Source organism: Streptacidiphilus alkalitolerans (assembly GCF_042511045.1).
Classification (GTDB): Bacteria; Actinomycetota; Actinomycetes; order Streptomycetales; family Streptomycetaceae; genus Streptacidiphilus; species Streptacidiphilus alkalitolerans.
In genome coordinates this window covers 283,623-339,507 of record NZ_JBHEZX010000006.1, presented here as the reverse complement: position 1 = coordinate 339,507, position 55,885 = coordinate 283,623, and the positions used below count along the sequence as shown (strand labels likewise).

55 protein-coding genes and 1 tRNA gene (2 of these 56 only partly in view) are annotated in these 55,885 nt (G+C 71.1%); 23 read left to right on the top strand and 33 right to left on the bottom strand.

What is annotated here, in order from left to right; all coding sequences use genetic code 11:
- The 3 genes from ACEZDG_RS16635 to ACEZDG_RS16625 all read left to right on the top strand — a co-directional run.
- On the top strand, positions 1-696 hold the 3' portion of the coding sequence (locus ACEZDG_RS16635) for a glucarate dehydratase family protein (protein ID WP_380509442.1). 576 nt of this gene lie to the left of the window's left edge; 696 of the gene's 1,272 nt are visible here — the last part of the coding sequence; its start codon lies beyond the left edge, outside the window; it ends in the stop codon at positions 694-696.
- Positions 697-868: 172 nt separating this feature from the next.
- Positions 869-1,060 carry a hypothetical protein gene (locus ACEZDG_RS16630; RefSeq protein ID WP_380509439.1) on the top strand — a complete coding sequence of 64 codons (192 nt, stop codon included), beginning with the start codon at positions 869-871 and terminating at the stop codon, positions 1,058-1,060.
- 114 nt (positions 1,061-1,174) lie between these two features.
- Positions 1,175-2,002, top strand: a complete 828-nt coding sequence (locus ACEZDG_RS16625) for a tyrosine-protein phosphatase (protein ID WP_380509436.1) — start codon at positions 1,175-1,177, stop codon at positions 2,000-2,002.
- 117 nt (positions 2,003-2,119) lie between these two features.
- On the opposite strand, the gene ACEZDG_RS16620 is transcribed toward ACEZDG_RS16625, so the two are convergent.
- The 4 genes from ACEZDG_RS16620 to ACEZDG_RS16605 all read right to left on the bottom strand — a co-directional run bounded on the left by ACEZDG_RS16620 (position 2,120) and on the right by ACEZDG_RS16605 (position 5,132).
- A complete protein-coding gene (locus tag ACEZDG_RS16620; protein ID WP_380509433.1) occupies positions 2,120-3,055 on the bottom strand; it encodes an RNA polymerase sigma factor SigF in 936 nt (311 codons plus the stop codon).
- A 219-nt stretch (positions 3,056-3,274) separates the two neighbouring features.
- Positions 3,275-4,270: an RNA polymerase sigma factor SigF gene (locus ACEZDG_RS16615; RefSeq protein ID WP_380509430.1), complete on the bottom strand. Its 996-nt coding sequence runs from the start codon at positions 4,268-4,270 to the stop codon at positions 3,275-3,277.
- A gap of 363 nt (positions 4,271-4,633) precedes the next feature.
- The gene (locus ACEZDG_RS16610; RefSeq protein ID WP_380509427.1) at positions 4,634-4,927 is read right to left on the bottom strand and encodes a Dabb family protein; all 294 of its coding nucleotides are present in this window, start codon (positions 4,925-4,927) and stop codon (positions 4,634-4,636) included.
- 40 nt (positions 4,928-4,967) lie between these two features.
- Entirely contained in the window at positions 4,968-5,132 is a 165-nt protein-coding gene (locus ACEZDG_RS16605) for a hypothetical protein (RefSeq protein WP_380509424.1), read from the bottom strand.
- Between the two features lie 546 nt (positions 5,133-5,678).
- On the opposite strand from ACEZDG_RS16605, the gene ACEZDG_RS16600 reads away from it, so the two are divergent.
- A complete protein-coding gene (locus ACEZDG_RS16600) occupies positions 5,679-6,014 on the top strand; it encodes a VOC family protein (protein WP_380509421.1) in 336 nt (111 codons plus the stop codon).
- An 84-nt stretch (positions 6,015-6,098) separates the two neighbouring features.
- On the opposite strand, the gene ACEZDG_RS16595 is transcribed toward ACEZDG_RS16600, so the two are convergent.
- From ACEZDG_RS16595 to ACEZDG_RS16585, 3 genes are all read right to left on the bottom strand, one after another.
- On the bottom strand, positions 6,099-6,326 hold the full coding sequence (locus ACEZDG_RS16595; protein WP_380509418.1) for a hypothetical protein: 228 nt from the start codon (positions 6,324-6,326) through the stop codon (positions 6,099-6,101).
- Positions 6,327-6,419: 93 nt separating this feature from the next.
- Positions 6,420-6,599, bottom strand: a complete 180-nt coding sequence (locus ACEZDG_RS16590) for a YegP family protein (RefSeq protein ID WP_380509415.1) — start codon at positions 6,597-6,599, stop codon at positions 6,420-6,422.
- Positions 6,600-6,679: 80 nt separating this feature from the next.
- Complete coding sequence (locus ACEZDG_RS16585; RefSeq protein WP_380509412.1) at positions 6,680-7,201, bottom strand: hypothetical protein; 522 nt, start codon at positions 7,199-7,201, stop codon at positions 6,680-6,682.
- A 233-nt stretch (positions 7,202-7,434) separates the two neighbouring features.
- On the opposite strand from ACEZDG_RS16585, the gene ACEZDG_RS16580 reads away from it, so the two are divergent.
- Positions 7,435-8,886 carry an AAA family ATPase gene (locus tag ACEZDG_RS16580; RefSeq protein WP_380509409.1) on the top strand — a complete coding sequence of 484 codons (1,452 nt, stop codon included), beginning with the start codon at positions 7,435-7,437 and terminating at the stop codon, positions 8,884-8,886.
- Between the two features lie 79 nt (positions 8,887-8,965).
- Here ACEZDG_RS16580 and ACEZDG_RS16575 read toward each other — a convergent pair.
- From ACEZDG_RS16575 to ACEZDG_RS16560, 4 genes are all read right to left on the bottom strand, one after another.
- Positions 8,966-9,052, bottom strand: a tRNA-Ser gene (locus tag ACEZDG_RS16575).
- Positions 9,053-9,085: 33 nt separating this feature from the next.
- Entirely contained in the window at positions 9,086-9,676 is a 591-nt protein-coding gene (gene tadA, locus ACEZDG_RS16570) for a tRNA adenosine(34) deaminase TadA (protein ID WP_380509406.1), read from the bottom strand.
- Positions 9,677-10,014: 338 nt separating this feature from the next.
- Positions 10,015-10,578 carry a tRNA adenosine deaminase-associated protein gene (locus ACEZDG_RS16565; RefSeq protein ID WP_380509403.1) on the bottom strand — a complete coding sequence of 188 codons (564 nt, stop codon included), beginning with the start codon at positions 10,576-10,578 and terminating at the stop codon, positions 10,015-10,017.
- Between the two features lie 210 nt (positions 10,579-10,788).
- Positions 10,789-10,974 carry a hypothetical protein gene (locus ACEZDG_RS16560; RefSeq protein ID WP_380509400.1) on the bottom strand — a complete coding sequence of 62 codons (186 nt, stop codon included), beginning with the start codon at positions 10,972-10,974 and terminating at the stop codon, positions 10,789-10,791.
- A gap of 145 nt (positions 10,975-11,119) precedes the next feature.
- Here ACEZDG_RS16560 and upp point away from each other — a divergent pair, with 145 nt between their 5' ends.
- Positions 11,120-11,758 carry a uracil phosphoribosyltransferase gene (gene upp / locus ACEZDG_RS16555; protein WP_380509397.1) on the top strand — a complete coding sequence of 213 codons (639 nt, stop codon included), beginning with the start codon at positions 11,120-11,122 and terminating at the stop codon, positions 11,756-11,758.
- 430 nt (positions 11,759-12,188) lie between these two features.
- Here upp and ACEZDG_RS16550 read toward each other — a convergent pair whose 3' ends face one another.
- The 4 genes from ACEZDG_RS16550 to ACEZDG_RS16535 form a co-directional block, all read right to left on the bottom strand.
- Complete coding sequence (locus ACEZDG_RS16550) at positions 12,189-12,905, bottom strand: LytR C-terminal domain-containing protein (protein WP_380509824.1); 717 nt, start codon at positions 12,903-12,905, stop codon at positions 12,189-12,191.
- Between the two features lie 157 nt (positions 12,906-13,062).
- Positions 13,063-13,359 carry a type II toxin-antitoxin system VapB family antitoxin gene (locus ACEZDG_RS16545; RefSeq protein WP_030253738.1) on the bottom strand — a complete coding sequence of 99 codons (297 nt, stop codon included), beginning with the start codon at positions 13,357-13,359 and terminating at the stop codon, positions 13,063-13,065.
- Between the two features lie 178 nt (positions 13,360-13,537).
- Positions 13,538-14,707 carry a hypothetical protein gene (locus ACEZDG_RS16540; RefSeq protein ID WP_380509393.1) on the bottom strand — a complete coding sequence of 390 codons (1,170 nt, stop codon included), beginning with the start codon at positions 14,705-14,707 and terminating at the stop codon, positions 13,538-13,540.
- Positions 14,708-14,805: 98 nt separating this feature from the next.
- On the bottom strand, positions 14,806-15,777 hold the full coding sequence (locus ACEZDG_RS16535) for a magnesium transporter CorA family protein (RefSeq protein ID WP_380509390.1): 972 nt from the start codon (positions 15,775-15,777) through the stop codon (positions 14,806-14,808).
- A gap of 116 nt (positions 15,778-15,893) precedes the next feature.
- On the opposite strand from ACEZDG_RS16535, the gene ACEZDG_RS16530 reads away from it, so the two are divergent.
- From ACEZDG_RS16530 to ACEZDG_RS16515, 4 genes are all read left to right on the top strand, one after another.
- Entirely contained in the window at positions 15,894-16,334 is a 441-nt protein-coding gene (locus ACEZDG_RS16530; protein WP_380509387.1) for an STAS domain-containing protein, read from the top strand.
- Positions 16,335-16,426: 92 nt separating this feature from the next.
- Positions 16,427-16,993, top strand: a complete 567-nt coding sequence (locus ACEZDG_RS16525; protein ID WP_380509384.1) for a hypothetical protein — start codon at positions 16,427-16,429, stop codon at positions 16,991-16,993.
- Positions 16,994-17,099: 106 nt separating this feature from the next.
- On the top strand, positions 17,100-17,606 hold the full coding sequence (locus tag ACEZDG_RS16520) for a SigE family RNA polymerase sigma factor (protein ID WP_380509381.1): 507 nt from the start codon (positions 17,100-17,102) through the stop codon (positions 17,604-17,606).
- Positions 17,603-18,352: a TlpA family protein disulfide reductase gene (locus ACEZDG_RS16515; RefSeq protein WP_380509379.1), complete on the top strand. Its 750-nt coding sequence runs from the start codon at positions 17,603-17,605 to the stop codon at positions 18,350-18,352. The genes ACEZDG_RS16520 and ACEZDG_RS16515 overlap by 4 nt, the downstream gene beginning before the upstream one ends.
- Before the next feature lie 16 nt (positions 18,353-18,368).
- On the opposite strand, the gene ACEZDG_RS16510 is transcribed toward ACEZDG_RS16515, so the two are convergent.
- The 5 genes from ACEZDG_RS16510 to ACEZDG_RS16490 form a co-directional block, all read right to left on the bottom strand.
- Positions 18,369-19,406, bottom strand: coding sequence for a TolB family protein (locus ACEZDG_RS16510; protein ID WP_380509376.1), 1,038 nt, complete (start codon positions 19,404-19,406; stop codon positions 18,369-18,371).
- Between the two features lie 162 nt (positions 19,407-19,568).
- Positions 19,569-22,010, bottom strand: a complete 2,442-nt coding sequence (locus ACEZDG_RS16505; protein WP_380509373.1) for an N-acetylmuramoyl-L-alanine amidase — start codon at positions 22,008-22,010, stop codon at positions 19,569-19,571.
- A 242-nt stretch (positions 22,011-22,252) separates the two neighbouring features.
- Positions 22,253-23,401, bottom strand: a complete 1,149-nt coding sequence (locus tag ACEZDG_RS16500) for a flotillin family protein (RefSeq protein ID WP_380509370.1) — start codon at positions 23,399-23,401, stop codon at positions 22,253-22,255.
- Positions 23,402-23,414: 13 nt separating this feature from the next.
- On the bottom strand, positions 23,415-23,675 hold the full coding sequence (locus tag ACEZDG_RS16495) for a hypothetical protein (protein WP_380509367.1): 261 nt from the start codon (positions 23,673-23,675) through the stop codon (positions 23,415-23,417).
- A 152-nt stretch (positions 23,676-23,827) separates the two neighbouring features.
- Positions 23,828-25,315 carry a PucR family transcriptional regulator gene (locus ACEZDG_RS16490; protein ID WP_380509364.1) on the bottom strand — a complete coding sequence of 496 codons (1,488 nt, stop codon included), beginning with the start codon at positions 25,313-25,315 and terminating at the stop codon, positions 23,828-23,830.
- A 220-nt stretch (positions 25,316-25,535) separates the two neighbouring features.
- Between ACEZDG_RS16490 and ACEZDG_RS16485 the strand changes: the two genes are divergently transcribed.
- The 3 genes from ACEZDG_RS16485 (at position 25,536) to ACEZDG_RS16475 (ending at position 29,708) form a co-directional block, all read left to right on the top strand.
- Positions 25,536-26,396 (top strand): FAD binding domain-containing protein, encoded by an 861-nt coding sequence (locus tag ACEZDG_RS16485; protein ID WP_380509361.1) that lies wholly within the window; start codon positions 25,536-25,538, stop codon positions 26,394-26,396.
- Complete coding sequence (locus ACEZDG_RS16480; RefSeq protein ID WP_380509358.1) at positions 26,387-29,122, top strand: molybdopterin-dependent oxidoreductase; 2,736 nt, start codon at positions 26,387-26,389, stop codon at positions 29,120-29,122. The genes ACEZDG_RS16485 and ACEZDG_RS16480 overlap by 10 nt, the downstream gene beginning before the upstream one ends.
- Before the next feature lie 100 nt (positions 29,123-29,222).
- The gene (locus ACEZDG_RS16475; protein WP_380509355.1) at positions 29,223-29,708 is read left to right on the top strand and encodes a molybdopterin-dependent oxidoreductase; all 486 of its coding nucleotides are present in this window, start codon (positions 29,223-29,225) and stop codon (positions 29,706-29,708) included.
- A 57-nt stretch (positions 29,709-29,765) separates the two neighbouring features.
- On the opposite strand, the gene ACEZDG_RS16470 is transcribed toward ACEZDG_RS16475, so the two are convergent.
- Positions 29,766-31,472, bottom strand: a complete 1,707-nt coding sequence (locus tag ACEZDG_RS16470; RefSeq protein ID WP_380509821.1) for a galactose-binding domain-containing protein — start codon at positions 31,470-31,472, stop codon at positions 29,766-29,768.
- 526 nt (positions 31,473-31,998) lie between these two features.
- Here ACEZDG_RS16470 and ACEZDG_RS16465 point away from each other — a divergent pair.
- Together ACEZDG_RS16465 and ACEZDG_RS16460 are read left to right on the top strand one after the other, a co-directional pair.
- Positions 31,999-32,439 (top strand): hypothetical protein, encoded by a 441-nt coding sequence (locus ACEZDG_RS16465; RefSeq protein WP_380509352.1) that lies wholly within the window; start codon positions 31,999-32,001, stop codon positions 32,437-32,439.
- A 129-nt stretch (positions 32,440-32,568) separates the two neighbouring features.
- Entirely contained in the window at positions 32,569-33,273 is a 705-nt protein-coding gene (locus ACEZDG_RS16460) for a class F sortase (protein ID WP_380509349.1), read from the top strand.
- Here ACEZDG_RS16460 and ACEZDG_RS16455 read toward each other — a convergent pair.
- The 3 genes from ACEZDG_RS16455 to ACEZDG_RS16445 form a co-directional block, all read right to left on the bottom strand.
- Entirely contained in the window at positions 33,270-33,548 is a 279-nt protein-coding gene (locus ACEZDG_RS16455) for a hypothetical protein (RefSeq protein WP_380509347.1), read from the bottom strand. The two genes, ACEZDG_RS16460 and ACEZDG_RS16455, sit on opposite strands and share 4 nt — an antisense overlap.
- Positions 33,549-33,838: 290 nt before the next feature.
- Complete coding sequence (locus ACEZDG_RS16450; RefSeq protein WP_380509344.1) at positions 33,839-34,858, bottom strand: hypothetical protein; 1,020 nt, start codon at positions 34,856-34,858, stop codon at positions 33,839-33,841.
- Positions 34,855-37,707 carry a tetratricopeptide repeat protein gene (locus ACEZDG_RS16445; protein ID WP_380509341.1) on the bottom strand — a complete coding sequence of 951 codons (2,853 nt, stop codon included), beginning with the start codon at positions 37,705-37,707 and terminating at the stop codon, positions 34,855-34,857. Before ACEZDG_RS16445 ends, ACEZDG_RS16450 begins: the two co-directional genes overlap by 4 nt.
- Positions 37,708-38,101: 394 nt before the next feature.
- Here ACEZDG_RS16445 and ACEZDG_RS16440 point away from each other — a divergent pair, with 394 nt between their 5' ends.
- Entirely contained in the window at positions 38,102-39,322 is a 1,221-nt protein-coding gene (locus tag ACEZDG_RS16440; protein WP_380509338.1) for an LLM class flavin-dependent oxidoreductase, read from the top strand.
- 63 nt (positions 39,323-39,385) lie between these two features.
- On the opposite strand, the gene ACEZDG_RS16435 is transcribed toward ACEZDG_RS16440, so the two are convergent.
- Positions 39,386-41,017, bottom strand: coding sequence for an amidohydrolase (locus ACEZDG_RS16435; protein WP_380509335.1), 1,632 nt, complete (start codon positions 41,015-41,017; stop codon positions 39,386-39,388).
- The gene (locus ACEZDG_RS16430) at positions 41,004-42,449 is read right to left on the bottom strand and encodes an APC family permease (RefSeq protein ID WP_380509332.1); all 1,446 of its coding nucleotides are present in this window, start codon (positions 42,447-42,449) and stop codon (positions 41,004-41,006) included. Before ACEZDG_RS16430 ends, ACEZDG_RS16435 begins: the two co-directional genes overlap by 14 nt.
- 172 nt (positions 42,450-42,621) lie before the next feature.
- Between ACEZDG_RS16430 and ACEZDG_RS16425 the strand changes: the two genes are divergently transcribed.
- The gene (locus tag ACEZDG_RS16425) at positions 42,622-43,281 is read left to right on the top strand and encodes a TetR/AcrR family transcriptional regulator C-terminal domain-containing protein (RefSeq protein ID WP_380509329.1); all 660 of its coding nucleotides are present in this window, start codon (positions 42,622-42,624) and stop codon (positions 43,279-43,281) included.
- On the opposite strand, the gene ACEZDG_RS16420 is transcribed toward ACEZDG_RS16425, so the two are convergent.
- A complete protein-coding gene (locus ACEZDG_RS16420) occupies positions 43,260-44,474 on the bottom strand; it encodes an MFS transporter (protein WP_380509326.1) in 1,215 nt (404 codons plus the stop codon). The two genes, ACEZDG_RS16425 and ACEZDG_RS16420, sit on opposite strands and share 22 nt — an antisense overlap.
- A 54-nt stretch (positions 44,475-44,528) precedes the next feature.
- Here ACEZDG_RS16420 and ACEZDG_RS16415 point away from each other — a divergent pair, with 54 nt between their 5' ends.
- The 3 genes from ACEZDG_RS16415 to ACEZDG_RS16405 all read left to right on the top strand — a co-directional run bounded on the left by ACEZDG_RS16415 (position 44,529) and on the right by ACEZDG_RS16405 (position 47,695).
- Positions 44,529-45,290, top strand: a complete 762-nt coding sequence (locus tag ACEZDG_RS16415) for an AraC family transcriptional regulator (RefSeq protein ID WP_380509323.1) — start codon at positions 44,529-44,531, stop codon at positions 45,288-45,290.
- Positions 45,291-45,560: 270 nt separating this feature from the next.
- Positions 45,561-47,390 (top strand): hypothetical protein, encoded by a 1,830-nt coding sequence (locus ACEZDG_RS16410; protein WP_380509320.1) that lies wholly within the window; start codon positions 45,561-45,563, stop codon positions 47,388-47,390.
- 41 nt (positions 47,391-47,431) lie between these two features.
- Complete coding sequence (locus tag ACEZDG_RS16405) at positions 47,432-47,695, top strand: hypothetical protein (RefSeq protein ID WP_380509317.1); 264 nt, start codon at positions 47,432-47,434, stop codon at positions 47,693-47,695.
- Here ACEZDG_RS16405 and ACEZDG_RS16400 read toward each other — a convergent pair.
- Positions 47,629-48,132 carry an AAA family ATPase gene (locus ACEZDG_RS16400; RefSeq protein ID WP_380509314.1) on the bottom strand — a complete coding sequence of 168 codons (504 nt, stop codon included), beginning with the start codon at positions 48,130-48,132 and terminating at the stop codon, positions 47,629-47,631. The two genes, ACEZDG_RS16405 and ACEZDG_RS16400, sit on opposite strands and share 67 nt — an antisense overlap.
- A gap of 53 nt (positions 48,133-48,185) precedes the next feature.
- Positions 48,186-49,142, bottom strand: a complete 957-nt coding sequence (locus ACEZDG_RS16395) for a quinone oxidoreductase family protein (protein WP_380509312.1) — start codon at positions 49,140-49,142, stop codon at positions 48,186-48,188.
- 221 nt (positions 49,143-49,363) lie between these two features.
- Here ACEZDG_RS16395 and ACEZDG_RS16390 point away from each other — a divergent pair, with 221 nt between their 5' ends.
- Positions 49,364-49,945: a TetR/AcrR family transcriptional regulator gene (locus ACEZDG_RS16390; RefSeq protein WP_380509309.1), complete on the top strand. Its 582-nt coding sequence runs from the start codon at positions 49,364-49,366 to the stop codon at positions 49,943-49,945.
- 57 nt (positions 49,946-50,002) lie between these two features.
- Here the strand turns inward: ACEZDG_RS16390 and ACEZDG_RS16385 are convergent, their stop codons facing one another.
- The gene (locus ACEZDG_RS16385; protein WP_380509307.1) at positions 50,003-50,380 is read right to left on the bottom strand and encodes a MerR family transcriptional regulator; all 378 of its coding nucleotides are present in this window, start codon (positions 50,378-50,380) and stop codon (positions 50,003-50,005) included.
- A 157-nt stretch (positions 50,381-50,537) separates the two neighbouring features.
- Between ACEZDG_RS16385 and ACEZDG_RS16380 the strand changes: the two genes are divergently transcribed.
- Positions 50,538-51,611, top strand: coding sequence for an alkene reductase (locus ACEZDG_RS16380; RefSeq protein WP_380509304.1), 1,074 nt, complete (start codon positions 50,538-50,540; stop codon positions 51,609-51,611).
- A gap of 81 nt (positions 51,612-51,692) precedes the next feature.
- On the opposite strand, the gene ACEZDG_RS16375 is transcribed toward ACEZDG_RS16380, so the two are convergent.
- The 3 genes from ACEZDG_RS16375 to ACEZDG_RS16365 form a co-directional block, all read right to left on the bottom strand.
- Complete coding sequence (locus ACEZDG_RS16375; protein WP_380509302.1) at positions 51,693-51,839, bottom strand: hypothetical protein; 147 nt, start codon at positions 51,837-51,839, stop codon at positions 51,693-51,695.
- Positions 51,840-52,055: 216 nt separating this feature from the next.
- Complete coding sequence (locus tag ACEZDG_RS16370) at positions 52,056-52,670, bottom strand: hypothetical protein (RefSeq protein ID WP_380509299.1); 615 nt, start codon at positions 52,668-52,670, stop codon at positions 52,056-52,058.
- A gap of 66 nt (positions 52,671-52,736) precedes the next feature.
- Positions 52,737-55,112, bottom strand: a complete 2,376-nt coding sequence (locus ACEZDG_RS16365; RefSeq protein WP_380509296.1) for a tetratricopeptide repeat protein — start codon at positions 55,110-55,112, stop codon at positions 52,737-52,739.
- Between the two features lie 497 nt (positions 55,113-55,609).
- On the opposite strand from ACEZDG_RS16365, the gene ACEZDG_RS16360 reads away from it, so the two are divergent.
- Positions 55,610-55,885, top strand: partial view of a DUF6928 family protein gene (locus ACEZDG_RS16360; protein WP_380509294.1) — the 5' portion only. 480 nt of this gene lie beyond the right edge of the window; 276 of the gene's 756 nt are visible here — the first part of the coding sequence; its start codon is at positions 55,610-55,612; its stop codon lies off the right edge, out of view.

The following is a 55,885-nucleotide window of genomic DNA, read 5'->3' as shown; positions in this document are numbered from 1 at the left end:
GGCGGCGTGTTCCCTCCCGAGCAGGAGATCGAGGCGGTCCTCGCGCTGCGGGCCGCCTTCCCCGACCTGCCGCTGCGGCTCGACCCCAACGCCGCCTGGACCGTCCCCACCTCGCTCAAGGTGGCCGAGGCGCTGGACGGCGTGCTGGAGTACCTGGAGGACCCGACCGCCGGCATCGAGGGCATGGCGGAGGTGGCCCGGCAGGCGCCGATGCCGCTGGCCACCAACATGTGCGTGGTCGCCCCCGAGCACCTCGCCCCCGGGCTGCGGCAGCGGGCCATCGGCGTGCTGCTGTCCGACCACCACTACTGGGGCGGGCTGCGGCACTCCCAGCAGGTGTCGGCGCTCTGCGCCAACTTCGACGTGGGCCTGTCCATGCACTCCAACAGCCACCTGGGCATCAGCCTGGCCGCGATGGTCCAGCTCGCCGCCGCCACCCAGCACCTGACCTACGCCTGCGACACCCACTGGCCGTGGAAGCGCGAGGACGAGGACGTGATCGTCCCCGGCGCGCTCAGCTTCGTGGACGGCGCGGTGCCGGTCCCGCAGGGCCCCGGCCTCGGCGTCGAGCTGGACGAGGACGCGCTGGCCCGGCTGCACCGGCTCTACCTGGACTGCGGGCTGCGGCAGCGCGACGACACCGGCTACATGCAGCGGCTGCACCCCGGCTACACCCCGAACACGCCGGGCTGGTGAGGCGTGGGGCTGTGGGGGTCTGCGGTGCTTCACGTGTCTGCAGCGATCCGCGGGTTTGCAGTGCTCCGCGGGTTTGTAGTGCTCCGCGGGTTTGTAGCGAACTCGTGTTGATACAGGTTCGCTACACCCGCGGTTGACCGGTGTTCATCCGGATTGGCTAGAGTCACTTTCCATGTCCGACTACCAGAACCGCCCCGTCGAGGACCCGTCCGCGAGCACCCAGATGTTCCGGGCCTTCGTCGACGAACCGCAGCCCCAGCCCGCCACCGCCGTCAGCGGGAGCAGCCGCACCGGCCTCATCGCGGTCGGCGCGATCATCGCGCTGATCGTCGTGATCGGTGTCGTCTACCTGGCGATGAAGTAACCCGCAGCGCCCGTTGCTGTCGTCCGACCGTCGCCCCGCCGCGGCGGTCGGCACAGTGCTGCCCGCCCGCAGTCGGCGCGGCCCGCGCCGAACCGTCCCAGGGAGAGAACCGTCGTGACCGATCCGCAGACCGCGGCTGGCCGCAGCCTCGGCCTCAAGACCGCCGTCAACGCCCGTGACCTGGGCGGATACCGCACCGCCGACGGCCGTACGGTCCGCACCGGGGTTGCTCTGCGCAGCGACGCGCTGAGCCGGCTCACCGACGCCGATCTGGCGGTCCTCACCGGCCTCGGCGTACGCGCGGTGGTCGACCTGCGCGGGATGAACGAGGTCACGGCGAACGGCGCCGACCGGCTGCCCGACGACGGCTCGGTGCGCCTGGTGCACCTGCCGGTCTACTCGGCCGAGCACGACATCTACCTCTCCCTGCGCGACGTCCTGGCCGGTCAGGACGCGGTGGCGCAGCAGGCCCTGCTCGGCGACGGCGGCGCCGAGCGGATCATGGCCGAGATGTACGGCTGGTTCGTCACCGACCCGGCGATCCGCGGCCTCTTCGCCGAGGCGGTACGGATGCTGGCCGACCCGAACGGGACGCCGTTGGTGTTCCACTGCACGGCCGGCAAGGACCGCACCGGCTGGACCGCGGCGATCGTGCTGACCGCGCTGGGCGTCGACCGTGCCACGGTCTACGAGGACTACCTGCTCACCAACACCCGCTCGGCCGCGCTGATGGACCGGATCATGGAGGTGTTCCGGACCAACGCGGTGATGGAGGACCCGACGCTGATGATGCCGGTGATCCGCGCCGAGGCGTCCTACCTGGACGCCGCGTTCGCCGCGGTGGCACAGGGCTGGCCGACCTTCGACGCCTTCCTGACGGACGGCCTGGCGCTCGACCCGGCCACCCTGTCCGCGCTCCGCAAGAACCTGCTCACGGACTGACGGACTCATGGATTGACCTGGGTGTGCGGCGGGGTGCACGGCGGGCTGCGGCCGGTTGTGGTGGGCAGGCCCCCGAGGCCCGCCCACCGGTCTCCGTCGCGGTCGTCCGCACCGCTCTCACGCCTCCGCGATCAGCCCCTCCCGGAGTGTCGCCAGGGTGCGGGTCAGCAGCCGGGAGACGTGCATCTGCGAGATGCCGATCTCCTCGCCGATCTGCGACTGCGTCATATTGCCGAAGAAGCGCAGCATGATGATCCGCCGCTCGCGTGCGGGCAGCCGGGCCAGCAGCGGCTTCAGCGACTCGCGGTACTCGACCCCCTCCATCGCCGCGTCCTCGTAGCCGAGGCGCTCGGCGAGCGGGCCGTCGCCGTCCTCGTCGGTGGGGGCGGTGTCCAGTGAGCTGGCGGTGTAGGCGTTGCCGACGGCGAGGCCCTCGACCACGTCCTCCTCGCTGACGCCCAGGGCGGCGGCCAGCTCGGAGACGGTGGGGGAGCGGTCCAGCTTCTGCGCCAGTTCGTCCCCGGCGCGGGTGAGCGAAAGCCGCAGTTCCTGGAGCCGGCGCGGGACCCGGACCGACCAGCTGGTGTCACGGAAGAAACGTTTGATCTCGCCGATGATGGTCGGCATCGCGAAGGTCGGGAACTCGACTCCGCGCTCGTTGTCGAACCGGTCGATCGCCTTGATCAGGCCGATGGTGCCGACCTGGACGATGTCCTCCATCGGCTCGTTGCGGCTGCGGAAGCGGGCCGCGGCATAACGCACCAGCGGGAGGTTCAGCTCGATCAGGGTGTCCCGGACATAGGGGTGGTCGCGGTCCTCGGGCGTCAGCGTCGCGAAGCGCTTGAACAGGCTGCGGGAGAGGGCGCGGGTGTCGAGTCCCTCGCGCTCGACCAGCTCGGCCACCACGTCGGTGACCACCACGGCTGCCGCCTCGGCCGCCGCTGCTTCCGCCTCGCTGACATCGGGCTCGGCAGGCTCGATCCCGGCCGCCCGGGGGGCGGGCAGGACCGCTGCGTTGGAGAGAATCTCAGGGCTGCCCAGTTCTACGGACACGCTACCCCCTCATGTCGACAAAGCCACCGCTGCCCGAGTCGACAAGGCGACGACTCGATGTACCTCCACTGGGATACCGGCTCAGGATCCCCTCCAAACCCCAACACGACCAGACGTCACGCGATGGTAACGCGCTGCAATGCGGTGCCACGGGGGTATGGTGACGGATTGTCACGAAATGGGCAGGGTCTCCAGAAGCCCCGCGGAAGGCCCCCGGGCTCAGTTGTCCCAGGTGTTTCCGCTGCGCAGACGGGCGAAGATCCTTGCCAGCAGCCGAGATACGTGCATTTGTGACATTCCCAGCTCGGTGCTGATCTGGGACTGCGTCAGATTGCCGAAGAAACGCAACATCACAATCTGTCGCTCCCGGTCGGGCAGTTGAACCAGCAGATGCCGGACCATGTCCCTGTGCTCCACATGGGTGAGAGCGGAGTCCTCGTAGCCGAGCCGGTCCAGCAGTGCGAGACCGCCCTCGTTCTCCTGGGTGGCCTCCAGCGAGGCTGCGTTGTACGCCCGTCCGGCGTCCAGGCAGGCCCGGACGTCCTCCTCCGGGATGCGCAGGTTGGCGGCGATCTCGGGGATCTTGGGCATCCGCCCGTGAGCCACCGTCAGATCCTCCATGGCGGCGCTGACCTGCACCCACAACTCCTGCAGCCGCCGCGGCACATGCATGGTGCGGACGTTGTCGCGGAAGTAGCGCTTGATCTCGCCCATGATCGTCGGCAGGGCGTAGGTGGGGAACTGCACCCCCCGGGTCGGGTCGAACCGGTCGATGGCGTTGATCAGCCCGATGGTGCCGACCTGGATCACATCCTCCATCGGCTCGCTGCGCCCCCGGAAGCGGGCGGCGGCGTAGCGCACCAGCGGGAGGTTGACCTCGATCAGCGCGACCCGGACGTGCTCGTGCTCGGGGGAGCCGGGGGTGAGCTCGGACATCCGCTCGAACAGCACCTTGGTGAGGGTGCGCACATCGACCCGCCCCGAATCCACGGTGGCGGGAGGCTCGACCGGCGCGGGTCCGGGTCCGGTCGGCGCGGGTCCGGTCTGCGCGGATCCGGGCCCAGTGCCGGTCCCGGCCGGCGCGGCGTCGGGGGCTTTCGCGGCGTCAGGAACCCGTGCGGCGTCAGGAACCCGTGCGGCGTCGGGAACCCGTGCGGCGTCGGGGCCGGCCGGGCTGCCCGGGGCCGTCGCGGCCTCCGCGGCCTGCTCCGGCACTCCTGGCGGTACGGCTGCCGGCGCGGCTGCCGCTCCCCCCGCCGTCGCTCCTGCCGGTCCCCCCGCCGACACGGCCACAGGCCCCGCTGTTGGCGCTGGCAGGGGAGCCGCGGGTGCGTCACCCTCGTCCTTTGCGCTCCCTTGTGTCTGCACCGACACGCCACCCCTCGCGAGCTCCCGTGAGGCGCAACGCGTGCCCCAGTCCACCATCTGGCAAACCGGTCATAGCATCACAAGTGGGATGCTATTAGGGCAAGCACCATATATAGGTGTGTTGATCGGGGATGTGCTGGCGAGTGAATCCGCGCCGCCATCCGGTCCCCCAACGGCCCGGCGGCGCGGATTCCGTGATCGGCTGAGGTCTCAGACCTCGACGTCGGCGATCACCCAGGTCGCGAACTCGCGCCAGAGGGCCACTCCGGCCTGGTGCGCAGGGTGCGTCAGATAAGCCTGCAGCGCCGCGACATCGTCCACCAGGCTGTTGATCGCATAGTCGTACGCGATGTCCCGCTCGCTGAAGTTCCAGCCGCACTCCCACTCGCGCAGCACGTCGATCTGCTTGCCCAGCGCCTCGAACGCGGCGGCGCCGGCGGCCACTCGGGGCTCGTCCTTGGCGACACCGTCGTTGAGCTTGAAAAGGACCAGGTGGCGGATCATTCGGTGAGGCTCCTCGGGAGGGGTTCGGACCGCCCGGGAACTACTTCACCAGGCTGCTCATGAAGGTTCCCACGGACTTGGCGGCGGTGGAGATGCCGGTGAACCCGACCTGCACCAGATCGGCCGCGCGCACCGGCGAGGTGATGATCGTATACAGCACAAAGATGACCAGCAGATACATCGCGACCTTCTTCGCCTGCCCCATGACCCCGCCCGCCTCCCCGCGCCCCACTTCGCGCCCCACTCCGATGGCCGAAGCCTAGCGCTGCCTGGCCCGTTGGCCACCAGCAAATGCTGTCGCCCGGCCGTTCCTGCCCGATGGCGTCCGACCCCGCCCCGTCCCACTGGCCCCAGGGTACGTCCCCGGGTTAAGGGCCCGGTGAACCCGAAAGGACCAAGGTCCCCCCTGAAGGGGACTCCCGCCGGGTGCGCGGCCCCTGGATCTGCAGCAGAGTGGAGAACGTACCGAGCGGGACTGGCAGGGACCGCCCGGTACAGGGAACCGGAGCCCCCGCTGTGGGACCGACCGCCGCGTACGCCCCCCGACGCGGCGACGGTTGCGGGGCTCCGCCTGCGGGGGAGCGGCCAGTCCCCCCTTGGCCGCTCCCCCGCCCTGACCGTCAAGGTCGCGCAACCCCCCTCCCGGGAACTGGTGGTCAGCCCCGGGAGGGGGGTCTTCGCATGCCCCGCCCAATTCCCCGCCGCAGCCGGTGCGGTGACTGTGGTGAAGGCGGCGGGGGATACTGCCGCCATGGTCACCCTTGGAACCGTAGTGATGCACGTGGCGGACACCGGCCGGGCAGCCCGGTTCTGGGCCCAGGCACTCGGCTACGTCCCCCGCGAACACAACCCGCTGATCCTCGAGCCGAAGGACGGCAACGGCCCGGGCCTCGCCCTGGACGAGTCCGACCGAATGCACCTCGACCTCTACGCCGACAGTGCGCAGGAGCAGCAGGCCGAGGTCGAGCGCCTCATCTCGGTCGGCGCCCAACGGGTGGACTGGGCCTACCCCGACGACGCCGACTTCGTCGTGCTCGCGGACACCGAAGGAAACCTCTTCTGCGTGGTGGACACCAGCCACGGATAGGTCGCCCGCAGGCCCCTCGTCGGCCGGCTGGCCCATGGGCTCGTCGACGGGCTCGTCGACGGGGCCGGGCCTCAGCCCCCGGCCTCAGCCCCCCGGCGGCAGCGTCGCGCGGTAGGCGCTGCGGCAGGCCTGGCAGCGGTTCCCGGGCTTGAGCTCCTCGATCTCGGCGATCGGCAACGTCCCCGCGGACGGCGACAGGGCACGTCCGCAGAGCCCCGTGCTTCCGCCCTCGTGGACGACGTGCCACAGGTGGATGGCTCGGCCGCCGGGGGCGGGCCGGAATTCGACCTTCAGCTCAACCATGTCAACCATGGGGCTACTCCGCTCCGAACAGGTCGACCTCGTCGGTGGGTTCCGGCCTTCGCCGGCCTTCACGTCGGGGCTCTCGCGTGCGGGGCTTGCGCCTCAGGCCGCCTGCTTGATGTCGGCCTCCGCAGCAGCCCGCTTCACAGCGTCGCATCCCTTTTCCGCCCCGGCCTTCGTCGGATAGGACTCCCCGACAGCAACGGTCTCGCCGTTGGCAGCCTTGAGCCGGAAGCGCCACTGATGGGCCTTGTCCTCGTAGACCTCGAAATGCGCAGACATCCCAACCACTCCAATCGGGACGAAACGGACCTCATTCCAGGATAGAACCGCTACCCCGCCCCGGCACCCCCCCCAGTTGGCTAGAGGGGCCGGCTGTACCAGCGGCGGTGGACGAGGGGCTCGACGCCCAGCATCGCGACGCCGGCGACCACGCCGACGAGCAGGGAGGTCCAGCCGCCGCCGCTGGCCAGTGCGCCAAGGCAGGCCGCGGCGATGACCAGCGGGCGCAGCAGGGTGAGGGGGCCGAGCCCGATCACCATCGCGAGGGTGGCGCCCCAGAAGGGGAGGGTGAAGTAGGCGGCCAGGGAGACCAGGACGATGCCGGCGTACCCGGCCAGCGGGAGGAGGTGGCCGGCCCCGCCTGCGGTGAGAGCACCCAGGGTGCGGTTCGAGTCAGTGGCGGTCAGCAGGACGGCGCCGACGGAGAGGCCGTGGACGAAGCGGCAGTTCAGCTGCTCGGCGAGGGCCAGGCGGGTGGCCTCGCCGACGAGCGCGCCGTTCAGGTCGGCGCTGATGAGCTCGACGTCCGGCCCCAGTGTCCCGGTGCTCGCGGGCCAGCGGATCAGGTAGCCGCCGCCCGAGCCGATGTCGACGAGCCGCAAGGGACCCGTCCGCTCGCTGGTCGTGCGGATCGCACGGAACAGCGGGCCGAGGACATCGACCGGGAGACGCTCGCCGGTGCGGGGGCGGTAACGGTGATCAGGTCGGATATCTCGAGGCGCAACACGGCGGAACCCTACGGGCTGTCACTGGGTCTGCTCGCCATGGAAGAGGGTTATAGTTCTGATAACTGTACTTCTCTCAAGTGGCGGCTCTGGTGCTCAAGCCTGCAGACATGTTCGACCGGGACCGGGAGTGGGCCCAACTGGTCGGCTTCGTGGAGGACCAGCGGCCGGGTGCCACCCTGGGTGTCGTCTCGGGGCGGCGCAGGCAGGGGAAGAGCTTTCTGCTGGAGGCGGTCTGCCAGCAGGCTGAGGGGTTCTACTTCTCGGCGCAGGAAGCGACAGAGGCCGAATCGCTGGCGCTGATCGGTGCCGCGCTGACGCGGTACCTGGACCCGGTCGCACCCATCGAACCGAGGGACTGGCCCGCGGTCCTCGATATTCTGCTGCGGATCGGCCGGGAGCGGTCGGTGCCCGTGGTGATCGACGAGTTCCCGTACCTGGCGCGTGCCTCGCCGGCCCTGCCCTCGATGATCCAGGCCGCCTACGCGCCGCGCCGTGCCGAGCGGATGGAGTCCCGCACCAGACTGCTGCTGTGCGGTTCGGCGATGTCCTTTATGGGCGGACTGCTGTCCGGCGATGCGCCGCTTCGCGGCCGGGCCTCACTGGACCTGACTGTCCACACCCTCGACCACCTCGCCGCGGCCCGCTTCTGGGGCATCACCGAACCCCGCTTGGCTCTGCTGGTGCACGCTGTGGTCGGCGGAACGCCTGCCTACCGCACCGAGATGATCCGGTACGACGCCCCAGTCGATCTGGCAGATTTCGACACCTGGGTGTCCCGCGCGATCCTGTCACCGGGCAGTCCGATGTTCCTGGAGGCCCGGTACATGCTCGCCGAGGAGCCGGATCTGCGGGACGGGGCGCTGTACCACTCGGTGCTCGCTGCGATCGCCGAGGGGAACACCGGCCGGGGCGGCATCGCCGGGCATGTGGGGCGGAAGAGCAATGAGCTCGCCCACCCGCTCACTGTGCTGGAGGACTCCGGGCTGGTGCTTCGGGAGCAGGATGCCTTCCGGGCCAACCGCACCGACTTCCGGATCAACGAGCCGCTCCTCGCCTTCTACCATGCCGTCATGCGGCCGTACTGGTCCCAGTTGTTGCGGGGGACCGGGGCGGACCGGATCTGGGAACGCAGTCAGGGGCGGTTCGCTGGAAGCATCCTCGGGCCCCACTTCGAGAGGGTGTGCCGCGAGTGGACGCTGTACAACGCCGGTGACCGCTTCGGCGACTGGCCCGCCCAGGTCGCATCGGGAACCGTCAACGACCCGGCGAACAAGACCACGTGCCAGGTCGACGTTGCGGTGCTCGGCCACACGGACGGTGGCCGCCCCCCGCTGCTGGCCATCGGCGAGGCCAAGTGGAACGACGTCATGGGCCTGGGGCACCTGGAACGCCTGCTCCGCATCCGCGAACTGCTCGCGGGGAACGGCAAGTTCGACACCTCCGCGACCCGTTTGGCCTGCTTCTCCGGTGCAGGCTTCACCGCAGACCTGCTCGAACGCGCAGTCCGGGGCGAGGTCGAGCTGATCGGGCTCGACGACCTCTACACCACAGCCGACTGACCGAGACTGTCTCCTGAGGCCAGAACGCGTGAGGCCCCGACCATCGCTGGTCGGGGCCTCACGTTTTTGCTGCTCAGAGCGGTAGCGGTGGGATTCGAACCCACGGTGAAGTTGCCCCCACACACGCTTTCGAGGCGTGCTCCTTTGGCCGCTCGGACACGCTACCGTGGGACAGCCTACCGGACGTGGGGGTGTGCTCCTAAACGGATTCCGGGGCGGGTTTCTCGGCCCGGCGGTCGTCGAAGAAGGCGGTCAGAGCTGTGGCGCAGTCCTCGGCGAGGACGCCGGGGACGACCTCGGGGCGGTGGTTCAGGCGGCGGTCGCGGATGACGTCCCAGAGGGAGCCGGCCGCGCCGGCCTTGTCGTCCAGGGCGCCGTAGACGACGCGGGCCAGGCGGCTGAGGACGATGGCGCCCGCGCACATGGTGCAGGGCTCCAGGGTGACCACCAGGGTGCAGTCGGTGAGGCGCCACTCCCCGACTGCGCGGGCTGCCTCGCGGATGGCGAGGATCTCGGCGTGCGCCGTCGGGTCGCCGACCGCTTCGCGTTCGTTGTGGCCGCGGCCGAGGACGTCTCCCGACGGGGCCAGCACGATCGCGCCGACCGGGACGTCGCCGGTGGGGAGCGCGAGGGCGGACTCGGCCAGGGCCAGGCGCATGGCCGGGACCCAGGGGGCCCGGACCGGGTCGGGCCGGGGGCCGGGGGTGGAGGCGGGGCGAGGGCCGGGGGTGGCCTCGGGGTGGGGTCCGGGGCCGGTAGCGGGGTCGGTGCGGGGAGTGGCGCGCTGCATGGCACCAGTCTGCGGCACCGGCCCTCCGGGCAGGGTTTCCGGCTGGGGGGGGTGAGGTTGTCCCGCGTGCGTGCGGGACCGGGCCTGCGGGTGGCCGGCGGTGGGTGGCGCCCGGGTACGAGGTCGTCCCAGTGGCGGTCGGCTGACGGCACCGACCGCAAGACGGAAGCCCGCCCGGCGGTGGCGTCCCGGGCTGCGGGTCACCTTCGGTGGGCGGGCTTCGGTCTTGCGGTTGTCCTGGCGACAGACCGTCGCGCGGCTCTGCGGTCGCCCGGGCCTGCGGCCCAGCGGTCGGCCTGCGGCTCTGCGGTCGGGCGACCCTGCGGCCGGTCGGCCGGTTAGCGGACGGCCTCCAGGACGTCGCCGCAGCCCAGGGCATCGGCGATCTCGCTGAGGGCGTCGCCGGGGACGGAACCCTCGACGCTCATGTCCATCAGTTCCTTGGCGCCGACGCCGAACTCGATCAGCAGTCCGGCGTCGCCGAGGGGACCGTTCGGGAGGCCGTCGGGGTCGACCACGGCTTCCTCGTCCTCGTCGTCCTCGTCCGTGTCGGCGTCCAGGGCCTCGGCGTCCTCGTCCAGTTCGACGACCAGGTCGTCGAGGTCGTCGTCCCCGGCGCCGCGGCCGACGAGTTCGTCAGTGAGGACGATCTCGCCGTAGGCGCTGCGCGAGGCGGCGGCGGCGTCGGACACGAAGATCCGAGGGTCCTCCTCGCCGTCCACGCGGACCACGGCGAACCAGGAGTCCTCCTGCTCGATGAAGACCAGGACGGTCTCCTCGTCCTCCGCGGCCTCGCGCGCCAGGTCAGCAAGGTCAGCAAGGGTTTCGACGTCATCAAGCTCGGTCTCGCTCACGTCCCACCCGTCCTCGGTGCGAGCGAGCAATGCAGCGAAGTACGCCACCAGCGACTCTCCCAGGTCTTGGCCACAGGACCGGGCTCTGAGCGGGCCCGGAGTCCAGGGGTCCATGCGAACGCCCCATCGGCATCGTGACAGAAAGCAGGCCGCTCCGGGGAGTGTTCCGGCCCGCGTCTTCGCTGGTCGTGTCGCAAAAGGGGGGTGGCGGCCCGGAGAAGAGCCGTGGAGCGGTCACGGACGGGGCGTCAGATGGCGTCAGATGCGGAAGGTGCGCATCCGCAGGGCCTGTCGCATCCGCTCGTTCTTGGTGCGTCGGGGATGGACTCTGGCCTGCAGTTCCTTGGCCTCGTCGAGTTCGCGGAGGAAGGCCGCGCGGCGGCGGCGGCGCTCTGCGGGCGTCTCTGCTCTGGTCTCCACGTCGTCGTTCGACTGTTCGGACATGCCGGTCTGCCCCTCGGGTCTCGGGGTGTTCTTACCTCCTCACCTTCCCACTGAAATCAGCCTGACACCGTTTTAACATGAGCCTGTCAAAACGTTGCCGACCTGCAACATCGTGCGGCCCTCCGCCCTCGGATAATGTCTCGGTATGCGGATTCATGTCCTGGACCACCCCCTGGTGGCGCACAAGCTCACCACGCTGCGCGACGAGCGCACCGACTCACCGACCTTCCGCCGCCTCGCGGACGAGCTGGTGACCCTGCTGGCGTACGAGGCCACCCGGGACGTCAGGACCGAGTCGGTGGAGATCACCACCCCGGTCGCGGTCACCACCGGCACCCGGCTGAGCTACCCCCGGCCGCTGGTCGTCCCGATCCTGCGGGCCGGGCTCGGCATGCTGGACGGGATGACCCGGCTGCTGCCGACCGCCGAGGTCGGCTTCCTCGGCATGGTCCGCAACGAGGAGACGCTTGAGGCGTCCACCTACGCCACCCGGATGCCGGACGACCTCTCGGGCCGTCAGGTCTACGTCCTGGACCCGATGCTGGCGACCGGCGGGACGCTGGTCGCGGCGATCCGGCTGCTGATCGGGCGCGGCGCGGACGATGTGACGGCGATCTGCCTGCTGGCGGCGCCGGAGGGGGTGGCGGTGCTGGAGAAGGAGCTGGCCGGACTGCCGGTGACCGTGGTGACCGCCGCGGTGGACGACCACCTCAACGAGCAGGGCTACATCGTCCCGGGTCTGGGTGACGCGGGCGACCGGCTGTACGGCACCGCCGGGGAGTGACCCCTCCGGGGAGGGGTGGCCCGTCCGGGGGCGGCCTGGCGGCTGACCCGAGGTGGGCAGGGACGGGCGGGGACGGGCGGGCCGGTAGTCGGCCCGGCGGCCCGGGCCCGGCGGCCGGCGCCGACAGGCGACCGACCAACTGCCCACTGGCGCTGAACAGGACGCCTGCGGCCGGCCAGGGCCTCGCCGCCGACCTGGCGGCTGCGACCGACCGGGGCCGGTGGGCCGGACGGACGTCGGCACGCGGCTGGGGCTTGCCGGTGGGCGCGTGCGCCCGGGCCGCATCAACCCGGTAGTCAGCGTCGGTGCGGTCGGCACCGTAGGTGTAGCCGGGGGCCGCCCGTCCGGCCTGGCGCGGCCGTGCTACCGCTGGTTGCGGAACCCCGGCCCCGCCCCTGCCTCGGCCTCGGCCCCACCCCGTCCCCGAGGGCTAGCAGTGGGCCGGGCTGGGGGTGGCGGTGGGGCGGGTGGCGAGGGCGAGGGCCTGGGCGGCCTGGGCCGGGGTGGCGAGGGTGGTGAAGCCGTTGCCGAGGATCAGGTCCACGGTGGTGTCCTTGCGCAGGTCGGTGACCGGCTTGGCGCCGGTGACCTCGGTCCCGACCACGGTCATCAGCTTGGCGGCGGCGCTGTTGCCGGTGACCTGGGCGGTCCCCAGCACCTTGTGCTGCAGCGCGGTCGGCGCGTTGCCGATCTTGCCGATGGTGAAGCCGCGCTTCTTGAGCTCGGCGGCGGTCTGGCCGGCCAACCCGGCCCGGTCGGTGGCGTTGTAGACGTTGACCGTGATGCCGGTCGGCTTGGGGACGACCGCCAGGGCCGCTCCGGCGCCGGCACTGGCACCAGCCCCGGCCCCCGCCTTGGTCCCCGCGGCAGCGGAGGAGCCGGCGGACGGGGAGGCGGACGCCGCGCCCGAGGGCACGCTGTCGCCGTGCGCGGCCACCTTGGTGCCGCAGCCCGCCGCGGCGGTGCTCTTCTTGCCGCCGAAGACGTCCAGCAGCTGGGAGGTGCCCCAGCCCAGCACCGCGAGCACCGTCACACCGGTGATGGCGAGCAGGATGAGGCGGCGTCTGTGGTTGGGTCGGGCCAGACGTGGATACGCCGTGCCGGTGACTCGGTACTGCTTTCCCTTGAGGCCAGGGGGAGTCAGCATGCTCACCGCGGGTTGCCCCCTTGTGCGCCGGGCTTTCAGTGCTGGTCGGACAGCAACTGCTTGACTGTCACCAGACTAGTGCTGGGGCGCCACTGTGCGTACTAAAGGATCATCATCTGGGCTATCGGGGCACCCGAAAGGATGCACGATAGGCCGATCAGTCCATCTCCAGCACGCGGGCGTGCAGCACCTGACGCTGTTGCAGCGCGGCGCGTACGGCGCGGTGCAGGCCGTCCTCGAGGTAGAGGTCCCCCTGCCACTTCACGACATGCGCGAAGAGGTCGCCGTAGAAGGTGGAGTCCTCGGCGAGGAGGGTCTCCAGGTCGAGCTGCCCCTTGGTGGTCACGAGCTGGTCGAGGCGTACCGGACGTGGGGCCACGTCCGCCCACTGGCGGGTACTGACCCGGCCGTGATCCGGGTAGGGCCGCCCGTTGCCGATGCGCTTGAAGATCACACGCAGAGACTACCCGTCCGCGGGGGTGCGTCGCAGCAAGGATGACAGTCCGTGATCCGGCCCCGCTTGAACGGGGTCTGTCACCAGGGGGTTTGTCGCGTGTCCGGGAAAGGTTCTTTCCGTCCTGGTCACCCGGAAGAGTGTTCGCCGCACTGCGGGGCACCGCCCGGACGCTCGCTCACAGTGCTGCCAGGGCCGCGCCGATCCGGTCCATGGAGCTCAGCCGCATCAGTCCGTAGTTGTAGAACTCGACCTCGGGCACTCCCAGTTCGTCCAGCACCCGGAGCTTCGCGGCGAGGTTCTCCGGGCCGTCGCAGTCCTGCGACATCGGCCGCAGGATCACGGCCAGCGCGGACGGGTCGACCCCGTACAGGGCGAAGGCGGCGACCTTCTCGCGGACCTGCTCCGGTGTCGCCGCGTAGCCCAGGGTCTCGATCCGGTGGACCGTCTTGGCCAGCGCCGGCAGGTCGACGCCGGAGAGCCAGCCCTTGCCGGGGCCGTCGGCGTCCATGAAGGTCAGCCGCATGCCGAGCTGCTCGGCGGCCCCGGCGGCCTCGGCCGCCAGCGAGCCGACGGTGGCGGCGGAGGCGTCCACGTACGCGGCGAGGGCGCCGTCGGCGATCCGGTCCAGCGGGGTGGCCTCGGCGGCGGCCTGCTCGGAGTCGAGGCAGCGGCGGATCTCCGCCCGGACGGCCCGCTGCACCTCGTCGGCGGGGACGCCGAGGCGGATCGCGGCGGACCGGCAGTGCTCGCAGAAGCACAGCCCGAGCAGCGCCTCGGCGACCGGCCCGAGCTGCTCGAAGTAGCGCTCGTGGTGGTAGCCGTGCCGCAGCCCGTGGAAGTGCAGCGACTCGGCCCTGATCGCGTCCACCCCGTAGCGGGCGTGCTCGGCGACCAGGGTCAGCACGTACTGGCGGACCTCCGGGTTGGCCGGGCAGAGCTCGGTCCTGGCGCGGTCGCCGAAGGCGTTGGCCGGGGCGCAGTCGGGGTACTGGAAGCCGAGCCTGTCGTTGTGCAGGAACACCGTCCAGGCGTGCAGCTTCATCCCGCGCCGCCGGGCCTCCTCGGCGGCGGTGCGGAAGGGGTCGTCCGCGCCGATGGCGCCGGACGGGACCGGGCGCAGCCGCTGGTCGGCCCAGCGGGCCGGGTCGGGCCGGAAGTAGGCGGCGCCGGGCTCGAGGTAGGAGACCACCCGGCGGGGGTTGTGCGGGAAGACGTCCCGCGCCTCGTGGTAGACCGAGGCGAGGGTGAGCCCGCCGACCCCGGCCCGGTCGGTGAGGTTGCCGAAGAAGTGGTCGGCGCCCTCGTCGATCAGATCGGTGGCGAAGGCGAGGACGGACGACTCCACGGGGTGCTCCGGCAGGGGTGAGGCGGCTGGGTGTGTGGGAGCCACCGTAGCCGCGCCGCCGGTATTGGTCTAGACCTTCAAGGGGTGAGCTGCCCCGCTCAGATCCAGTCCTTGCGCTTGAAGCTGAGGTAGAGCACGACCGACAGGATCAGCACCACGGCCGTCGACTCGTAGAAGCCGGCGTGCGTGCCGAAGCCCGGGTAGGGGACGTTCTGGCCGTAGAAGCCGGTGACCGCGGTCGGGACGGCGATGATCGAGGCCCAGCTGGTGACCTTCTTCATGATCAGGTTCATCCGGTTGCCCTGGATGGTCAGATTGGTCTCCATCACCGAGGTGACCATGTCCCGCAGCGACTCGGTCCACTCGGTGGCGCGCAGCACATGGTCGTAGACGTCCTGGTAGTAGGGCATCATCGGCTCGTTGACGACATGCAGGTCGCGCCGCAGCAGGGTGTTCACCACCTCGCGCATCGGCAGCACCACCCGGCGCAGCTGGACCAGGTTCTTGCGCAGCTCGAACGAGGCCCGCTGGACCGCCTGGATCTCGTCGCGGCCCTCCTCGAACAGCAGGTCCTCCAGTGCCTCTATCCGCTCGTCCAGCTCCTGGACGGCGTTGAAGTGGCCGTCCACCAGATAGTCGAGCAGGCCGTGCAGCAGATAGCCGACGCCGTTCTTGGCCAGGTCGGGGGAGTCGTCCCAGCGGTCGACCACCTTCCGCATGTCGAAGTGCTCGCCCTTGCGGATGGTGATCAGCGCGTTCGGGGTGATGAACACCGCGATCTCGCTGGTCAGCAGCGCCCCCTCGGGGTTGTTGCTGACCGCGTAGGCGCTGAGGAACAGATGCGTGCGGTAGCGGTCCAGCTTGGGGCGCTGGTGGTCGTGCCTGGCGTCCTCGACGGCGAGGGCGTGCAGCCCGAACTCCTCGGTGATCATCTCGAAGTCTTCCGGGGTCGGATCGCAGAGGTCGAGCCAGACCGTGCATGTGGGATCGCACACATAGTCCGATATGTCCTGGGCGGGGAAGTTCTCTTGTTCCAGGTTGCCGCTGCGGTAGAGCCGGGTTCGAGCCATCGGGCCAGAATAGGGGCAGACCCGGCGGGCGCAGGCGTGGGTTACGCTCCGAAGGGACTGAGGAGAGCGGCATGACGGTTCGGTCCATGACGTCCATCCCAACGCCGGAGGCTCCCTTGACCATTCAGTGGCATTTCCAGGACGGCGCCGGCGCGGGTGTGCTGCAGGTGTCCGGCTACCTCGGCGCCGAGTCGGTGCCGCGCTTCGCCGGTGCGGTGGGCTGGGCGCTGGCCCGTGGCACCGGGCCGCTGATCGTCGACCTCAAGGCGCTGCACGGCTGGTCCCCGCAGGGGCAGGGCGCGGTACGGGACGCGGTGCTGCGGCTGGCCGAGCAGCAGCGGACGCTGGAGCTGGCGGCGGTCCCCTCGGGCGCGGACTCCGCGCTGATCTCCGAGCTGAGCGGGATACCCGTCCACCTGGACCTGGACGCGGCGCTGGCCGCGCACCCGGCTGCGCCGGAGGCCGGTCAGGCCCCCGAGGTGCTGGCGCGGCAGCGGCGCAAACAGAACTGGCGCAGCGCGGGCTGGCTCCAGAGCCCGGCCCGGCCGACCCCGTAGGCCCGCCCCAGCCGGGCAGACCCGCCGGTGGGGGGTGGTGGGCGGGGAGTGCGGGCTGGTAGGCATGGGCTGTGCGCTTTGACTCCGTTCCCATGCCGCCCGCCGTCGAGGCCAGGCCGCGTGACAGCCGTGGCTACCCCGTGCCCGCGATCACTCCCTGGGAGGGCGGCGAACCGCAGTTCGCCCTCACCGGCTACGACCAGAGCGCCGCGTGCGCGGAGCAGCGGCTCTGCTCGGTCTGCAACACCCTGATGCCGCGCGGGCCGGTCTGGCGGGTGGTCGGCGGGACCGAGAGCGCGGCCATCGCCGAGGCGCTGGCGGCGGGGCGTCCGTACCGGAACATGGCGCCGACCCTGGAGGGGCCCGGCCACCGGGCCTGCATGCTCTACGCCTCGATGGTCTGCCCCTACCTGGCCCGTCCCAACGCCCGGCGCGGGATGTCCGCGGCGCAGCCGGACGACCTCACCGCCCATGTGGTCCGCGGCGCGGTCCGCGGCGGGACGGGCGCGGTGGTCGGCTTCGGCGACTACGAGTTCGCGGTCACCGGTTCCCAGGTGCTGTTCCGCTTCCTCGACGTGGTCGAGTTCCTGCCGCACGAGCTCTCCGACTCGCACCTCCCGGAGCTGCGGGCCGAACTGGCCGGACGCGCCCGGGGATGACCGCCGCTCCCTGCTGCGAGCCTCCGCACTGCAACACTTCGCCGCTCCCGTCGCACTGATACGGGTGGAGGCCGTCCAGCCGGACGGCCGAGGGGAAGAGGTGCGCATGGGGCAGGACGACGGTGCCCTGGAGGATTTCATCGACGGGCGGCGCGAACAGCTGTTCCGCAGCGCGTTCCTGCTCTGCGGCAACCGCGACGAGGCCGACGACCTGGTCCAGACGACGCTGCTCAAGGTGGTGCTGGCCTGGCGTCGGCTGGAGCGGATCGACAATGTCGACGCCTACGCCCGGCGGACCCTGGTGAACGTCTTCATCGCGTCCCGGCGCCGGATGTGGTGGCGCGAGCGGCCGTTCGGCGAGCTCCCGGAGTCCTCCGCCCCGGCGGTGGACCTGGACGCGGGCCTGGCGGTGCAGGCCGCGCTCGGCCGCCTGCCGGTGAAGCAGCGGACGGTGCTGGTGCTGCGGTTCTGGGAGGACCTCAGCGCCGAGGCCACGGCCGACCTGCTGGGCATGCGCCCCGGCACCGTGCGCAGCCATGCCTCACGCGGAATCGCCGCGCTGCGGGCCGCCCTGCCCCACGGGATCCACCAGCTGCAGAGCGAGGAAGCATGAACGACGGCGAGCACGGCTACGGCGAGCACGGCCAGGACCATGAGGACGTCCATCAGCTGCTGGCCGCGGCGGTCTCCGGGGTCCGGCCGCCGCCGGGTCCGCCCGCGGCCGGGCTGATCGCCCGGGCCCGCCGGCGGCGCCGGGCGCACCGGGCGCTGGGTTCGGCGGTGTGCGCGGCGGCCGTGGCGGCGGTGGCGGTCGGGGTGGTCGCGCTGGCGCCGCCAGGCCCCCGGACCTCCGGGCCGGCCGCGGTGGCGGACACCCCGAGCCTGGTGACGCCCCTGATCGTGGAGGTGTCGACGGTCGGACGGCAGTCCGCGCCGGAGCTCGCGGGCCAGGACCTGGACGGCAAGAGCCTCAGCCTGGCCCAGTACCGGGGCAAGGTGGTGCTGCTGACCTTCTGGGGTTCCTGGTGCGTCCCCTGCCGCGCCGACGCGGCGGCCGTGGAGGCGGTCCGCAGCGGGCCCCGGGCCGGGGGCGTGCAGTTCCTCGGCGTCGACACCCGGGACGGCACGGTCGGGGCGGCCAAGCAGTTCGCGGCGGACCACGGCCTGGGCTTCCCCAGCCTCTACGACCCCACCGGCGGCCTGTGGCAGGAGTTCCGGCCCTACGCGGACGACAGCGAGTCGATGCCGCTGACGGCGGTGGTCGACCGTCAGGGCAGGGTCGCCGCCTGGGCCAGGACCCCGCTGACGGAGCAGCAGCTCGACGCGCTGCTGGCTCCGGTGCTGGCAGAAAGGCCGTAGACCTCCGGCCCTGCCCCTAGCCGCGGTAGGCCGGGAGGCCGGCGGTGGAGGAGATCCGGGTCGGGGCCGCGGAGCCGTCGGACGGGAGGGTGGCGACGCCGTTCGGGACGCGGGCGGCGATGGTCCTGCCGTCCGGCGACCAGGCCGGCTCGGTGTAGTCGGTGGTGGCGGTCGGGGTGAGGTCCTTGGCGACCCGCTCGGGGCTCTGCAGCGGCTCGGTGAAGAGGTGGTCGTGCCCGGCGACGGAGCGGACGAAGGCGACGGTCTCCCCGTCCGGGGAGAGGGCCGGCTCGGAGCCGGGGGCCACCTCGGCGACCTGCTCGCGGACGTTCTCGTCGAGCACGTAGATGTCCCCGGTGCCGGCGTTGGCGTAGACGGTCGTCCCGAGCTTGCCGCTGCTGCTGGGCCAGGCGTTGCCGGCGTGCGGCAGCCCGGGACCGTCGTAGTCGGTGCCGGTGTCGGTCAGCTGCGGGGCCTTGCCGTCGGGGGTCGCGGACACCCGCTTCACCTGCAGCACCCCGTTCTTCGACGCGGCGAAGATCAAGGAGGTACTGGCCGGGGACCCGTACTGGCTGTTGGCCTTGATGGTCTGCCAGGTCGGGTGCGACCAGTTCTCGCCGCTGGGCGCGCGGGCGACCAGGACCCGGCCGCTGCCGTCCGGGTTGGCGGTGTCGAGGTTGCCGTTGCCGTCGATGAACGCGGCCCTGGTGCCGCCGGCGTTCCAGGCGAGGTCCCTGACCACGGTGCCGAAGTCGACCGAGGTGCCGTTCATCAGCACTCGGCTGGTGCCGTTGCTGATGGTCAGTCCGTTCTTCGCGGTGCCGTTGAGGACCGGTGCGGCGGGTCCTGACGGCGCGCCGGGGGCTGACGCCGAGGCCGACGCCGACGGCGCGGCGGTGGGCGAGCCGGTGGCGCCGCTGCCGGGCACACCCGCGGCGGGGGCGCCGGCGCCGACCTTGACGGTGGAGGCGCAGCCGGTCAGCACCGTGGCCGATCCCGCGGTGACGGCGATGGTGAGAGCGATGGCGGCGGCGGTGCGAGAACGAGAGGACACGGTTTCCCCCAGCGGCATGGGCGCCCCGGCACACGGCACTGGCGCGATACCGAGAAGGCTGTCACCCGGATGTCCGGGAACGATGTGTCCCCCGTCACAGCCGTGCAACAGCCTTCCTGGTCAAGCCCTCTGCCGGTCCGTCAGCGCCCGGTCACCCCGTCGTCACCCCAGGACGGCGATGCCGTCGGTGGTGACCGTGGGGCGCTTGGCGGTGCCGACGACCACGATCTTCAGGGTGTGCTTGCCGGAAGTGCTCCAGCTCTTGGCCCAGACCGCCTGCCGGTAGAGCGTGGACGAGGACCTCAGGTCGATCAGGGCCGCCTTCACCCCGTCCACGTAGACGTACGCCTGTCCCGAGGTCGAGGCGCGGGAGACGATCCAGGACACCGAGCGCCCGGTGAAGGTCCAGCTGATCGACGCGTTCTTGGCGCTCGCGCTGTACGAGGCGCCGCCGAGGTAGCTGCTGCTGGTGCGCTTGGTCCAGCTGCCGGTGCGCTTGGCCGAGGTCTCCTGGACCAGGCTCGGCGTACGGGTCACCGAGGCGTAGGCGGAGTTGCCGGCCACGTCGGTGGCGCGCAGCGTGAACAGGTCGGCACGGCCGGGCGTGGCGTTGGTGTTCCAGCCGGTCGTGGTCGGTCCGAAGGTCGCGGCGCTGGGGGCGGTGGCCTGGACCGAGGCCAGGGCGCCGGTGTCGGTGGCCTTCCAGCTCAGCGTGACCGGGACCGCCGTGGTGCTGACGGCGCCGGTGCGCAGGGCCAGCGAGGGCGCGGTGCTGAAGCGCGGGGCGGTGGTGTCGCTGACCAGGGTGACCGGCGTGGAGGTGGCCCTGCTCCCGGTGATGTGGGTGGCGACCACGGTGACGGTGTGGCTGCCCGCCCCGACGGTGATCGCCGCGTGCGTGCCGAGGCCGTTGGTGTGGGCCTTGACCACGCCGTCCACCAGCACGTCGAAGCCGGAGATGACCTGGCCGGGGGTCGCGGTGGTCCAGTTGACCGTGGCCGCGCCCCGGGTCAGGTAGCGGGTGCCGGACTTGGCCGCGCCGCCGTTGAGGCTGGTCACGGTGAGGCCGGTGACCGGGCCCACGGCGTAGCCGCGGATGGTGGCCAGCGCGGTGTAGAGCTGGTTGCCGGGGCAGTCGGTGGCGAAGCCGTCGCGGTGGCCGGAGATCGCCTTGAAGGTCTCCTTGGCGTTGAGCGGGAACTTGCCGCCGGCGGCGGGGGCGACGCCCTCGACCAGCTGACCGGTGCCGGTGGAGGGGTTGATGCCGGACATGCCGAGCTTCCAGGCGGCCAGGTCGGCGATCGCGCCCAGCATCGCCTTGGTCGGCGTCGCGCCCTTGTTGCCGCTGGACTTGGAGTCACCGCCGGTCAGGTCGGTGTAGGTGCCGATCGCGGCGATGCCCATGCTGTTGGTGTTGAAGCCCAGCGTCTGCGCCCCGGTCACCGGCAGCGCGCCGCCGCCGAAGCGGCCCTCGAAGATGGTGCCGCACTTGTCGACCAGGTAGTTGTAGCCGATGTCGCGCCAGCCCTCGCTCTGCACGTGGTAGGCGTAGACGGAGCGGACCATGGCGGCGGAGGTGCTGCAGCTGTAGCTGTTGGAGTCGTCGGTGTGGTGCACGAAGACCACCTTCACCGCGCTGCCGTAGTCCGGGTAGCCGTTCTCGCGGATGCACTCGTCCGCGCCCCAGCCGGCCCGGCTGACGACGGTTGGCGTCGGGATCGTGGAGCTGGTCGCCGGGGGCAGCGGACTGGGCGCGCTCTGCTGGGCGGCCGGGACGGCCGTGCAGCCCTTCCCGGTCGGGTAGGCCGCGGCCAGCGAGGGGAGCTGGCTGGGCCAGGGGGTGGCGCTGGGTGTCGGGCTGGCCGGCGCGGTGGTGGTCGGGGCGGCGGCGGGGGTGGTCGGCGAGGGCGAGCCGGTGTCGGGAGCGGTGGCGGTCGCCGACGGGGTGCCCGGGTCGGTGGGGGTGGTGCCGGTGTCGGTCGGCGTCGGGTCTGCGGACGCGGGGTCCGCGGGGGCGGTGCTGTCGCCCGGGTCGGCGCTGCTGGAGTCGGTGGGGTCGGCGTCCATGGCGAAGCCGGCCGGCTGCGCGTCGGCGCTGCTGCGGGCGGTGCCCGGGTCGACCAGGGCGACGCTCAGCCCGGCCGGCAGCGCGGTCACGCCCTTCGCGGCGCGGACCCTGGCCTGCACGCCGTCGGACGGCCCGACCCAGTGCGGGGAGGTTCCGCCGCGCACCCCGGGACGGTCCACCTCGGAGGCGTCGGGGGTGTCGTCCTGCTCCAGCGGTATCCAGTCGCCCCAACTGCCGGTGGCGGAGGAGCGGGTCCGCACCTCCACCGTGCCCCTGAGCGTGGCGTGGGCGTCGGTCCAGGTCACCCCGACCGAGCTGAAGGGCTTGGTGGAGCGGCCGGTCAGCACCCGGTCGGTGCCGGTGCCGCCGGTGAGTGCCAGCGAGGCGACCGAGGTCCGTATCGGCCCGGTCGCGCTGTCGGCGCTCGTGCCCGGCCCCCCGGCCGCGCCGGAGCCCGAACCGTGGTTCACCGCCACCGCGACCCCGGTGGCGGCCACGAGGACGACCCCCGCGGTGACCAGAACCCGGGTTCGCAACCCGACGGCACTCCGTCGTGCGGACTTCCTGCTGTGCCCCATGCCCCACCCTCAGTCGTGCCGGTCGCGGTATGCCCACGATCGTTCTCAGCAGGATCCTAGAGGCCGCTCTGCATGAGCAGGACAGGGCCCCCGCCCGTGACCGCGGGACGCCGCCGGAGCCGGACAGCAGTGATCCCGGCAGCCCTGGGGCCACCGGGATCAGCCTGCCGCGCACGGCAGTTGGCAGGGCTTCGGCAGGGCTACGGCTCGATCTCGACCGGGCCGTCGCCGTTGCTGCTGTTCTTCCGCTTCTCCGCCGAACGCGCCTGCGGCGAGCCCAGGTTCTGCCGGACCGAGTCCAGGATGGTCAGGCCCTGGCCGACCAGTCCGGCCGCGATCTCGCCGAGGCCGTCCGCGCCGTTCAGGACGTTGACGTTGGCGCCCTGCAGGCCGGCCGCGGCCTCCTTGACGATCTGCGGCAGCTGGTCGATCAGCATCCGGTCCAGCGCCACCCGGTCGTACGACGCCGCCGCCTCGGCCTGGATCTTCATCCGGTTCGCCTCGGCGGTGGCCAGCACCCGGATCCGCTCGGCCTCGGCCTCGGCCGGGCGCACGATCTCCGCCACCAGCTGCTGCTGCCGCAGCTCGGACGCGCGCTGGGCCAGCTCGGTCTGCGCCAGCAGCACCTCCTGCTGCGCGTGGGCCTGGGCCAGCGGCCCGGCCTGGGCGGCCTCAGCCTGCGCCTTCTCGATCTCGGCCGAGTACTGCGCCCGGACCACCGCGGTCTGCCGGGCGTACTCGGCCTGGTTCCGCTCGGCCACCTGCTGCGCCTCGACCGCCTGCTGGGTGGCGTTCGCCTGGGCGATCTGGGCCTGCCGCTGGATCGCGGCCTTGTGCGGGGCGGACATCGCCGCGATGTAGCCGGTGTCGCCGTCGTCGATGGACTGGATCTGCAGCGAGTCGACGCTGAGGCCGATCGTGGCCATCTCGGTCTTGGAGGTCGCCAGCACCTCGGAGGCCAGCTTCTGCCGCTCGGTGACGATCTCCTCGACCGTCATCGAGCCGATGATGGAGCGGAGGTGGCCCGCGAAGATCCGGCCGGTCAGGATGGACATCTGGTCCTGGTCGGACAGGAACCGCTGCCCGGCGTTGACGATGCTCTCCTTGTCGTTGCCGACCTTGAACGCGATCACGGCGCGCACGGTCAGCGCGATGCCCTGCTTGGTGACACAGGTCTCGGCGACCTCCGCCTCGCACAGCGCCAGGGTCAGGAAGCGGGTCTTCCGGAACACCGGGAGCACGAACGCGCCGTGGCCGGTCACCACCCGGAACGGCGCGTCACCCATGCCACGCCTGCCACCTGAGATCAGCATGGCCTCGTCGGGGGCGGGAACCCGGTAACCGAACATCCTTCACATCTCCTCAACCTGCGTCGCCGGGATCCCCGGTCAACGCGTCCAATGGATCCACGGGCTCGGCCCAGGCGACGACATCCACCTGGCGGCTGCCCCGTGATTCGATCACGAGCACGGGAGTCCCCTTCGCGAGGGGCTCCGGGGACCAGGCGAGGAAGGTCTCGGTGCCACCCCTGACACGTACCAGCACCTCGCCCGGACCGATGCTGCCGAGGGTGCGCACAAGCAGCACCCCGGTACAGCCGATCACGGCCTCGTCCGGCACCATCGGTGGCCGCCCCCCATCATTCCGATCCTGAGATCCAGACCCTAGCGCTCCTCTACCCGGCGGCCCATGCTTTGACCACGGGGGGAGGCCCTGATTCGGCTGCTCTCCGCGCCGCCGGGGGACGGCGGTGTCGTGAACGGCGTAGTACCAGCCTATTTCGACCGGAACGGCCCGTCCTCCCGGGCGGGGCAGAGCAGGGCGGCCCGCAGATCGGTCCGGTCGGCGAGCCGGGCCAGGCTGCGGCCGGTGAGCTCCTCGATCCGGCGCACCCGGTAGTGGACCGTGTTCACATGGACGTGCAGCGCCTCCGCGGTGCGGGCCCAGGAGCCGTCGTGGTCCAGGAACACGGCCAGGGTGTCGACCAGTGAGACGCTGCCGCCCCGGTCGTTGGCCAGCAACTGCCCCAGCAGCCGGTCCCGGTACGCGGCGGTGACCTGGGCCGGGATGCCGGCCAGCAGCGCGGCCAGCGAGTCCAGGCCGGCCGCGTCCGCGTAGGGATCGGCCGAGGCCAGTGCGTAGCGGGCGCCGACGAGCGAGTCGCGCAGCGCCGGGACGGCCGGGTCGGCCACCGGCCCCACCCCGATCCGGAGCACGTGCCCGGGCCCCAGCAGGGCCTGCAGCCGGGGCAGCAGCGGGCGCAGCTCCCCGGCCGGTCCCGCCAGCACCGCGGCGGCCTCCCCGCGCTCGTCGGTCCCGGCGGTGAAGCGGGCCCCGGCCAGCCGCAGGAGTTCGCCGAGCGCGTCCACGGCCCAGGCGGTGGGCGCCCGGTCGATCCGCGCGGCGACCGTGGTCAGCGGCGTGTCGGAGGGCAGGGCGCAGCGGTCGAGCGCATGCGAGAAGTCGCCCCGGTCGGCGGTTCCGGAGGCGGCGAGCAGGTCGAAGAGCCCGGCCGCCGAGCTGCGCAGTTCGCTGTCGCGGGAACGGGCGCCGAGGGCCGCCGGGGCCAGCAGCTCGGCGAGGGACCGGGCCTGGGCGGTGGGTCCGGCCGTGTGCAGGTACCAGCCGTCGAAGGGCGAGGCGCCGGGCGCCCCGACCGGGACACCAGGGCCGGCGGCGGTGGCCGGCGCGGTGGCGTCGGAGGCGGGGTCGGAGGCGGCGATGACCCGGCCCGCCACCGAGAGCACCGCGCAGTGCGGCAGGCCCAGCCGGGCCACGGCCCGGGCCAGCACCAGGTTCTGCGGCGCCCCTGTCTCCACCATCGCGGCCAGCTCCTGCCTGGCCGACTCCGGCAGCGCCCCGGCCGGTGCGGCACCGCTGTCCAGGCCGCCCCACAGCCGCAGGTAGATCCGGTCGGTGACGGTACGGAAACTGGTGCCCGCCGGGATCGAGATCAGCGGTATCCGGTGGATCCGGCAGGCCTCGACCAGGCTCGGCGGCACCTGGCCGTGGGTGCCCTCCCCGGCGAGCAGCGCGGCCACCCGGGCGCTGCTCAGCGAGGTGGCGAACCTCAGCGCCGCCCCCGACTCCGGCTTCCACCAGACCAGGCCGCTCAGCACCAGCTCGCCCGGCTGGAGGTAGCGGGCCGGGTCCTGCAGGTCGGTGGAGGTCACCCCGGTCACCGGCCGCTCCAGCAGGTCGGCCGTTCCCCAGGCCAGTCCGAGGGGCAGGTCCTCCAGTCGCAGCAGGTCTCCGACGATCATGTACCGCTCTCCGTACCCGGTCGTTCCGTATCACGAGGTCCTGCCGCAGAAGCGAGGGAAAGATACGTCCTGTCATCGTAGATGCGAGTGAAAACGACGTACATGCCTCTTGGTGGATCCACCAGGCCAGCAGGTCGCGGCTGGTGTTCCCGACCAGTCGTCGCCTGTAACACACCGCTGCTTCAATCGGCCCGAGGACGTCGGAAGGGGCGGAACGGGAATGGACCTGCACACGATCACCGAGTCCGGTCCGGTGCACTGGGCGGAGCCCTGGCGTCCCGGCGACGCCTGGCTCGGCGGGGGCACGTACCTGTTCTCGGAGCCGCAGCCGCACCTGCGCCGGCTGCGCGACCTGTCCGGGGCCGGCTGGCCGCCGCTCACCGTCCGCCCCGAGGGGCTGGAGATCGCCGCGACCTGTACTGTCGCCCAGCTCTCGCGGTTCGTCCTGCCCGGTGCGTGGGCGGTCAACCAGCAGCTGGTCACCCAGTGCTGCCGCTCCTTCCTGGCCTCCTTCAAGATCTGGAACATGGCCACCGTCGGCGGCAACCTCTGCAACGCGCTGCCCGCCGGGCCGATGATCTCGCTCACCGCCGCCCTCGACGGCGTCTGCCTGCTGCGCGCCCTGGACGGCGGCGAACGTCGGCTGCCGGTCGCCGAGTTGGTGACAGGAGCGGGGCAGAACGCGCTCGGCGAGGGCGAGTTGCTGCGCTCGGTCACCCTGCCCGACGCCGCGCTGCGCGGCCGTACCGCCTTCCGGCGGGCCTCGCTGCACCGGCACGGCCGCTCGGCCGCCCTGCTGATCGGCCGACTCGACCCGGTGGACGGCTCGTTGACGCTCACGGTCACCGCCTCCACGGTGCGTCCGGTGCTGCTGTGGTTCCCATTGCCGCCCGGGGCGGGCGAGTTGCGCCGGGCGCTGGGGTCGGCCGTGCCGGACGGCAGCTGGTTCGACGACATCCACGGACTCCCGGACTGGCGCCGCCATATGACGCTCCGTCTGGCCGAGGAGATCCGCCGGGAACTGCAGGACAGGGAAGCGCGGGATCGGGACGACCAGGAGAGGAGTGCCCCGTGCGGGTGACCGTCAACGGCGAGGAGACCGCCGAGCCGGCCCGTCCGGGCCAGTGCCTGCGCACCTATCTGCGCGAACGCGGCTGGTTCGGGGTCAAGAAGGGCTGCGACGCGGGCGACTGCGGCGCCTGCACCGTCCATGTGGACGGGGAGCCGGTGCACAGCTGCCTCTACCCGGCGTTCCGGGCCGACGGACGGACCGTCACCACCGTGGAGGGCCTGGCCGGAGAGGGCGAACTGCACCCGGTGCAGCGGAAGTTCCTGGACGCCCAGGGCTTCCAGTGCGGCTTCTGCACGGCCGGCTACCTGATGACCACGGCCGCCCTGGACGACGAGCTGCTGGCCGACCTGCCGCGCGCCTTCAAGGGCAACCTCTGCCGCTGCACCGGCTACCGCGCCATCGAGGACGCGGTCCGCGGCGTGTGCCAGGTGGAGGAGCCGGCGCCCGGCGAGGCGGTGGGCCGCCACCTGCCCGCCCCGGCCGGGCCGCAGGTGGTCACCGGGACCGCCCGCTACACCTTCGACCTCGCCGTGGAGGGCCTGCTGCACCTCAAGCTGCTGCGCTCGCCGCATCCGCACGCCCGGATCCGCTCGATCGACACCGCCGAGGCGCTGCGGGTCCCCGGCGTGGTCGCCGTGCTGACCCACCACGACGCCCCCGAGCGGCTGTTCTCCACCGCCCGGCACGAGCACCCCACCGAGGACCCGGACGACACCCGGGTGCTGGACGACACCGTGCGCTTCGTCGGCCAGCGGGTCGCCGCCGTGGTCGCCGAGAGCGAGGGCGCCGCCGAGGAGGGCTGCCGCCGGATCGCCGTCGACTACGAACTGCTGCCCTTCGTGCTGGACCCGGAGCAGGCGATGGCCCCGGGCGCCCCGGTGATCCACCCCAAGGACGCCGCCGGGGCCAGGATCGCCCGGCCGGGCGACAACGTGGTCGGCGAGGTGCACGGCGAGACCGGCAGCGTCGAGGACGGCTTCGCCGAGGCCGACGTGGTCTACCAGGAGGAGTTCCGGACCCAGCGGGTGCAGCACGCCAGCCTGGAGACCCATGGCGCGGTGGCCTGGTTCGAGGAGGACGGCAGGCTGGTCGTCCGCTCCAGCACGCAGACCCCGTTCCTGACCAGGCGCGCCCTGTGCGCCCTGTTCGACCTGTCCGAGGACCGGGTCAGGGTGCTGGCCGGACGGGTCGGCGGCGGCTTCGGCGGAAAGCAGGAGATGCTGGTCGAGGACGTGGTGGTGCTGGCCGCGCTGCGTACGGGCCGTCCGGTCAAGCTGGAGTACACCAGGGCCGAGCAGTTCACCTCGGCCACCACCCGGCACCCCTTCACCGTCCGGGCCAAGGTGGGGGCGCGCCGCGACGGCACACTGACCGCGATCCAGCTGCGGATCGTCTCCGACACCGGCGCCTACGGCAACCACGGGCCCGCCGTGCTGTTCCACGGCTGCGGCGAGTCGGTGTCGGTCTACCGCTGCCCCAACAAGAAGGTGGACGGCTACGCCGTCTACACCAACACCGTTCCGGCCGGGGCGTTCCGCGGCTACGGGCTGGGCCAGGTGGTCTTCGCCATGGAGCAGGTGCTGGACGAGCTGGCCCGGCGGATCGGCATGGACCCGGTGGAGCTGCGGGTCCGCAACATCATCGGCCCCGGCGAGCCGATGATGACCGCCGACGGCGCCGAGGAGGACCTGCACATCGCCAGCTACGGCCTGGACCAGTGCCTGGAGGTGGTCCGGGGCGCGGCGGCGGAGCCGGTGACGGAGGGTCAGGTCCCGCCGGGCTGGCTGCTCGGCGAGGGCATGGCGATGTCGATGATCGCCACCGGTCCGCCCGGCGGCCACTTCGCCGACGCCACGGTGACCCTGCTGCCGGACGGCGGCTACGACCTGGCCGTGGGCACCGCCGAGTTCGGCAACGGCACCACCACCGTGCACAAGCAGATCGCCTCCGGAGCCCTGGGCACGACCGCCGAGCGGATCACCGTCCGCCAGTCCGACACCGATGTTGTCCGCCACGACACCGGGGCCTTCGGCTCCACCGGCACCGTGGTCGCCGGCAAGGCCGTGCTCCGGGCCGGGACCGCGCTGGCCGGGCTGCTGCTGGACTTCGCCGCCGAGCAGACCGGCACGGCGGCGGCCGACTGCCGGCTGGAGCCGGACGCCGTGGTCTGCGGCGGACAGCGGCTGGCGCTCAAGGACCTGCACCGGGCGATGCTGGCCGCGGGACGCGAGGTCGCGGCGGCCGGCCACTGGGGCGGCACCCCGCGCTCGGTGGCCTTCAACGCCCAGTGGTTCCGGATCGCGGTCGACCCCGGCAGCGGTGAGCTGCGGATCCTGCGCAGCGTCCACGCCGCCGACGCCGGGAAGGTGATGAACCCGATGCAGTGCCGGGGCCAGGTCGAGGGCGGCATCGCCCAGGCCCTGGGCGCCACGCTGTGGGAGCAGGTGCTGATCGACGAGCGGGGCGCGGTGGAGACCGCCGCCTTCCGCCGCTACCACCTGCCGGCCTTCGCGGATGTGCCGCGCACCGAGGTCCACTTCATGGAGACGGCCGATACGATCGGCCCGCTCGGGGCCAAGTCGATGAGCGAGAGCCCCTTCAACCCGGTCGCCCCGGCCCTGGCCAACGCGCTGCGCGACGCCACCGGGCTGCGCTTCACCCGGCTGCCGCTGACCCGGGACCGGATCTGGCAGCGGATGCAAGCCGTGGATGGAATAATGCCTGGCATATGCTGACCCATCATTGAGCTGATCACCGCAGGTGCGATTCAGTGGAGGCCGTGCCGGGTACGCCACCCCTGTCGTCCGTACGGTGCCGCCTCGGAAGGGGCTCCAGATGAGTCGCTCCAACCCCGCAGTCCTCCTGCACGGCCACCTCGACCGTCCGGCGGAACTGACGGTGGAACAACTGCGCAGCCTGCCCTCCCACCACGCCGAGGTCACCTTCGACTGCAGTAGCAAGGGACCCCAGCACCACAGCTTCGACGGCCCGATGCTCTGGGACGTGCTGCGCACCGCCAAGCCCTGGCTCGAGGCCGGCACCCGCAAGGCCAGGCTGGGCCACCTGCTCACCGTCACCGGCGCCGACGGGCACTTCGTGCTGCTGTCCTGGGCCGAGATCGACCCCGAGTTCAGCGGCCAGCAGATCCTGCTGGCCACCAGCATGGACGGCCGTCCGCTGGACGAGGCCGGACCCCAGCTGGTGGTCCCCACCGACGTCTGCGGCGCCCGCTACATCAGCGGCATCACCACCGTCTGGGTCGGCCCGCTGCGCGACTGGACCGAGGCCGCCCCCGCCGCCGCCCTCCCCGCGGACCGCTGAGGGCCCCGACCGACGTACGGTCGGGGCCCTCGGCGGTCTGGCCGGCGGCGGCTGCGGTCAGCTGCCGTAGACCTGGAACTCCCAGAGCGAGTAGCCCCACTGGGTGGCCCGGGCGGTGCCGTAGACCCGGACGTAGCGGCCGGTGCCGCTGACGTTCAGGGTCTGGTTGCCACCGGTGCCGGTGGTGGTGGAGTAGACGGTGGTCCAGTTGCTGCCGTCGGCCGAGGTCTGGATCTGGAAGCCGGTGGCGTAGGCGGCCTCCCAGTTCAGCACCACCTGGCTGATGGTGTGGCTGGCGCCGAGGTCGACCTGCAGCCACTGCGGGTCGGTGAAGGCGCTGGACCAGCGGGTGCCGGCGTTGCCGTCGACCGCGTTGGGCGCGGTGAAGCTGGCGTTCTCCACGGACGAGGCGGTGGCCGTCTTGCCCTGCGACAGCAGGGTGGCGGGGCCGCCGGTGCCGCCGCCGTTCGACGGCGTGCCGTAGAGCGCGAACTCGTAGAGCGAGTCGCCGTACTGCGAGGCTCTGCTGGTCGCGTTCACCCGGACGTAGCGTCCGGAGCCGGAGAGGCTGAGGTCCTGGATGTCCACCGGACTGTTGTTGTTGGTGGCGATGGTGGTCCAGTTGGTGCCGTCGTTCGACGTCTGTATCTGGTAGGCCGCCGCGGAGGCCGCCTCCCAGGTCAGGGTCGCGTGGCTGAGGTTGTAGTTCTGGCCGAGGTCGACCTGGAGCCACTGCGGGTCGCTGAAGCCGCTGGACCAGCGGGTGGTGATGTTGCCGTCGGTGGCGTTGGAGGCCGGGAACTGGGCGCTCTCGGCGGACGAGGCCGTGGTGGGCTTGCCCAGGGCGATGTCGGTGCCCGAGGCGGCGGCCGGCGCCTTGTTGTAGACGGCGACGTAGTCCACGTTCAGCGCTCCGCCGGAGACGGTGCTGGCGTTGGGGCCGCCGCCGAAGGCCGCAGGGAAGGCTCCGCCGATGGCCAGGTCGAAGATGATGTAGAAGGAGTGGTCGACCGCGTTGGCCCAGGTGGCGGCGTCGACCTGGTTGGAGTTGATGGTGAAGTAGACGGCGCCGTCGAGGTAGTAGCGGATCTGCTCGGGCGAGGTGGACCGGTCCACCTCCACCGCGTAGGTGTGGTAGCCGGTCTGGCAGCCGGCGCAGGCGCGCTCACCGCTGCCGATGCCGGTCGACTCGTTGCACGGGCCGCCGGGGCTGACTCCGCAGTGCAGCGTCCCGAACAGCGAACTGCGGCCGTTGATGTCCTCCATGGCGTCGATCTCGCCGGAGCCCGGCCACGGCACGCCGATGCGCAGCGGCGAGCCCAGCATCCAGAAGGCCGGCCAGTACCCGGCGCCGTTCGCCGTGGTGACGTTGGGCTGCTGGATCGAGGCCTGCATCCGGACCACGCCGCCGGGCTGCGCGCCGAAGCCGTCGGCCTGGGTCTCCACCCGGCCCGAGGTCCAGCCGGCGTTCGGGTCGGTGCCCGAGTGCAGCGCCTTGAGTACCAGGTGGCCGTTGCCGTCCTCGTACACATTGGCGGTGCTGGTGGTCGTGGTCTCGATCTCACCGGTGCCGAAGTTGGCGCCGGCGCCGGCGTCGTAGCGCCAGGTCCCGGTGTCCAGCGCGGAGTTGGCGGCGCCGTTGAAGTCGTCGCTCCAGGTGGTGGTGAACCCCGAGGGCGCGGCGGGCACGGCGGCGGGCTGCACCGCGGCGGCCACGGCCCGGGCGGCGGTCGGCTGGGCGGAAGCGGCGGGGGAGCCCGCCATGGTGACCGCGGCAACGGCACTGAGGACCAGCAGGCCGACGGCGAACCGCCGTTCCGGTCGGCGGCGGCTCAAGCGAAAGCGCGTGCCTCTGAGCGACATGTGAACTCCTGATGGGTGGGGGATTCCGCGTGCGGGCGGGGTCGAGCACGCCGCTTCTGGCTGGGGAGCGGCGGCGTGGAGGGAGTCGTGAGAGCGCTCTCAGGAGAATCCGCCCTTAGTCGGAGCACTGTCAAGAGAACGGGCCCGTTCCGCAACTCCCGGTGGCCTGAGCGGAAGTCAGCTGGGTGGGCGTCAGCTGCCGGTCACCCGTTCGGCTCGGGTACTGACGAACCGTCGTCTGACCCGCCATTACCACGCTGAACTGCGTGAATCCTGGATTTTCGCGACGACGCGCCGGAGCGGCCGTCGCCGCCCGCCGGGTTCTCGGCAGGCGGCGCCACAGCCGCTGGGCTTGTCTGGGGATGCGAGCAAGGTCAACTCTCCGGCGCAGGAAGTGCCGGGTCCTTGTTCACCGGAGGTAGAAATCGTGCGTTCGATCAACACGCTTCTCGGGACCGCTCTCCTCGGCGCCACCGTCGCGCTGGCCGCTCCGGCCGCCCACGCCGCCACCGCTCTGCCGCAGACCACTCCGGCCTGCGCCGCCGCGGTCGCCGCCGCGGAGAAGGCTCAGTCGGCCTACGACGCGGCCGTGGCGGACTACAAGAAGCAGGTGGCCGCCGGCGGCCACCCCGGCAAGGCCGAGCAGGACAACATCGCCGCGCTGCAGAACAACGTGAACCTCACCGCCTCGGACGCGGCCCGGATTTGCCCGGACTCCAAGGTCCCGGTCGGCCCGATCCACACCGGCGTCGGCAGCACCAGTGAGGGCACCAACTCCGGCGACATCGCCCTGGGCGCGGGCCTGCTCGCCGCCGTCGGTGCCGGAGCCTTCGTGCTGCGCCGCCGCCACAGCGGCAGCCAGGCCTGACCGGAACACCTCCCCGGCCGTACCTGGCTGCACTCCCTGTGCCCCGTGACCCAGTCGCGGGGCACAGGGCCGCCGCCGGGAGCTCCGCGCCCGCGAAACCGCCCCGCCCGTGAACCGAGGAAGGCACCAGTGGACCAATCCGCCCACGGCCGCGGCGGCACGCTGCGCCGCACCGTGCTGGGAACTCCGGCGATCGTCGCGATATGCCTCGGAGTCTGGCTGATAGGCCACGGTGCGCAGGCACCGACACCCCCGCCCCAGCCCAGCGCCGCCCAGGCGTTCCCCGCCTACGACAGCGCGGGCGAGCCGAGCGCGGCGAGCCCCTTGGCCCCGGCGGTCCCCCCGCTGCCGCCGTCCGCGCCGACCAGGGTGCGCATTCCGTCGATCAAGGTCGACGCCCCGCTCACCGCGCTGTCCCTGGACAGCACCGGACGGCTGGTGCCGCCGCCGGACAACAACCAGAACCTGGCCGGCTGGTACCGCGACGGAACGTCCCCCGGCGCCACCGGTACGGCCGTCCTGGCCGGGCATGTGGACACCGAGCAGGGCGCGGCCGTCTTCTACAACCTCGGGGCGCTCAAGAAGGGCCAGACCGTCGACGTCGACCGTGCCGACGGCGTCACCGCCGTCTTCACCATCGACGCCATCGAGGTCTACACCGCCCAGCAGTTCCCCAGCAAGAAGGTCTACGGCCCGGCGACGCGCCCGGAGCTGCGCCTGATCACCTGCGGCGCCGGCTTCGACAAGGCCCGCCAGGAGTACCTGGGCAATGTCGTGGTCTACGCCCACCTCACCAGTAGCCACGGAGGCGTCCTGTCGGCGGGCGGGCGCTAACGCTCGGCCATGGGCAGCTCGCGGCCGTCCAGCAGGACCGTGCAGCTCGGCTCGTGCGAGCGGTGCCGCAGGTGCTCGACCCGCACGGTGAACGGCAGCGCCGGATCCCCGGGGAGTTCGCCGGGCAGGCTGGCCGCGTCGGACGCCCGCTCGCGCCGGGAACCGACCTCCTTGCCGTCGACCAGCAGCTCGATCTCCCGGGCGTGGCCGCTGCGGACGTCCACGGTGATCGAGTGCCCGGCGTGGTCGAGGTGGAAGTGGTGCTGACGCGTCATGGCGGCCTCCGTAGGGCGACCCCCCTGCGACCCAGTCTAGGCAGGTTCTCCCGGCCCGGCCGGATGGCCGACCGGCTCCCGGTCTCGCCCCCGGCACCGGGGTCCGCCCCGGTCCCGCAGCAGCGAGTCGATGGCGTTGTACACGACCCGGTGCGCCACCTGGCGGGTGGTGGAGGACCGGAAGCCGTCCGAGACCTTCTCCGGGTGCTCAAAGGTCCTGCTGGTTCGCCGGCCCTGCGAAGTCGCTCGACGTCCGGCGGCGGGCGCGTCCACGCCCGCCGCCGCGGGGGTCAGCGCTCGTCCTGCTCGGCCAGCGCGTCCGCGAGCGCCTTGAGGGCCCGGGCGCTGGTGTGGATCTCGTTGAGGTAGCGGGTCGGCGTGAAGCTCTGGACCAGCTCGTTCGGCTGGGCCGCCGGGTCGCCGCCCACGGTCTCCACCTCCACGCCGTACGGCAGGGCGAGCATCCGTACGGCGGTGAAGTGCTGCATCGGCAGGTAGATCGGGGTGGTGACCAGCAGCAGCCGGGTGCCGGGCGTCAACTCGGCCATCTCCCGGGCGAAGAACTCGTAGGTCTCCCCGGTGTGGGCGCGCCGCTGGGGCTCGGTGGACGGCGCCGCCGCCACCCGGGCGGAGCTGCCGTCCGCCCTCCGGTAGTGGTGGATGCCCCAGGTCAGACCGGGCAGGTTCACCGGATCGGGTGAGGTCTCGCCCTCCACCGACTCCGGTTCGCCGAGGCCGAAGGCCAGCCTGGTGCCGAGGTCGAGGGCCTGGTACTCGTCGGTCAGACCCGGATGGCCGAGGCCCCTGGCGAGCAGCCTCTCGTCCTCCTGCGGGTTGACCAGGTTCTCCCGGAACGGCCGGTGGGCGCCGAGCGCCGTCACCGCACCCGCCCCCACCCTGCCCTCGCGCACCAACTGGGCCGCGTAGGCGGGGCGGTTGAAGCAGGCCCTGATCAGGCCGCCGAGCATCAGCACATGGTCGTACTCGGCGTGGTCGGGCGGCTGGGAGTTGCGCAGGCCGAGCGCGTCCACCACCGCGAGCACCACCTCGGCCTGCTCGGCGGTCATCGCCAGCTCACCGGTCTCGTGCCGCTCCAGGTCGCCGACCCGGGTGTTGGTCTGCTCGGTGAACTCCAGCAGCCGCGCGCAGCGGGCCGGGAGGTCGTCGATGCTTCCGGAGAGCTGCTCGGGGTCGCCGCCGAAGGCCGTCAGCAGCGCCCGCATGGCGTCGGAGCCGAGCCAGGTGTCGATGTCGGACGGCAGGTTCTTACCGGTGCCGGGGAGTTGGGGGCGGTCGAAACGGATGGTCATCGGGATACGTTGTCCTGGGGTGCGGGGTCTTCCCCGCCGGTTCGGCGGTGATACGCGTCGTCGTACTCTGCCTGGTAGCCGGCGGCGACGTCCTGTGAGGCGCGGGCGTCGGGGCCCGGGCCCTTCATTCGCTGCTGGACGTCGAGTCGCAGCAGGGTGATCTTTGTGGCGAGGGCCAGGCTCTTCACCGTGTCGCTGCTGTCCTCGGTATCGGCCTGCCCGCCGAGCCCCTGTCGGATCCGCACCGCCTCGGCCGCGTGCTCGGCGGCCTCGCGCAGCAACCGGACCCGATCGTCGTCCGGGACCTGCACCAGCAGAACACGGTAGAAGCCGACGAGTGCGAGACCGTTCACGCAGCAGGCGACCTCCTCCAACTCGCTGCTACCGTAACGCCGTCTGCGGATTCGTAGGACCTCTTCGTAGTACCTCTCCGCTCTCGAGAGGTGCCCGGCGGCCGGTACCGCCCGATCCACCCAGGCCAGCCGCAGCTCCAGGCCGGCCAGGTTGAACATGCTGCGGTCCACCTCGGGGCTGTCCGCCCCGCCCAGCGCGGACCGCTCCGCGATGCTGTGCTCCAGGGCCGACGCGGCCACCCGCAGTTGCTTGAGCTGTTCCTCCTTCGACTGCGTGATGCGTCCCGACTGGACGCGTAGCAGGAGACCCAGCAAGGCCTCGGCGCGCGAGGCGGCCAGCCTGGCGGCCCGGCCCACCGGCGCGGTGGCTCCTGGCAGTGCGCACAGCCGGATAGCCTCCCTACACCAATCGACGGCCTGCTGGGTGCTCAGCGGCGATGGCCGAGCCCACAGCACCTCCCTTGCCTTGCTGCGCAGGCAGTCGGCAACCATCAGTCGGGTGGCCGGCGACCAGGCGTCCGTGTTCTGGCCCTCCAGGGCAGCCTCGACATCGGCGAAGATCTCAGCGGCGGTCCGGACGTCGTGCCGTTCGACCATTCGGCCCAGCGCGTACAGGGCGGGCGCGGTCACGGCCAATGGGGAAGCGCCGTTGAGTAGATTGCGGATGGATCGCACATCCTCGGCCGGGTCCATGAACAAGTCCCGGGGGAAGACCGGCGGCGCTTCCAGCCCCGGGGCCCCGTCCGGTGGCTGGTCAACGGCGTCCAGCAGATTGCCGCACAGTTGGCTCACCGCCGCGACGGCCTTACTGTCGGTCGCAGCCATGTCGTCGCGTACCGCACTGCGGAACAGTCGGTGCATGGTGGTGCGCCCCCCGGCACAGTCGACCAGGCCCAGCTTCTCAAGTCTTCTCACCGCATTCTCCACTTCGGTGAGTTCGGTCTCCTGCTGCTCAGTGACCTTGTCGGCGGGCGCGTCAGAGGGCCCGTACAGGCTGACGGCCAGAAGCTCCGGGGCCAGGGGCACCGCGGGGAGCCAGGCCATCGCAATCGCTGTGCAGAGTTCCACGATGCTCAGCCGAGGCTTGGCCGCCGCCCAGAGCAGTCCGGGGGTCGTCCAGGGCTCCGCGGGTTGTGGAGCGCCGTTTTGCCACCAGTGATGGCCCACGGCGGCGTGGAAGCGCGCCGAGGCCGCGATCAGCAGGGGGCTTCCATCCAGGCCCTCGAACGGCGCATCTTCGCCGAGCAGTTGGGCCACCTCGCACGGATCCAGACCGCTCAGCGTGATGGTCTCCGGCTGTTCGGCCCAGGCCGGGTTGTTCGTCGTGACCACGACCAACTGACCGGGGTGTTTCCCCTGCGGCAGGTTGATCCGGTCCGGCCCGACACCCACGTTGTCCACCACCACCACCCAGGGCGCGCTGGATCCGAGCAGACGCTGGCGGGCGAGCATCGCGAACACCTCACGTTCAGCTCCTTGCCCCAGTCCTGGGTGAGCCGCGCCCGCCTCGTCGATCTCTGCCTCGCCGAGCGAGTAGTTCAGGGCCCGCCGGTCGGAGGCGTTCAGGAACCAGCCGCATCCGAAGTCGACACTGATGGCCAGCTGGTGCGCCAGCAGGGTCTTGCCCGTGCCGGGAGCGCCGTAGAGCACGATGACCCCACCCGCGTCCGCCCGCTGCTTCAACGTCGCAAAGAGCCCGGCGCGGCTGTTGAAAGAGGTAAAGCTCGGCCTCGGCGGCAGACGGCGACCGATCGCGGAGCGGGCGTAGGGCGAGACCCAGGAGAAGGGGGACAGGTCGGGGTCGGATTGAGCTCCGACGATGTCGACAATGTAGGTGCTCCCCCTCCCTCTCCCCCTCCCAACCTCCCTGCCTCCTCCTTCCTCTGCTTCGGAGAAGGGCCTTTCCTGGTCTCGGCAGGCCAGCGTGACATCGATGGCAATGCCCTCGGATTCGAGCCGCAGGCCGCCGGCGAGCTGGTAGACGTCCGGGGTCGTGGTGGGCCGGTGGCTTACCGGTGGCGGCCAATGGCTGAGCTCGGCCTTCGTCGGGTCGACGTCGACCAGCACGAAAGCGTGCTGGCTATCCCCTCCAGTGCGCAAGCACAAGTAGGGGCGCAGGCCCGCCTCCATGCACATGGTCACGAACATCAGCGACAGGTCGAGGCAGTTGCCAGAGTCCCGATCAACCCATTCGGGGTCGCGGATACGCTGACTCCGGCCCAGCTTGAACGGTACCGGGTTGCGGGAGGGCGCACGCTGCCGCAGCCGCTCGTACAGCAGGCGAAGCCGCTCCTGCCCCGTCTCCTCCGTGTCCTCCGTCTTCTCCGTATTGATGCCGTGCAGAAACAGGCCCAGCCGCTGCATCGCCGCCAAGCTGGCGTAGCGCGCCAGCTTCCGGAAGCTCGTGTCGTCGTTCTCGTCGTTCTCGTCGAACTCCCACGAAGGCCACGTCCCGTGCTCCTCCCGCTGCACGGGCCTCTCCCTGGCGTCGGTCATGCCTACCCCTTGTCGTCGTCACCCGTTCCCTTCCTTCCCGGCCGGTCCCTTCAGCCAGCGGCAACAGAGCGCGACCGCACCCGGACTTGTGATGACTTATACGCCTTCGTTCTGCGAGATGTGTTGGTTCTGCACACCCGGCCCGCTCCGCCGGGGTATTCCCGGTAGACGCGACACCTCTGACCAGCGCATTCAATATGACACGAAGGTAAGCCCGTTGGGAGAAGCCGCCGCTGCGACCGGGTCCCTTCCGGGTCCCTTCCGGGTCCCTTCCGGGTCCCTTCCGTTTTCGACGGGCAGCATGTCTAATAACTGACGGGTAGTCAGATAACTGCTCTGCGCATCGCCGTGCGGCCACCCGCGGGGCACTCGTGACGAACCAGGAGGACCAGCCGTGGAGTTCGGCATCTTCGTCAACGGATTCATCCCCGGCCCGGCCGCGCACGACCGCGCCTCGGAACACCTCGCGCTGCGGCGGGAGATGGACATCGCCATCAAGGCCGACAAGCACCACTGGAAGTACGTCTGGTTCGGCGAGCACCACTCCCTGACCGAATACAGCCACATGTCGGCGCCCGAGGTGGTCATGGGCTACGTGGCCGCCAGGACCGAGCGGATCCACCTGGGCACCGGCATCAACTCGCTCTCCCCGCGCAAGGAGCACCCGGTCCGCTACGCCGAACGAGCCGCCATGCTCGACCACATCACCGAAGGCCGCTTCGAGTGGGGCACCGGGCGGGGCGCGGGCTCCCACGAGGTGGCGTCCTTCAACATCATGGACACCGACTCGACCAAGGCCGAGTGGGACGAGGTCTCCCGCGAGATCGTCCGGATGTGGGAGCAGTTCGACTACTCCTTCCAGGGCGAGCACTTCACCGTCCCCACACCGCACAACATCCTGCCCAAGCCCTACGGCCACTCCCACCCGCCGATCTGGATGGCCTGCGGAAACCCCGGCTCCTTCGCCAAGGCCGGCTCGCTGGGAATCGGCGCGATCGCCTTCAACTTCGAGCCGATCTACAACCTCAAGGGCCGGATCGAGGCCTACAAGGAGGCCGCGGAGAACCCGGTCGAGATCCTGGGCGACTACCAGAACAACAATGTGATGATGACCAACGCCGTGGTCTGCCTCAACGACCGCAGGCGGGCCCGCGAGATCGCGCTGTCGGCGGGCAACGCCTACATCGTCACCCTGGTGAACCTCTACCACGACACCATGCCCAAGTCCGTGGACGGGATCACCTGGCCCGACCCGCCGATCGACCTCGGCTCGCTGGGCGGCGAGGAACTGCTGGACGAGCTGATCAAGGGCGGCTACCTGCTCTGCGGGACCCCCGAGGAGGTCTGCGAGCAGGTCGAGGCCTACCAGCAGGTCGGCTGCGACCAGTTGGTGTTCGGCCTGGCCGCCGGCATGTCCTTCGAGGAGCACCTGGAGATGGTCGAACTCTTCGGCGACCAGGTGATCCCGGAGTTCGACCACAACCCCGAGCACTCGACCGCGGCCTACCGCAGGGACGCCGGCGGCCCCAAGTACCCGGCGCTCAACAACCCCGTCGACCCGGACCTCAAGCACACCGTCCTGCCGCTGAGCGCGATCCTCCCGCTCGCGGACTGAGCACGCGTCAGCCCCGCACTGGCGAACGGTGCGGGGCTGACAGTCTGCGGGGTTCCTGCGGGGTCAGCCGCGGTGGGTGGTGACGCCGTCGACCATGGTGAGGCGGATCGGGGCCTCGGCGAGTTCGTCCGGGGGCGCGGTGAGCGGGTCGAGGCCGAAGGCGGTGAGGTCGGCGCGGTGGCCGGGGGCGATCCGGCCCGCGTGGTGGCCCTGCCCGGTGGCGTGGGCGGCGTGGGTGGTCATGCCCTCCAGCGCCATCAGCGCGGTCAGCGCCTGCTCCGGCCCGACCGGTCGGCTGTCGGTGCCGGGCAGCCTGCGCAACTGCGCGGTGGCCAGCACCTGCCGGGGGTCGAAGTGGGCGATGGGCCAGTCGGAGCCGAGCACCAGGGTGGCGCCGGTGTCGCGCAGATCGCGGCAGCACCAGGCCCGTCCGGCGCGTTCGGCGCCGAGCCGGGTGGACCAGTCGTCGCTGTGGTCGGCCCTGGTGTAGGCGGTGTGGGTGGGCTGCATCGAAGCGGCCACGTCCAGGTGGGCGAAGCGCTTGATCTGGTCGTAGGGCAGCGTCTCGATGTGCTCGATCCGGTGCCGGACGGACGGAGCGCCAGGGCCGGCCGGGCCGCCCGGGCCGATCGAGGGGTCCAGCGCGTCCAGCGCGTGGCGGACGCCGGCGTCGCCGATGGCGTGGGTGACAGCCTGCATCCCTGCGGCGTCCAGGCGTTGGACCGCGCGGGTGTAGTGGGCCGGGTCGTGCCAGAAGGAGTCGGTGCTCCGGCCGTGGCAGTCGGCGGTCTCCAGCCAGGCGGTGCCGCCCTCGACGGTTCCGTCGATGAAGAACTTGACCGCGTCCACGCTCCAGCGCGGCCCGCCGGTGCCGCGCAGCGCCAGCAGGTGGTCGATCTGGGCGTCGATGTCGCCGGGCATCGCCCAGGGGGCGATCCGCAGCCGCAGCGGCAACTCCTCGATTCCGGCGATCAGTTCCAGCGCGTCGCCCTCGCAGTCCATGACATGGCCGCCGGTCAGCCCGGTGGCGGCCATGGAGTGCAGCAGGTCCAGTACCTGTGCCCGGCGTTCCTGCAGGTCGGCGACCGGCATCAGGTCGCGGACCAGGCGGATCGCGCCGTCCTCCAGCAGATGCCCGGTCGGCCTGCCGTCCGGGCCGCAGACGATCTGCGACCGGCTGGCGAACGTGCGCGGGCCCTCGATGCCGACGGCGCGCAGCGCGGCGGAGCTCGCCAGGGCGGAGTGCCCGTCGTAGAGGACCAGCAGCGCCGGTATGCCGTCCAGGACCTCGTCGATCACCGCGTTGGTGATCGGCGCGCCCTGGAAGGTGTTGTGGTCCAGGCCGAAGCCGCTGATCCACTCGCCGCGCCCGGTGCCGGCGACGGCGGCGGCGAGCGCGGCCCGCAGGTCGGCGACGGTGCGGCAGCCGGACAGGTCGACGCCGCGGAAGCTGCCCGCGCCGAAGACCGGATGCATGTGACCGTCGGTCAGACCCGGGGCCAGCGTGGCGCCGGGCAGGTGCTGGACCTCGGTGGCGGCGCCGCGCCACTGGGCGGTGACCTCGGCGGCACCGCCGACGGCGACGATGAGTCCGTCCTTGACCGCGACGGCCGCGGCGACGCCCTCGGCGCGGGTGCCGGCCGGGTCCAGGGTGTGCACCCGGTCGGCGACGATGATCGTGTCAGCTGCGGACAAGGCGTGCCTCCTCGGCGGGGACCGGCGCGGGCGCGCCGAGTCGTGCGTAGACCTGCGGGCGCTTGGCGCGCAGCCACAGCGCCAGCACCGCACCGGTGATGATCATGGCGGGGACCAGGCCGACCAGGACCACGTTGACGGTGTCCGACGCACCGGTCAGCAGCGCGATCTTGGTGATCATGAGGTAGAGCGCGGTGGCCATGCCCAGCGCGGCCAGTACCGGGGCGACCAGGGTGCGCCAGCGCCCCTCGGTGTGGTCGATCCGGCGGAAGTAGACCGGGACCGCGACGGCGACCAGGACCTGCAGCAGCACCAGGCCGACCACGCCGGGTGTGTTCACCCAGATCAGCAGGTTCAGATAGGGGTCGAGCCCGCCCAGCGCGAACGCGGCCACCACCACCAGCGACAGGACGCTCTGCAGCCCGCCGGCCAGGTACGGCGCGCCGGTACGGGGGTGCACGGCGGCCAGCCGGGCCGGGAGCATCCCCTCGTCGGCGATCGCCTTGGTGTAGCGGTTGATGGCGTTGTGGAAGGCCAGCAGGGAGGCGAGGGTGCTGCTGATGATCAGTAGGTGCATGACGTCGGTCGCCCCGTGGCCGACGTAGCTGTCCATCTCGGTGAAGACCAGCCCGGCCGGGTCCTTCGCGGCGGCGGCCTGCACCTGGGCGTCGCCGAAGCCCTGGATGATGGTCCAGGCGATGAAGCTGTAGAACAGGCCGAGGAAGCCGACCGCGATGTAGGTGGCGCGCGGGATGGTGCGTGCCGGGTCGCGGGCCTCGGAGCGGTAGATCGCGGTGGACTCGAAGCCCATGAACGCCGCGAACGCGAACACCAGCAGGGAGCTGGTGGCGCCGGTGAAGACGTGTGCGGGGGCGTAGGACCGCAGGTCCAGGCCGTGCGCACCGCCCTTGAGCAGGATCGCGACGGCGAGCAGGACCAGGATGCCGGACTCGGCGATCATCAGCGCGGCCAGCAGTTTGGCGCCGAACTGGATGCTGCGGTAGCCGGCGAACCAGACCAGCCCGACCCCCGCCAGCGCGTACCAGTACCAGGGGATGTCGACCCCGGCCAGCGACTGGACGGTGCTCTGCGCGGATATGCCCAGCAGGCCGTACATCCCGATCTGCACCGCGTTGTAGGACATCAGCGCCAGCACGGCGGCGGCCACCCCGGCGGGACGGCCGAGGCCGGCCCGGACGTAGGCGTAGAACGCGCCGCCGTTGGAGACGTAGCGGGACATCGTGGTGAACCCGACCGCGAAGACGGTCAGCACCAGCCCGGCGATGAGGTAGGCGGAGGGGGTGCCGATGCCGCCGACCAGGATCGCGTAGGGGGCGACACCGGCCAGGATCATCAGCGGGGCGGCGGCGGAGATCACAAAGAACGCGATGTCACCGGTCCCGAGCGTCCCGCGGCGCAGCTGTGGCTCCATGGGGTCCTTCCGTGGTGCGTGCGTGGGGGCGGAGGGAAGTTAACCTAAACCGATTAGGTTTAGGTTTCGGGCAATATAGCCGCAGCGACGGCATCCGCCAAGGGGCACGCCGATCGGGGCGCGCTGTTCGGGGCACGGCGCAGGGGAAGTACCGAGCGAGGGAGGCCGGCAGGTGGCACGACCGCGGAAGGCACTGCTGGATCTGGAGCGGATCACCCAGGCCGCACTGGACCTGGTGGATGAGACGGGGGACTTCACCGTCCCGGCGATGGCGCGGCGTCTGGGGGTACAGACCGCCTCGATTTACCACCATGTGGACGGGCGCTCGGGGATCGTCGAACTGCTGCGGGTCCGGCTCGGGACCCGGATCGAGGCGGTGCCGGTCGAGGGCCAGTCCTGGGAACCCGCGCTGCGGGCCTTCGCCTACTCCTACCGGGCCGCCTTCGCCGCCCACCCGCACCTGGTGCCGCTGCTCACCGGCGCGCCGGTGCAGGCGCCCGAGGTGCTGGCCACCTACGAGCGGATCGTGGTGCTGCTGGAGAGCGCCGGTTTCCCGCTGGAGGTCATCATGACCGCGCTCACCGCGTTCGAGAACTTCGTGCTGGGGGCCGCGCTCGACCTGGCCGCGCCCGAGGTGATGTGGGCCGTCCCGGACGGGGTGCGGGCCCCCCGCCTGGCCGCCGCGCTGGCCGCCCAGCCCACCGCCACCGGCCGCGCCGACCGTGCCTTCGACTTCGGCGTCACCGTCCTCGTCGAAGGCTTCCGCGCCCTCCTCGCCCAGGCCCGGCAGCCGGCCGGCCCGGACGGTACTCAGGCCGCCGTTGGCTCCTGAGGGTCCGTCAGGAAGGCGCCCAGGGCCAGGGAAGCGACCGGGATCAGACAGAGGACGGCGAGGACGCCCTGCGGTCCGTGGGACTCGGCCAGCAGGCCGAAGAGCGGGGCGATCAGGCCGCCGATGCTGACCGCCAGGCCGAGGGTGACTCCGGCGGCGGTGCCCGGGCGGGTGGGCAGGTAGTCCTGGCCGAGCTTCACCAGCACCGCGAAGGGGATGTTCAGCGCGACCCCGGCCAGTCCGGCGAAGAGCAGCGGGGCGATCGTCCCGGGCAGGAACCGCAGGCCGACCAGCATCGGGATCGACAGCACCGCCCCGAGCTGGACCGTCCGGACCAGACCGATCCGGTCCGCGATGCGCCCGCCCAGCAGCGTCCCCAGGACGCCTCCGCCGAGGAAGCAGGCCAGCGCCGTACCGGCCATCGCGCGTGAGGCGTGCAACTGCCGGAGCCAGTACAGCTCGACGAAGGTGTTGACGCCGAAGAACACCGTCGACCGGATCACCTCGACCCCGGTGAGCACCAGGAACGGCCCCCAGCGGTCGGCGCCGGTGCGGGCCTGGGCGGCGCGGGCCAGCGCGCGGTGCCGGTGGCGGTTGCGGTGCAGCAGGAAGGCGACGAGCACGGCCGGCGGGATGAACAGCGCCGTGGCACCGACACCCAGGCTCGCCAGCGCGGGAGTGGCCAGCACCGGTGCGAGGAAGAAGCCGACGCTGCCGCCGGCGGCGAAGATGCCCATCGCGCCGGCGCTGTCGCCCGCGGCCTCCCGCGCGGACTTGCCCGCCGCCGGGTGGAACATGGCCACACCGAGGCCCGAGAGCAGGACCAGCGTCCAGACCAGGGCGTAGCCGTGGACCAGGCCGGACAGGCCGAGGCCGAGGCCGGCCAGTGCGACACCGGCTCCGGCGAGCCAGTCCCAGCGCACGCGGTCCACCAGGACGCCCAGGAAGGGCTGCGGCACCGAACTGCCCAGCGTCGCGGCGAGGGTGAGCCCGGCTGCGGCCACATAGCTGTAGTGCCGGTCGAGGACGAAGTACGGCACGCTCGCGGGGACCAGCCCCTGGTAGAGGTCGTCCACGGCATGCGCGACGCCCCACAGGCGCATCCGCTGCCAGGTCGACGCGCCTGCGGCGGCGCTTGCTTCGGTGCCTGGGCCGTCCGTCTCGGTGGTTCGCTGATGGTCGGTATCGGTCATGGGCCCAGTTTTTCCGGTGGGGGACCGTGCGGGCTATCTGTATCCTGCCTACTTGTGTCGGTAACCCGCCTTCCGCTGGACGGCCCCACCCAGGTCCCGCTGCTGCACCGGGAGCGGGTCGAGTGGCACGACCACGCCTCGCATCAGCTGATCCACCCGAGCGCGGGTGTGCTGCAGGTGTCCACCCCCGAGGGCGCCTGGGTCGTCCCGCCGCACCGCGCGGTGTGGATTCCCGCCGAAGTACCGCACTCGCACCAGGCGTTCGGCCCCACCCGGATGCGCACCCTGGTCTTCGCCGAGTCGGTGAACCCGCTCCGGCTGGACCGCCCCACCGTCCTCGCGGTCTCCCCGCTGCTGCACGAGGTGGTGATCGCCCTGACCGGGGACGACACCCTCACCCCGGCGCAGCGCGAGAACCTGGAACGGGTCGCGCTGGACCAGTTGCGCCGGGTGGAGGAACTGCCGTTCGTCCTCCCGCTGCCGAGCGATCCCAGGCTGCGGGACATCAATCGCATCCTCCGCGAGGACCCGGCCGACCAGCGCACCCTGGCCCAACTCGGCACCGCCGTCGGGGCATCCGAACGGACCCTCAGCAGGCTCTTTCGCAGCGAGACCTCGCTCACCTTCCCGCAGTGGCGCGCCCAGTTGCGCCTGCACCACGCGCTGACCCTGCTCCCCACCGGGACGCCGGTCACGACCGTGGCCGCCGCCTGCGGCTACAGCAGTTCCAGCGCGTTCATCGAGGCCTTCCGGCACGCCTTCGGCAGCACGCCGGGAAGCTACCGCAAGGGCGATGGGCGGGGCGGGCCCGCCTGACCCCTCGCGGCGCGTACGGCCCGTATCCCGAGCAATTGCGGCAGTAGTTCGAGGGCGTGCCCTGGCGGGAACCGGCAGCGCTTTCCAGCGCCCAATTCCGACAAGTCGAACATCTTACAACGCCCGTTCAACCAAAAAGGCTTAATAAACTATCACTAATGGGACAGCGCCAGCAATTGACTTGCGGGTTATTGCTAGAGTTTCACAAACAGCACTCATGTTCCATACAGGAACACGAGCATCAGCTTCTCCATCAGGGGGATTCTCTCCGTGAGACTCCGTACCACCGTCCCCGCGATCACAGCCGCAGCGCTGCTCGCAGCGATTCTGGCGTTGCCCGGCCAGGCACTGGCTGACAGCACGCCTGCTCCCACCGGCACTCCGGTGGCGGGCGCCTCGGCCTCGCCGTCCGACAGCGGCACGCCGACCGCCTCGCCGTCCGACAGCAACGCACCGACCGCCTCGCCGTCCGACAGCGGCACGCCGACGGACAGCGCCAGCCCGACTGCCGGCCCGACCGCCGACCCGAGCACCTCCCCGACCGCCGGGACCACGCCCGCCGACGCGCCGACGATCAGCGCGGTCACCCCGGTGGACACCGCGCAGGGACGGGTGCTGCAGGTCCGCGCCAGTTCCTCGATCGGGGTCGGCAGCGTAAGCGCCACCCTGAGTTCCGGCGGCGTGGACACCACGGTCAACACATTCGTCCAGCAGGGCGACGGCGTATGGCAGTCCGGCGTCGTCGTACTGCCCGACTACGCCAGCTACACCGAGTCGGTCACCGCCGTCGACACCGCCGGAACGTCGTCCGCCGCCTTCACGGGCAGCATGGACTACTACAAGCGCCCGGCGTTCGACAGCAGCACCACGATCACGCCGAGCACCCTGTCCTACGGCCATTCGACCGTCACCGCCACGGGCAAGCTGGACACCTGGGACCCGGCCACCGGTCTGCACACCGACGAGCCCTACCTGGGCGACGACGAGACCCTCACCCTGAACAACGGCGCCGGCACCGCGGTCGCCTGGGGGTACCTCTGGTCGTACCAGAACAACGCCAACTTCTCGCTCACCTATTCGCCGAACTACAGCGGCTTCAAGACCGATGTGCTCACCCTGAACACCACCTACGCGCACGGCACCGTGACCGGTCCGGCCGCCGCGGTGGCGAAGGCGTCGCTGACGGCGACCCGGGTCAGGCTTGACCGCAGCACGGCCACCGCGCTGGCCAACACCACGGTCTCGGTCACCGGCACCGTCGAGTACCTCGACAGTGTGACGAACACCTGGAAGCCGCTCGCCAACCAGGCGTTCAAGTACCTTGACCAGTACGGCTGGTACGTGGGCTACTACACGGACGCCAACGGCCGCTTCTCCATCGGGGTATCCACCACCACGCCGCGGACCTGGACGTTCGCGACGGACAGCAGCGACTACAGGTGGGACTCCTGGCTGGCGGACTCGACCGCCAACTTCTCTGTCACCAGCGTGACCCAGACAGTGTCGCTGTCGCTCTCCTCGCCCCAGATCGACGAGTACTCCGACCTGACGTTCTACCAGTCGGTCTACACCAGCAACGGAAAGATCCCGAACAACCGGGTCTACCTGCTGCAGTCGGCCAACGGCAAGACCTGGACCAACCTCGGCTACATCCCCACCACGGGGAGCCAGTCCCAGCAGTTCCAGGCCTGGGTGAGCAACCCGCACGCCTACTGGCGGCTGTACTCGCCGGCCGGCGGCGGCTACCAGGCGGCGTTCAGCAACGTCATCCACACCTTCCGCTACGGAACCCTGCTGACCGGCGGGAAGCCGAACCACACCACGGTCAAGAAGAACGGCTGGGTGACCTTCAGGGGCGGCCTGTACGACCAGGGCTACGGTGCCTGGGCTCCGATGAAGAACACCCGGGTCTACCTGGCCTTCCGTCCATACGGCAGCAAGAACTGGTCGCTGGCCACCAGCGCCAAGACCAACTCGAAGGGCGCGTACTCACTGAGTGCCAAGGCCAGTCGGGGCGGTACCTGGGAGGTCGTCTGGTTCACTTCGAACACCTGGTTCGTGGACGCCTTCGGCCCCTCGACCTACGTGCACGTGAAGTAGCGGCAGCGCACAGCGTCACGCACCCCCGTACACGGGGGTGCGTGACGCTGTGCGGGAGCCCGATCAGGGTCCGCTCGGCCGACACCCCGGGCGGCATGGACCTGGCCGCTTCCCCCAACCTCAAGAACCTCAAGAACCTCAAGGACGCGATGGAGTCGCTGCGCGACCCCGAGGCGATCTTCGAGCACGGCCTCCAGGCCCTGGTCGTCGGCTTCCGGGCCGGCCTGGAAGCCCAGGGTCAGGTCCAGGCTTGGACGAGGACCTGTTCGCCCTCGCCGTCCGGCTCCTCGAAGTGGGCCAGGTAGCGGTTGAGCAGGTCCTCGTCCACGGTGACGGCGTTGGCGCCGCCCTCCTGGCTGCGGGCCGCGAGGCGCCGCTCCAGTGTTGCCCGGTCCGCCTTTAGGTGGACCAGTTCCCACCGGCAGCCGTGGCTCTCCACCAGCGCCTTGTAGTCGTCGCGGGCGGCCCGGCTCCAGAAGCTGTAGTCCACCACCACGTCCCGCCCGGCACGCATCAACTCGACCAGCTCCTGCCGCTGTTCGCGGCGTACCACTTCCTTGAGCCCGTCGTACCGCTCCAGGTCCAGCACCAGGCCGGCGTCCTGCCCCCCGATCCGCCGCCAGACCACCTCGTCGATCGAGAGCCTGACGTAACCGCGACGCTCCAACGCCAGCGCATGGGTGGTCTTGCCCGCTCCCGGGGGCCCGCACATCAGCACCACTGTGCTCACTGGCTGCGTCATGGGGCCAGGTTAATTGAGTCACCAACTCGGTGACCCCCCCGGGCCAGGACAGCTCACGGGCGCAGGACGAGCTTCCGGCCCGGCGAGCCCGCCTGCGCCGCCCAGGCGTCGGCGACATCCTCCAGCGCGTACACCTCGCGCGCCAGGTCGAACCGGCCCGCCGCGGCATACGCGGCCACCTCGGCATACGCCGCCGCGGACTGCTCCGGGGTGAGGGAACTGCCGCTCAGGCCAAGCACCTTGAGCCCGGCGTGACGCAGTGCGCCAGCGTCCACCGAGGCCTCGGCGCCGGCGCACTGGCCGACGTTGAGCAGCCGGCCCGCCGGGCGCAGCACGGCCAGGGCGGCCGAGGCGTACGGGCCCCACAGCGGGTCGACGACCACGTCCACCGGTCCGCCGGCCTTCTCCAGCCGGGTGCGGAACTCGGCGGGGTCGTGGTCGAGCAGAACGGCGCCGTCGGCGAGGTCCGGGAGCGCCGCGAGCCGCGCCTCGTCGCGTCCGGCGGCGACGACCCGTCCGGCACCCAGCGCCCGTGCCAGGTGCAGGAAGGCCCGCCCGAGGCCGCCGGTCGCGCCGAGCACAAGGACCGACTCGCCGGGACGCAGCGCGGCCACGTCCCGCAGGCCGATCAGGGCGCTGATTCCCACCACGCCGATCGCGGCGGCCAGGTCGTCGGCGAGCGGGTCCGGGACCGGCACGCAGGCCGCTTCGGGGACGGCCACGTACTCGGCGAAGGTGCCGCTGACGAAGCAGCCCGGCACCGAGACGCGCACCCGGGTCCCCGGTGCCAGGGTGTCGCTCTCCACGACCGTGCCCACGCCCTCGACCCCGGGCACGTGCGAGGGCTGCGGCCTGCCGATCGGGTGGCCGCCGCCGGAGATGAGCAGATCGATCGGGTTGAGAGCGGCCGCCGTCACCCGGACCAGGGTCGTTCCCGGCGTTCGCCGGGGCTCGTCCCGTCCGCCGATCGCGGGTGCCTGTCCGAGGTCGGCCACTACCGCTGCGCGCATCACGTCACTGCCTCCTCATGCTGGGTCGGTTCGGCTTGAGTGACCGACCGGTCAGTCAATCTAATCGTGGAGGAGGCGACCGGTCAACCGCCCTGCGAGCGCGGTGCGTTCGCCTGCGGCGGGGCCTGCGGCGAGGCATGCGGGGGGGATGCGGCGGGGCCTGAGGAGGGGGCTGAGGGCGCGGGCCGGGCGGCTGCGGCCCCGCCCGTATCCTTGGGCGCATGACTGCTCGCGCGGCTGCGGCCCTGGAAACCCGAGCCGCGCTGTTGGACGCGGGCCTGGAGATCGCGGAGCAGCACGGCCTCTCCGGCATGAGCGTCAACCGGGTGGTCGCCGTGGCCGGCGTCGCCAAAGGCACGTTCTATGTGCACTTCCCGGACCGAGACGCGTTCCTGAGCGCGATGCACCAGCGTTTCCACGAACAGGCCGGCCAGGCGGTGGCGGCGGCCTACGCCCAGCACCCGCCCGGGCGGATCCGCATGCAGGCCGGTATGACGGCCTACTTCGAGGTCTGCCTGAGCAATCGCGGAGTCAAGGCGCTGGTGCTGGAGGCGCGCAACACCCCCGGCGTCGCCGCGGACGTCGCCGCCCGCAACGCCGCCTTCGCCGCCCTGGCCGAGCCGGACCTGCTGGCCATGGGCTGGACCGAGGCGCGTACCGCCGCGAACCTCGTGGTTGCCATGTCCGCGGAGCTGGCCATGGCCGAGATGGCCGCGGAGCAGCGCGACGAACGCGGCCGTCAGGTGCTGTGGGACCTGCTGTCCCGGCTCGATCTGAACGCCGACGCGCCGGCCTCCGCCTGAACCGGCCGCCTGGCCGGCCGACCGGCTGTCTGATTGCGTTAGGTGGGCTGCCGCCCGTCACCCGGCGACGGCGAGCCTCAGCAGTTTCCTGTGCGCCTTGGCCGTGACCACCAGCTCGTCGAGTGCGTCCCGGGTCCGCATGAGGTCGTCGATGTGCGCGGAGAGCCGGTCGCGCTCCTGCGCCATCCGCTCCAGCGCGGCGTCGGAGTTCTCCTCGCTCGGAGTGTCCACGCAGGGCAGCACCTCGGCGATGGTGCGGCTGGACAGGCCTGCGGCGTAGAGCCGTTGGATGAACGCGACCCGCTCGATCTCGTCCTCGGTGTAATGCCGTTGTCCGCTGGTGCTGCGGGTGGCGGTGAGCAGCCCCTGCTCCTCGTAGTACCGCACCGACCGGACGCTGACCCCGGCCCGTGCCGCGAGCTCTCCGATCCGCATGGGTCCTCCCGGTTGTGTGCTGCGTCACAGCGCTTGCCTCTGACATCAATGTGAGGTTTTAGCGTAGCCGCAGTACCCCCGTACCGGGGACCGCGCACCGCACATTGCACACCGTGCGCCGTGCGCCGCACACCGCACTTCGCGAAGGAGTCCTGACGTGACGACCCTCTTCACCAGCCACCGGCTCGGTGGCCTGACGTTGCCCAACCGGGTGGTCATGGCCCCGATGAGCCGGGTCAGGGCCGCCGCCGGCGGCCTGGCAACGCCGTCGATGGCGGCCTACTACGCGCAGCGGGCCACAGCCGGGCTGATCGTGAGCGAGGGCGTGCAGCCGAGCCTGATCGGGCAGTCCAACCCCGGGACGCCAGGGCTGCACACCGACGAGCAGACCGCCTCCTGGCGCCCGGTGACCGACGCCGTCCACGCCAACGGCGGACGGATCTTCGCCCAGCTCATGCACGGCGGCAGGGTCTCGCACCCCGACACCACCGGCCTGCAGCCGGTCGGCCCCTCGGCCGTCCCGGCCGTGGGCGACGTGTTCACCCCGACCGGTCCCCAGCCCGCCCCGACACCCCGCGCCCTGGACACCGCCGAGGTGCCCGAGCACGCACAGTCGTACGCCCGAGCTGCCCGCCGCGCCGTCGACGCCGGCTTCGACGGTGTCGAACTGCACGGCGCCAACGGCTACTTGATCTCGCAGTTCCTCTCGTCCAACGCCAACCTGCGCACGGACCGCTACGGAGGCCCGGTCGCCAACCGGATCCGGTTCGCCGTCGAGGCCGTCACCGCGACCGTCGAAGCCGTCGGCGCGGACCGGACCGGCATCCGGCTCTCCCCGGGCGCGGTGTTCTGGGGCGTCGAGGACTCCGGCGTCCGCGAGCTCTACACCGAGCTGCTGACCGAACTGGCCCGCCTCGACCTGGCGTACGTCCACCTGGAGGCCACCGCGGACGAGGAGGTGCTGATCGCCCTGCGCCGGGCCTGGCCGGGCACCCTGATCATGAACCCGGTGCTGCCGATGGGGCCCAAGCAGACCGGCCGGGACGACGCCGACCACTGGCTCGGCCTCGGCGCCGACCTCATCAGCTTCGGCCGCGCCTTCCTCGCCAACCCCGACCTGGTCGAGCGCCTGCGCGGCGGCCTCCCGATCGCCCCGGTCGACGAGGCCACCTACTACCAGGGCGGCGACGCCGGCTACCTGACCTACCCAGCCCACCAGTACGAAGCCTGACGCCCCGTCAGCAAACGGTGCCGTCCAGCTGCGGCCCCGGCGGAGCTGGCCGGCGCGGGCGGGAGAGCCCCATCGCCGTACTCAGCCCCTCCCGGGGCGGCGCGAACGCTGCGACTGAACAAGGGAGGCAAAGCCGACGGCGCTCAGCAGCACGACGGTGAGCTGTCGGGCGGTGTCCTTCCAGAGCAGGTGGATCATCCAGTGGGATATGTCATGGGGTGCGTTCACGCCGGTGATCGTAAGCCACTGGGCCACGTCTTGGCTGATGGGAGGCCAACCGTCGCGGATTCTTGACTTGAGTGGCAATCAGCCGACGGGGACGTCCCGCCCCACTCATGGCACGCCGGCCGGGAACTGCCAGCAAATGTCACGCCGCCCACAGCGGCACCGGCGCGAGGGCGGGGGCGGCCGGGCGGACCCGGTCGCCCCCGGCCCTCTTCGGCTTCAGCGGGGTTCGAAACCCGCTGGGAAGCCGTGGATCCCTTGGTCGGTGACGGATTCTTCGGGTATGTGGAGTGGGCAGACGCTCCAGCGTTCGGCGATGCGCATCACATCCTGTTCGCACGGCATGGCGTTCATGAACGCATCCCACTCCTGGTCGCCCCAGGACTGCCACCCGTCCTCGAGCTGGCGCTCCCCGACGCCGAGTTCCCGCTCGATGTCCGTCCGGTCGCCGACGTGCAGCGGGACGGAGCCGTTGCCGTAGTAGTAGGCGCGAGTCAGTTCGCCGGCGTCGGCCCTGGCCCAGCCGTGGCAATCGCCGATCCGGTCGGTGCTGAAGAACTGGATTTCCCCGAGCTGTGTGCTCAGCGACCGCAGCCAGTCCGGGAACCACGGGTCCGCGGCATTGAAGCCGGCGGTCAGGTGGATCCTGCCGTGGGCCAGCGTCCACGTCGGGTCGGGCTCGGCCCGGGCCACGAAAACCCCCTGCCGGTAGGCGGCCTCGGTCCCGTCCGTCCAGCCCATCTCCTCCCGGTGCCGCAGGCCGAGCGCGTCAGCCACCACCTCCGGCGCAGCGTTACGCACCGCCACCCACGTCGTCTTATAACCGATCCCCACCGTTCCCCTCGCTCCCGTCCCTCGATGCCAGGCCCTGTGCAGGGTCTCACCGGCGGTCGGGGTAGCTCAAAATCCCGACGTGATGTCCCTCAGCAGGGCCCGTGCCCCTGGTTCACCTGCTTCGGCAGCCATGACCAGCCAGCGGATGGCCTCTTTCTCGTGGCCTTCCTCATGAAGGACAAGAGCGAGATTCCTCATGGCTTCGGCATCCCCGGCCTCGGCCGCTTGGCGATACCAGCGCTTTGCTCGGGATGGGCGCCCGGTTTGGGCGAATATTGCACCCAGGTTGTATGCGGCATCGGGAAGACCGGCTTTTGCAGCCATCACGAAACAACGAATGGCCTCATTGAACCGGCCAGCCGTGGCGAGAAGCTCCCCGAGTGCGCTCGCAGCCATGGCGCTACCCATCTCCATGGCCTTGCGCAGCCAGTCCTCCGCTTCACCCGTCTGCTCTGCCACGGCGAGGGCAAGGCCAAGTCGCAGCACTGAATCATGATCCCCAGCTTCGGCGCCCCGGCGATACCACTCTGCTGCCTCTTCCGTTCGGCCGAGCTTCCCCATGAGGTTCCCCAAATTGCTGGCAGCCCCGGAGAATCCTCCGTCGACAGAACGGCGATACCACTTCTCGGCCTCTGATACTCGGTCTATACGGTCATAATAAGCGCCCAGGTTATGAGCCGCCTCGGCCGATCCGCGATCGGCGGCAAGACGGTACCAGTATTCGGCTTTTTCGTCCTCGCCGGCGGAGGTGTGAAAAAGCCCGATGTTGAATGCCGCGAGACTGTCCCCGTATTCGGCTGCCAGGCTGTACCAGTGCTGTGCCTCATCGGGCCGACCAGTGTTGTTGAGTAGATTTCCGAGATTACAAGCGGCGTTCGCCTCGCCCGCTTCAGCGGCCAGCCGGTACCACTTCTCGGCCTCTTCGGTCTGGCCTGCCTCATCGAATTCGAAGCCCATTTGGTACTGGGCCGGAGCAAAGCCGGATTCTGCGGCCAGTCGATTCCACTGCTGAGCCTCGTCCTCGCGGCCCTCCCTTCTGAGGAGGATGTTCAGGTTGAAAGCAGCGGTCATCTCACCGGCCTCGGCGGCTTTTTGAAACCAGGTCTTCGCCTCGTCGCCACGGCCGACCTCCAGAAGCAGGACACCGAGGTTGTACATGGCACCAGGGATCCCGGCCTCCACCAATGGACCCCAGGCTTCCTCCGCCACCTGGTACGACACCTCGGTCGCTGCCTCTGCCGCGTTCACCCCGACACTCATCAGATCGCCCACCGTGATGGAGTTGGCCAGGCTCAACGGCCACAAAAAATCTGGGACCGGTACCGCAGGCTTGAGATTTTCGATCTGATCCACGAGGTAGTCGAAGGTGTTCCATTCTCCGTCGGCATCGGGAATGAGCATGCTTGTGACGCCGAATCGAACGCTTGCTGCCCATGTCAGCGCGTCTTCAAGCGACTCGGGTCGCAGCGCTGGGCCACCATTGGCGGCCAAATAGTGCTCGTGCAGTTCGACGAGAATGTCCTGCCTGTACGGAGCGGCCAGGCCGGTCCGGCTGAGGTCAATTGCGGCTGCCACCAGGGCCGCGCCCCGGGGATGGCCGCCCACCCGGCTGGAACGGCGCCACTCGGACCAAAGGGCCGGTCCGGCGGCCAGGTACTCTGCCACGCCGTACGGGCCGTGATGGGCGACAGCGTCAGCGATCCGCGCGTCGGTCTGGCGTCGTGCCCGTTCGAGTTCGGGGTCACTCCAGGTCCGCTCTAGATCAATGGGATCGGTCCGTGCAAGTACCCGAGCGCCGATCCGGGTGATCTGTTGTACGAATGGGTCTGTGGATGAGACGGAGTCCTCGTATCCGGGCGCGTTGAATACCTCGAAGCGTCGCGTGCGCATGGTGGCAAGGACCGGAACACCCAGCCGTTCGAGATCACTGAGATTCTGCTGGTCGAGCGCCCCCGGCCCCAGGTAGGCGTCTAGATCGTCCAGCCACAGTACGCACTTCACTCCGCTCCGGGCGATCGTTTCGATGGCGGGAGGCAGTTCGTTCCCAACGCTGGGTGCCAGCACTCGGTGATCGGGCAGAACGACGCGCATCGCCTCAAAAGCCGTCCGGGTCTTACCGGCTGTTGAATCTCCAACGAGCAGTACGATCCCGCCGTGTTCCGCTGCCGCTGCCAGTCGAGTACGAATCTCCAGGTCCGCATCACGCTCGATGTAAGGAGGCACGCCATCCCCATCGTCGTCAGGGCGGGCACGGTGGGTCCCAGCAGAGAGGGGATCCCAGTCACGCGCCAGGGGCCACTGATCAGGGGCGCGGAACTGGGCCGCAGGCGGTGGGGCGGGTTCGGTGAGGGTCACGGACCCACTGAACTCCTGAGTTTGGATGACCAGGCCCTTGTAGACGCCGCCACTGATCTCATTGTGGCTCTGGTCCTGATCAGGCACGCGATCGTCCATTGAACGTTTGCGTGAACGCGGCAGCGCCATCACGGCCCCGACCGGGTACGGACAGCCACGTCCTGGGCATTTCCCAAGCTCCTCGAGGAGTCGGATCGAATGCTGCCACCGTAACTGATTGGCCCATCAGCATGGAGAGCCTGTCGGCAATCGGTTGGGCGGAGAACAACCAGTAGCACGTGACGGAGTTTATGGGTTGTGGCGATTGCCATCTGTGTGGAGTGGAGGAGAGCGGATTGCGTTCCGCCCTGCTATCTGGTGACACGGTTTCAGACACCCGATGTGCTCGCGATTCCGGGCCGAACCGAGCGCCCCGCCGGTGTCGCCGCGTGTCGCCCCGCGTGGCTGCCGCGGGTGTCGCCCCCGCCTGGAACGGGCTGCCGCCGGCAGGTTTCACTGGGGCCGTCTGTCGTAGGGGGTTGTTACCTTGTGGCCCGTTCGAAGGCCGGATGTTCCGTACTGACAAGACTTGCGAAGGGTGGGCCATGGGTGCCAAGACCGCATTACTTGCGTACATGGATGCCGAAGGGCCCAGTGCACTGCGTCCGACAGTCGCGGCGGACCGCGAACGGACCGAAGCGCTGGTCCGTCGGCTGTATCCCGGATGGGAGATCGCCGATGCTGCCGCTTGCGAGCTCGGCGAAGCGACCTACCCACCGGAGGGGACTGCTTATGTCGGGAGCTTCCCAGGGATGGACATCGTCTGCGATCGGCACTGGATGGGCGACTTCCCGACCCGACTGGCGCAGTACCTGATCGAC

Bases quoted from the DNA above. Each gene is read 5' to 3' on its own strand.
- ACEZDG_RS16630 (WP_380509439.1), top strand. From the start codon at position 869: ATGTCCGACTACCAGAACCGCCCCGTCGAGGACCCGTCCGCGAGCACC.
- ACEZDG_RS16610 (WP_380509427.1), bottom strand. From the start codon at position 4,927: ATGATCCGCCACCTGGTCCTTTTCAAGCTCAACGACGGTGTCGCCAAG.
- ACEZDG_RS16605 (WP_380509424.1), bottom strand. From the start codon at position 5,132: ATGGGGCAGGCGAAGAAGGTCGCGATGTATCTGCTGGTCATCTTTGTG.
- ACEZDG_RS16600 (WP_380509421.1), top strand. From the start codon at position 5,679: ATGGTCACCCTTGGAACCGTAGTGATGCACGTGGCGGACACCGGCCGG.
- ACEZDG_RS16595 (WP_380509418.1), bottom strand. From the start codon at position 6,326: ATGGTTGACATGGTTGAGCTGAAGGTCGAATTCCGGCCCGCCCCCGGC.
- ACEZDG_RS16590 (WP_380509415.1), bottom strand. From the start codon at position 6,599: ATGTCTGCGCATTTCGAGGTCTACGAGGACAAGGCCCATCAGTGGCGC.
- ACEZDG_RS16580 (WP_380509409.1), top strand. From the start codon at position 7,435: ATGTTCGACCGGGACCGGGAGTGGGCCCAACTGGTCGGCTTCGTGGAG.
- tadA (WP_380509406.1), bottom strand. From the start codon at position 9,676: ATGCAGCGCGCCACTCCCCGCACCGACCCCGCTACCGGCCCCGGACCC.
- ACEZDG_RS16560 (WP_380509400.1), bottom strand. From the start codon at position 10,974: ATGTCCGAACAGTCGAACGACGACGTGGAGACCAGAGCAGAGACGCCC.
- upp (WP_380509397.1), top strand. From the start codon at position 11,120: ATGCGGATTCATGTCCTGGACCACCCCCTGGTGGCGCACAAGCTCACC.
- ACEZDG_RS16550 (WP_380509824.1), bottom strand. From the start codon at position 12,905: ATGCTGACTCCCCCTGGCCTCAAGGGAAAGCAGTACCGAGTCACCGGC.
- ACEZDG_RS16535 (WP_380509390.1), bottom strand. From the start codon at position 15,777: ATGGCTCGAACCCGGCTCTACCGCAGCGGCAACCTGGAACAAGAGAAC.
- ACEZDG_RS16525 (WP_380509384.1), top strand. From the start codon at position 16,427: ATGCCGCCCGCCGTCGAGGCCAGGCCGCGTGACAGCCGTGGCTACCCC.
- ACEZDG_RS16520 (WP_380509381.1), top strand. From the start codon at position 17,100: ATGGGGCAGGACGACGGTGCCCTGGAGGATTTCATCGACGGGCGGCGC.
- ACEZDG_RS16515 (WP_380509379.1), top strand. From the start codon at position 17,603: ATGAACGACGGCGAGCACGGCTACGGCGAGCACGGCCAGGACCATGAG.
- ACEZDG_RS16500 (WP_380509370.1), bottom strand. From the start codon at position 23,401: ATGTTCGGTTACCGGGTTCCCGCCCCCGACGAGGCCATGCTGATCTCA.
- ACEZDG_RS16495 (WP_380509367.1), bottom strand. From the start codon at position 23,675: ATGGTGCCGGACGAGGCCGTGATCGGCTGTACCGGGGTGCTGCTTGTG.
- ACEZDG_RS16490 (WP_380509364.1), bottom strand. From the start codon at position 25,315: ATGATCGTCGGAGACCTGCTGCGACTGGAGGACCTGCCCCTCGGACTG.
- ACEZDG_RS16485 (WP_380509361.1), top strand. From the start codon at position 25,536: ATGGACCTGCACACGATCACCGAGTCCGGTCCGGTGCACTGGGCGGAG.
- ACEZDG_RS16475 (WP_380509355.1), top strand. From the start codon at position 29,223: ATGAGTCGCTCCAACCCCGCAGTCCTCCTGCACGGCCACCTCGACCGT.
- ACEZDG_RS16470 (WP_380509821.1), bottom strand. From the start codon at position 31,472: ATGGCGGGCTCCCCCGCCGCTTCCGCCCAGCCGACCGCCGCCCGGGCC.
- ACEZDG_RS16455 (WP_380509347.1), bottom strand. From the start codon at position 33,548: ATGACGCGTCAGCACCACTTCCACCTCGACCACGCCGGGCACTCGATC.
- ACEZDG_RS16450 (WP_380509344.1), bottom strand. From the start codon at position 34,858: ATGACCATCCGTTTCGACCGCCCCCAACTCCCCGGCACCGGTAAGAAC.
- ACEZDG_RS16445 (WP_380509341.1), bottom strand. From the start codon at position 37,707: ATGACCGACGCCAGGGAGAGGCCCGTGCAGCGGGAGGAGCACGGGACG.
- ACEZDG_RS16430 (WP_380509332.1), bottom strand. From the start codon at position 42,449: ATGGAGCCACAGCTGCGCCGCGGGACGCTCGGGACCGGTGACATCGCG.
- ACEZDG_RS16420 (WP_380509326.1), bottom strand. From the start codon at position 44,474: ATGACCGATACCGACCATCAGCGAACCACCGAGACGGACGGCCCAGGC.
- ACEZDG_RS16400 (WP_380509314.1), bottom strand. From the start codon at position 48,132: ATGACGCAGCCAGTGAGCACAGTGGTGCTGATGTGCGGGCCCCCGGGA.
- ACEZDG_RS16395 (WP_380509312.1), bottom strand. From the start codon at position 49,142: ATGCGCGCAGCGGTAGTGGCCGACCTCGGACAGGCACCCGCGATCGGC.
- ACEZDG_RS16390 (WP_380509309.1), top strand. From the start codon at position 49,364: ATGACTGCTCGCGCGGCTGCGGCCCTGGAAACCCGAGCCGCGCTGTTG.
- ACEZDG_RS16385 (WP_380509307.1), bottom strand. From the start codon at position 50,380: ATGCGGATCGGAGAGCTCGCGGCACGGGCCGGGGTCAGCGTCCGGTCG.